The 57671-nt window shown below is 40.3% G+C and carries 37 protein-coding genes, 1 tRNA gene and 1 pseudogene (1 of these 39 running past the window's edge); 23 read left to right on the top strand and 16 right to left on the bottom strand.

Annotation, left to right across the window (positions count from 1 at the left end; all coding sequences use genetic code 11):
* Positions 1-96: 96 nt before the first annotated feature.
* Together Q4546_RS02000 and Q4546_RS02005 are read right to left on the bottom strand one after the other, a co-directional pair.
* Complete coding sequence (locus Q4546_RS02000) at positions 97-4305, bottom strand: hypothetical protein (protein ID WP_303445587.1); 4209 nt, start codon at positions 4303-4305, stop codon at positions 97-99.
* A gap of 156 nt (positions 4306-4461) precedes the next feature.
* Positions 4462-4632, bottom strand: a pseudogene (locus Q4546_RS02005) (ISAs1 family transposase); the annotation flags it as partial.
* A gap of 89 nt (positions 4633-4721) precedes the next feature.
* Between Q4546_RS02005 and Q4546_RS02010 the strand changes: the two are divergent.
* From Q4546_RS02010 to Q4546_RS02020, 3 genes are all read left to right on the top strand, one after another.
* A complete protein-coding gene (locus Q4546_RS02010; protein ID WP_303445644.1) occupies positions 4722-5699 on the top strand; it encodes a transposase in 978 nt (325 codons plus the stop codon).
* A gap of 337 nt (positions 5700-6036) precedes the next feature.
* Positions 6037-6127: transfer RNA gene (locus Q4546_RS02015), tRNA-Ser, on the top strand.
* Between the two features lie 362 nt (positions 6128-6489).
* Positions 6490-7101: a pseudouridine synthase gene (locus tag Q4546_RS02020; RefSeq protein WP_303445588.1), complete on the top strand. Its 612-nt coding sequence runs from the start codon at positions 6490-6492 to the stop codon at positions 7099-7101.
* Positions 7102-7137: 36 nt separating this feature from the next.
* On the opposite strand, the gene Q4546_RS02025 is transcribed toward Q4546_RS02020, so the two are convergent.
* A protein-coding gene (locus Q4546_RS02025; protein WP_303445589.1) for an IS3 family transposase occupies positions 7138-8315 on the bottom strand; the annotation gives its coding sequence in 2 pieces (ribosomal slippage) (positions 7138-8048 and positions 8048-8315; 1179 coding nt in all).
* Positions 8316-8605: 290 nt separating this feature from the next.
* Positions 8606-9097, bottom strand: coding sequence for a MarR family winged helix-turn-helix transcriptional regulator (locus Q4546_RS02030; RefSeq protein WP_076543138.1), 492 nt, complete (start codon positions 9095-9097; stop codon positions 8606-8608).
* Positions 9098-9560: 463 nt separating this feature from the next.
* On the opposite strand from Q4546_RS02030, the gene putP reads away from it, so the two are divergent.
* The 5 genes from putP (at position 9561) to Q4546_RS02055 (ending at position 17933) form a co-directional block, all read left to right on the top strand.
* Positions 9561-11057, top strand: a complete 1497-nt coding sequence (putP, locus tag Q4546_RS02035) for a sodium/proline symporter PutP (RefSeq protein WP_102476444.1) — start codon at positions 9561-9563, stop codon at positions 11055-11057.
* Between the two features lie 9 nt (positions 11058-11066).
* Positions 11067-12167 (top strand): glutamate 5-kinase, encoded by a 1101-nt coding sequence (proB, locus tag Q4546_RS02040; RefSeq protein ID WP_102437067.1) that lies wholly within the window; start codon positions 11067-11069, stop codon positions 12165-12167.
* Between the two features lie 339 nt (positions 12168-12506).
* A complete protein-coding gene (locus tag Q4546_RS02045) occupies positions 12507-13943 on the top strand; it encodes an MBL fold metallo-hydrolase RNA specificity domain-containing protein (protein WP_303445590.1) in 1437 nt (478 codons plus the stop codon).
* A 210-nt stretch (positions 13944-14153) separates the two neighbouring features.
* On the top strand, positions 14154-16709 hold the full coding sequence (locus Q4546_RS02050) for an MMPL family transporter (protein ID WP_303445591.1): 2556 nt from the start codon (positions 14154-14156) through the stop codon (positions 16707-16709).
* Positions 16710-17261: 552 nt separating this feature from the next.
* Positions 17262-17933, top strand: coding sequence for an oligogalacturonate-specific porin KdgM family protein (locus tag Q4546_RS02055; protein ID WP_102437072.1), 672 nt, complete (start codon positions 17262-17264; stop codon positions 17931-17933).
* A gap of 182 nt (positions 17934-18115) precedes the next feature.
* On the opposite strand, the gene Q4546_RS02060 is transcribed toward Q4546_RS02055, so the two are convergent.
* From Q4546_RS02060 to Q4546_RS02080, 5 genes are all read right to left on the bottom strand, one after another.
* Positions 18116-20530, bottom strand: a complete 2415-nt coding sequence (locus tag Q4546_RS02060; protein ID WP_303445592.1) for a bifunctional diguanylate cyclase/phosphodiesterase — start codon at positions 20528-20530, stop codon at positions 18116-18118.
* 230 nt (positions 20531-20760) lie between these two features.
* Entirely contained in the window at positions 20761-21708 is a 948-nt protein-coding gene (locus Q4546_RS02065; protein WP_303445593.1) for a diguanylate cyclase, read from the bottom strand.
* A gap of 678 nt (positions 21709-22386) precedes the next feature.
* Positions 22387-23526, bottom strand: coding sequence for a DUF917 domain-containing protein (locus Q4546_RS02070; protein ID WP_303445594.1), 1140 nt, complete (start codon positions 23524-23526; stop codon positions 22387-22389).
* A 112-nt stretch (positions 23527-23638) separates the two neighbouring features.
* Positions 23639-25027: a cytosine permease gene (locus Q4546_RS02075; protein ID WP_102476437.1), complete on the bottom strand. Its 1389-nt coding sequence runs from the start codon at positions 25025-25027 to the stop codon at positions 23639-23641.
* 64 nt (positions 25028-25091) lie between these two features.
* Entirely contained in the window at positions 25092-27245 is a 2154-nt protein-coding gene (locus Q4546_RS02080; protein WP_102437082.1) for a TonB-dependent receptor, read from the bottom strand.
* 229 nt (positions 27246-27474) lie between these two features.
* Between Q4546_RS02080 and Q4546_RS02085 the strand changes: the two genes are divergently transcribed.
* Positions 27475-28002 carry an Lrp/AsnC family transcriptional regulator gene (locus tag Q4546_RS02085; RefSeq protein WP_102437084.1) on the top strand — a complete coding sequence of 176 codons (528 nt, stop codon included), beginning with the start codon at positions 27475-27477 and terminating at the stop codon, positions 28000-28002.
* 121 nt (positions 28003-28123) lie between these two features.
* Here the strand turns inward: Q4546_RS02085 and Q4546_RS02090 are convergent, their stop codons facing one another.
* Both Q4546_RS02090 and Q4546_RS02095 read right to left on the bottom strand, forming a co-directional pair.
* Positions 28124-29485: a M17 family metallopeptidase gene (locus Q4546_RS02090; RefSeq protein WP_303410089.1), complete on the bottom strand. Its 1362-nt coding sequence runs from the start codon at positions 29483-29485 to the stop codon at positions 28124-28126.
* Positions 29486-29757: 272 nt separating this feature from the next.
* Positions 29758-30153 (bottom strand): hypothetical protein, encoded by a 396-nt coding sequence (locus Q4546_RS02095; RefSeq protein ID WP_102437087.1) that lies wholly within the window; start codon positions 30151-30153, stop codon positions 29758-29760.
* 670 nt (positions 30154-30823) lie between these two features.
* On the opposite strand from Q4546_RS02095, the gene Q4546_RS02100 reads away from it, so the two are divergent.
* The 4 genes from Q4546_RS02100 to Q4546_RS02115 all read left to right on the top strand — a co-directional run bounded on the left by Q4546_RS02100 (position 30824) and on the right by Q4546_RS02115 (position 36908).
* On the top strand, positions 30824-31990 hold the full coding sequence (locus Q4546_RS02100; protein WP_102519970.1) for a N(5)-(carboxyethyl)ornithine synthase: 1167 nt from the start codon (positions 30824-30826) through the stop codon (positions 31988-31990).
* A gap of 262 nt (positions 31991-32252) precedes the next feature.
* Positions 32253-34436: an OsmC domain/YcaO domain-containing protein gene (locus Q4546_RS02105; protein WP_303445595.1), complete on the top strand. Its 2184-nt coding sequence runs from the start codon at positions 32253-32255 to the stop codon at positions 34434-34436.
* Between the two features lie 196 nt (positions 34437-34632).
* A complete protein-coding gene (locus Q4546_RS02110) occupies positions 34633-34779 on the top strand; it encodes a hypothetical protein (protein ID WP_157936287.1) in 147 nt (48 codons plus the stop codon).
* A 188-nt stretch (positions 34780-34967) separates the two neighbouring features.
* Positions 34968-36908 carry a S9 family peptidase gene (locus Q4546_RS02115; protein WP_303445596.1) on the top strand — a complete coding sequence of 647 codons (1941 nt, stop codon included), beginning with the start codon at positions 34968-34970 and terminating at the stop codon, positions 36906-36908.
* Between the two features lie 100 nt (positions 36909-37008).
* Here Q4546_RS02115 and Q4546_RS02120 read toward each other — a convergent pair whose 3' ends face one another.
* The 4 genes from Q4546_RS02120 to Q4546_RS02135 form a co-directional block, all read right to left on the bottom strand.
* On the bottom strand, positions 37009-38619 hold the full coding sequence (locus Q4546_RS02120) for an ABC-F family ATPase (protein ID WP_102519974.1): 1611 nt from the start codon (positions 38617-38619) through the stop codon (positions 37009-37011).
* A gap of 255 nt (positions 38620-38874) precedes the next feature.
* Positions 38875-39744, bottom strand: a complete 870-nt coding sequence (gene mepA, locus Q4546_RS02125) for a penicillin-insensitive murein endopeptidase (RefSeq protein WP_303445597.1) — start codon at positions 39742-39744, stop codon at positions 38875-38877.
* Positions 39745-40023: 279 nt separating this feature from the next.
* Positions 40024-41178, bottom strand: a complete 1155-nt coding sequence (locus tag Q4546_RS02130; protein WP_303445598.1) for an alpha-hydroxy acid oxidase — start codon at positions 41176-41178, stop codon at positions 40024-40026.
* Between the two features lie 10 nt (positions 41179-41188).
* On the bottom strand, positions 41189-42121 hold the full coding sequence (locus Q4546_RS02135) for a D-glycerate dehydrogenase (RefSeq protein ID WP_102531580.1): 933 nt from the start codon (positions 42119-42121) through the stop codon (positions 41189-41191).
* A 391-nt stretch (positions 42122-42512) separates the two neighbouring features.
* On the opposite strand from Q4546_RS02135, the gene Q4546_RS02140 reads away from it, so the two are divergent.
* The 9 genes from Q4546_RS02140 (at position 42513) to Q4546_RS02180 (ending at position 55680) form a co-directional block, all read left to right on the top strand.
* Positions 42513-43241, top strand: coding sequence for a Crp/Fnr family transcriptional regulator (locus tag Q4546_RS02140; RefSeq protein WP_102519976.1), 729 nt, complete (start codon positions 42513-42515; stop codon positions 43239-43241).
* Between the two features lie 202 nt (positions 43242-43443).
* Positions 43444-45288 carry a dihydroxy-acid dehydratase gene (gene ilvD, locus Q4546_RS02145; RefSeq protein ID WP_102437105.1) on the top strand — a complete coding sequence of 615 codons (1845 nt, stop codon included), beginning with the start codon at positions 43444-43446 and terminating at the stop codon, positions 45286-45288.
* Between the two features lie 14 nt (positions 45289-45302).
* A complete protein-coding gene (locus Q4546_RS02150; RefSeq protein WP_241903478.1) occupies positions 45303-46661 on the top strand; it encodes a GntP family permease in 1359 nt (452 codons plus the stop codon).
* 319 nt (positions 46662-46980) lie between these two features.
* The gene (locus Q4546_RS02155) at positions 46981-49572 is read left to right on the top strand and encodes a TonB-dependent receptor (protein ID WP_102531577.1); all 2592 of its coding nucleotides are present in this window, start codon (positions 46981-46983) and stop codon (positions 49570-49572) included.
* Between the two features lie 788 nt (positions 49573-50360).
* Positions 50361-50774 carry a GNAT family N-acetyltransferase gene (locus tag Q4546_RS02160; protein ID WP_303410062.1) on the top strand — a complete coding sequence of 138 codons (414 nt, stop codon included), beginning with the start codon at positions 50361-50363 and terminating at the stop codon, positions 50772-50774.
* 43 nt (positions 50775-50817) lie between these two features.
* A complete protein-coding gene (locus Q4546_RS02165; protein WP_303445599.1) occupies positions 50818-51396 on the top strand; it encodes an HD domain-containing protein in 579 nt (192 codons plus the stop codon).
* A 222-nt stretch (positions 51397-51618) separates the two neighbouring features.
* The gene (locus Q4546_RS02170) at positions 51619-52809 is read left to right on the top strand and encodes a porin (RefSeq protein ID WP_303445600.1); all 1191 of its coding nucleotides are present in this window, start codon (positions 51619-51621) and stop codon (positions 52807-52809) included.
* A gap of 448 nt (positions 52810-53257) precedes the next feature.
* Entirely contained in the window at positions 53258-54883 is a 1626-nt protein-coding gene (locus tag Q4546_RS02175) for a hypothetical protein (protein WP_303445601.1), read from the top strand.
* A gap of 203 nt (positions 54884-55086) precedes the next feature.
* On the top strand, positions 55087-55680 hold the full coding sequence (locus Q4546_RS02180; RefSeq protein ID WP_102438020.1) for a pentapeptide repeat-containing protein: 594 nt from the start codon (positions 55087-55089) through the stop codon (positions 55678-55680).
* Between the two features lie 110 nt (positions 55681-55790).
* Here the strand turns inward: Q4546_RS02180 and bioA are convergent, their stop codons facing one another.
* The gene (bioA, locus tag Q4546_RS02185; protein WP_303445602.1) at positions 55791-57164 is read right to left on the bottom strand and encodes an adenosylmethionine--8-amino-7-oxononanoate transaminase; all 1374 of its coding nucleotides are present in this window, start codon (positions 57162-57164) and stop codon (positions 55791-55793) included.
* Between the two features lie 111 nt (positions 57165-57275).
* On the opposite strand from bioA, the gene bioB reads away from it, so the two are divergent.
* Positions 57276-57671, top strand: the beginning of a protein-coding gene (bioB, locus tag Q4546_RS02190; RefSeq protein ID WP_102438017.1) for a biotin synthase BioB. 657 nt of this gene lie beyond the right edge of the window; only the first 396 of its 1053 coding nucleotides appear in the window; its start codon is at positions 57276-57278; the stop codon falls past the right edge of the window.

The raw sequence follows: 57671 nt of genomic DNA on the forward strand, positions 1-57671 counted from the left end.
ATTTATTATTGAGTTCGAAGACAGAATTGTGAAGCATATTAACTAAATTGCAGTTACACAGAATCTGTTACACCCTCAATGGCAGAACATAACAGGTTATAGCTTCGATTCATCATCCCAATTTACAATTGATGCAGGGACATCAAATATTTTATTGAACATGGACAAAAATGTTCTGTTTTTCCTATCATCTATTGAATCAGGTTCTTTAAAGCTAAACACGGTTTCATCATTTTCTCCAAAAATCACATTTAATCCATCATGGCCAAACTCGGTAAATTTTTCAATTTCTTTTCGTTCTATAGATCTTTCATCCTTAATACCTTCTGGATTAATTTTTGGGAACAAAGTTAACCTTCTTAAGTTTAAATACTTTTGTATTTCTTTATGAAGTGCACCGCCATTAAATAAAAAAACTTTTTTATAATCCTCCTTTAAACGCATAACAGCCCAACTATTTGAACCACCGAGCCAAACGTCACCATCCCATTCTATTTCATTTTGTGATTGATTTATTTTAAGTTCATCAGCAGGTGATATTTTCGTTTTACGTGGGTTTGTATTCTTCCAGCTAGTTGCTGTAGGAAATAATAAATGAAGAGACTCTCCTATGTATTCACCACCTTTAGCGGTAACCAGTGTGTCTGATGTAAATTCTCCTGAAAGAGTGTTTAAGATTATATAGCGTTTTTTCCAATTTATTTTAGTATCGGAAGGAGTTTCATCATCTGGTAAGTCAAAAATATTTATATCATCCTCTATATTATCGGCCATTTCAGAGCTTGTTAAATATTTTACATTGAAATCCAAGTCATTATACATCAATGTAGGAACAAGACTTTTAGGTAAAGTAACAGTAAAATCTTTTGGTGGAACAACAATGGCATAATGCCTTGTTTCAAATTCAGTGATTTGTCCAACAATTAATTTACGAGTGCTACTGTTAAAACTTAAAGGATTGAATAATGAAAGCACTTCCAAAACACTTTGAATAACTTCTCCTACAATGTACTTTTGTTTAGAGAACTTTTCAATTGCTCTTGTTTGTTCATCATTAAAAAAAACACCTTTTTTAGATGATTTATAATTGCTTGCATCTAAGTGGTTTACTATCGCAATAATATATATTTTCTTTAAGCATTCTATAATCCCCTTAGTTTCTTCTTTAAATACTGAAGACATAGTAAGTGAAAGGCCAATGGTTGCAACTCGTACTTTTTTTCTAAGGATATCTTCTCTACCTAAATCTGATTCGTCTAACCTTTCAAAATAATGTATTAATGTCATATGAAAACTTCTAAACAAATTCATATAGTATAATTCTACTTTTGACTCATTCAACTTTGTAGCAATATCGATAAAAAATGAGAATGTCTCTTCATGTGAAAAATCAACACCATAATCAGCACCATAAAAATTAGTAGTATTAATGTCTAGGCTTAATGTTGAAATTATATTCTCAAAATTATGAATCGAAGATACTATCTCTAAATGGTCCTTCACTCGTAACGAATTTCGATATCGCATTACATGCTCTAAAGATTGTTGCCATTCATTAATAAGTGAACTTTGCTTAACATCGCCATGGCTTATTAAATCAGACAACCAGTATGTTAATGCTCGTAACTTATTCCATGAAAAAAAAGTAAGGCAGTCATTAAATCCAGCATCCTTATCGTGTATTGTTAATAATTTAACAAAAGGTTTTAAAATTTCATTTTCACATACTTTTAAATTTAAAGTTCCAGTTAAATACCCTCGACTCAAAATACTAGATGTTAATTTACGAAAACAAACTACAATTTCAATTAATAATTCCGATGATAACTTCTCATTAAATTCAGCTTTACCAAAATTTTTAGATAATGACGCCATTTGCTTTTTGATTTCCATTTCGCTTTTAAAACTTTCATCTCTATTATCTTTTGCATTTTTTATTTCAGCCCAACTGCTATTGAGATCATTTAATAACTTATCCCAGCCGCTATCAATATGATCAATGCATTCTACAGTTGCTTTAATTTGTTTTCTTGCATCATACCCCACTAACATTATCACAAGATTATCCACAGCATAATTCAATTCCATTAAACTTGAGTAGATAGAGTGTTCTTCATTACAACTTTCTTCATTAATTATTTTACCAATCCTAATTCTAATCTCTGATAATTCCGCCCTCTCTTCCAAAGTAATTAAATCATACTGATTGAAATTTTTAATGATTTTGGTGAAGGACTTAAACAAATCCCCCCAATCATCACAACGTTTAATTTTATAAATAAATTCTTGCTTATTTTTCGGGCCATTTAAAAAGATTAATATAAACAAATTTACACAGTATTTTTGAAGCTTTATTAATTTATCATTACAAACGGATAGCGTTTCCATTTCCGCTTCTACTTTATCATTAACCCATTGTATACACTCAACACACTCATCTATATGCCAGTCTGCACTTGAAAAGTTTAAGTATGCTGGACAACGAAAGCAACATAACGCAACTGTTATTTCTAAATAATTTTGAACGTCACCTTTAGGCTTTATATCGTTATACAATCTTAAAATGTCTCGTCGATCACCATTTCCATCTAAATCTCTGAAAAAAGAAGGGCTATCTGTGATTATTTTTTTTACGTTGTCTTCTAAAGCGATGTGTTCTTCATCCTTTCCAAAATTATTTTTGGCAAAAAATGTTTTGACTAACGAATTCCTTTGTTTTAAATTATCAAAATCTTCAAATCTTCCCTCTAAGTAGTTCTCCCAATAAGACCGAGGGAATGAGTCAAAACAAGCTAACAAAGACAATTGCCTTTTCATTTGCAGCTTTTCCTCCCCATTTAAATCACTCGTCAACCTTTCTATTGCAGCATCCTTGCTTTTAACTTTATCTGAAATATACTCAACTAATCTGTTATTAGGCCTTGTGCTTTGAAAGCTTTCAGAGTCCGCTTGAGCCAGAATATCTTTTTTGGATTTTAACGAGAACTCTTCTAAAAAGGCTTGAATTCTACTCCTTACAGCTTGTGGGTGTGTATTATTAGATTGCCCTTTGTATAAAAAAGAAAATATACGTTCGAGTTCTTTTTCTTCATTGGTTTTATCAGTCTTTGTCTTGTCATTATCTAAATATTTTTTAATGTCATATATTAAACCATTATCAACTACAGGTGTTTTCTCTATAGCCGTTGAGATAAATTTAATAGCTTCTGATTCACTAAAACTTTTTATTCTTATAATATTTTCTAGATTGTTCATCACACTAGAATCACGATGTTCATCTGAGTTAAATACTTTTTGTAAATTTTTTGATATTAAAATTACAGAAACCATTTTATTAAAATAAAAGAAAGAATCATCTCCCAAATGATGTAAAGAATTATCGAAAAATGTAGAGAAAAACTCAACAAATGAATCTTTAGCCGAATCTTTTTTAGGCAATAATTCAATGTCAAAAACAAAATAGAACTCTATTTTTTCAAAATTTTTCATACAAAAATCATTTAATTCGAATTTAAATACGTCTAATAATACAGAAGGTGTTGAGTAGAGTGATAAAGGATCATCAAATAATGTCTCTTCGGTTCCTCCAATGGCTTCTCTAAAATCAGAAGGCTTTTTCCCAACCTTATTATACAGATTAGAGTAATACCTTTTCCACTCATTAGCTTTGGGTTTATTACATTCTTTAATGACAAAGGAAACAACTTCAAAAATTAAAAGTGGAATCAATAAAAACATAAAATAATAAAAACCACTTGGATTGTCAGCTTTCATTATTTCAAACTTCCAAGCAATAACAGCCACAATAATAACAAATAAAAGCCTGCTAATTATTTTTACCATAGCTACATAGTACTTTGACTTTTTAAACTCTTGAATTTTCTGAGTATCACGGGTATCTATACAACTGTCATAAAAAAGCTGGAAACCTTCAAAACCGAGGCTACTGTTTAACTTAAGAGTATCATTTGATTTTGTTTTTAAGGTTTCACATTTAATTTGCTTAACAATTTTATCTAAAACTAGCCACCATTTAAGATAAGGTTCATTATCAATAAATAGATTTTCTTTAACTTCAATATTTACAGCTACCCTTATCTTGTCATTTTTATTTTTATTGAGGTATTTTGCTAAAACACTTTTCCCAGCCCCCCCAACACCTCCAAGGTATAGATATTTTGAATGATTGTCTGAGTCTTTTTTATTAATTTTTACAGTAAAAAAATCATCTAATTTTTTTTCCCATTCTTTTCTAGGTACCACAACGTCATCAAGAAGCTTTTTAATTACAGTTTTCATATTCATTTTATACTTCCTTGTAAAGTATTTAATATTTGATATAAAATTACTAATAAATGTATAGAACACTATAAAACCATAGTTCAAATATCGTACAGACACCTATGAAAGCCAAAAAAAGCAAGAGAAAGTAGTACAACACCAGGGCGAACGCATGAGTGTCTAATTTTTACTCACCGCACTCAATCCAGCACTCAATCCAGTCTCTAACATCACAGTGTTCATCATGCAACGCTTCTGCTTTCCAACGATACTGAGTTTGGTTGGCTCTGAACGAAGCATATTCAACCCTATATGGCGCAGGCAATATAGGTTTTCGGCACCGTGGTCTTTATCACAATAACTTGGCCACCCATTCTAAATGGCTAAATATTAAACACTCTACTAGGCTTTAGTTACTGCTTAATATTCGGTGATTGATGATGGCCAGACCTAGAAAAACACTCGTGAGTTTAGAAGATACGCCTTACTACCACTGTTGTTCGCGTGTGGTACGTAAGGCATTTTTGTGTGGGTTTGATAAGTCGACAGGCGAAAACTTTGAACATCGCCGTGAGTGGGTTGATAGCCGCATTATTGAATTAGCGACGATTTTCGCGATTGATATTTGTGCTTATGCGGTAATGAGTAATCATTTACATGTGGTGCTTAAAGTCGATGTGGATAAAGCCAAAGATTGGTCTGATATAGATGTGCTTACCCAATGGCATAAAGGCTTTAAAGGCACCTTGCTGACCCATAAATTTGTTAAAGGTGAAGCGCTTAATGAGTTTGAATTAAAGACGGTTAATGAGTGTATTGCACTATATCGAGAGCGTTTAACTGATATTAGTTGGTTTATGCGTTCCTTGAGTGAACCCATTGCTAGAATGGCCAATAAAGAAGATAAGTGTACAGGCCGTTTTTGGGAAGGGCGGTTTAAATCTCAAGCCTTGTTAGATGATGCGGCCGTACTCGCCTGTATGGCGTATGTTGATTTGAATCCAATTCGCGCGCAAATGGCTGCAACACCTGAAAGGTCAGATTACACCAGTATTCAACGACGCATAAATTCAGCGATTAAAGGTGAGCAACCAAAAGAGTTAATACCATTTGTAGGAAATGAACGTTTAAATATGCCTAATGGACTGATGTTTAGTGTTAAAGACTACATTGTGCTGGTTGAAGATACAGGGCGGATTATTCGAGAAGATAAACGCGGCGTCATTAGCGCGAGTAGTCAGGATATCCTCAATAGGCTGAACATTCCCGCAGAGAATTGGCTTAAAATCACCACTGAGTTTGGCGCTTTATTCAAAGGTGCGGTGGGGGCGTTGCCTGCATTAACAGATTATTGTGAGCATTTAGACCTAAAACGACGACAAGGCGCAGCTAACTGTCAGCGCTGGTTGTGCGCTTAATAAATCATTTCTTAATCTCAAATAAAAGCATTTTCCACTTGATTGATATCAAGCTTTTCTGCTGGATTGAATTTAGTTTATGAGTTAATTTTGGTGATTAATGATGAAATATTCAGTCCTTTGGCTGGAATAATCCCATCAGTTAATGAATGTAGGTGTTAGCAACTCAAATCGAAAGGCGATATGTTATAACTTCAAAATAATGGGTGGCTTTTTAATTTTATTGCTCAAACAATTTAATTAATGAACACTTTGTTTTTTTTATCAACACTTAAACGTTTTTATGTCATTTAGGGATTTACAGCGACCGCAGCTTGTCATATTATTCGCGGCGTTCGGAGAGATGGCAGAGTGGTCGAATGCACCGGTCTTGAAAACCGGCATGGGTTTGTAGCCCATCTAGGGTTCAAATCCCTATCTCTCCGCCATATTCAAGACGAAAGGCTCATCAGGAATGATGAGCCTTTTTTCGTTTAAATCACTAAAAATATTGAAGATTAATACTATTAATTCAAAATTGCTTTATTGCCTAGTATTTAAATTGCCTGTTTTATAGTCACTTATTTACCTTGAGAAGATTGACTCAGTCAATGTCACTGCTTTTCATATGAGCAAGCCCCCAGTAATGTTTGCTCAATATGTTTATCCTCGTTTCTTCTAGCATTTTATGCGCTGATAAGAATATTTACTTTTAATTATGTGTATTGGGGGCGTTTTAGATTATGTGCATCATGCTAAGACTCACCGTATAATGCCAACCTATACAGTTTTTACGATTAAAAGCCATATTATGCCAACTACTAACCAAACGGGTTTGCTAGCGCCTGCTGATAAGAGCGAAATTCATCAGCATTTTAAAATATTTAAACCGTATGGTTTTTTAAGCCAGTTTGTACCTGAAACCCGTAAGAAGAAACATCTACTGGGTGAGCTATTTAATTTCCCCGATAAAACCATGGCCATTGGTCGGTTAGATCATGACTCAGAAGGACTGTTATTACTCACCACTGATGGCATGATGAGTCATAAGATCAGAAGTAAAGGTATAGCGAAAGAATACTATGTACAGCTGGATGGTGATATTACTCCTGAGGCGATTTCATTACTGCAAAATGGGGTTGAAATTGGCATTAATGGTAGTAAATATTTAACCTTGCCTTGTAAGGCGTTCAAATTAGATGAAGAACCTTCGCTTCCCTCTCGGGGTCGTAAAATTCGCGACCCAAGACATGGGCCAACAAGTTGGGTTTCTATTACGCTTTGTGAAGGTAAGAATCGTCAGATCAGAAAAATGACCGCTGCTGTCGGCTTTGCCACATTAAGGTTGGTAAGAGTGAGAATTGGCGATATTCATATTGATAATATGGCTGCTGGTGATGTTGTTAGGCTAACTCATTTATAATGCCGTACTTAATTGCTACCACTTTGTCTGTAGTGGTCAAGAAATATTGGCCACAGTCTTAGAGTTTAACCAGAACAATCGTTCTGATTCATTAGGTGTCAGTCCGCCGTTATATTGATGCGGGCGAAGCTGACAATAATATCCAATTATGTATCGTGTAATTTCTTGCTTAGCTTCTGCAAAGTTACGGTATCCTGTTGGTGGTATCCATTCTGTCTTAAGACTCCTAAAAAAGCGTTCCATTGGACTATTCTCCCAACAATTCCCACGTCGAGATAAACTTTGTTTGAGCTGGTATCGCCATAATAGTTGCCGATATCTTCTGCTTGTATAGTGAGTCCCTTGATCGCTATGGAACATAACATCTTTAGGTTTACCACGACCTTCATAGGCCATCGAAAGCGCTTTGCCAGTTAAACGACTATCAGGTGATAACGACATAGCCCAGCCAATCACTTTACGTGCAAATAGATCAATCACCACAGCTAAGTACATCCAACGGTTACCAGCCCACACGTAGGTAACATCACCAACCCAGACTTCATTCGGAGCTGTGACAGCGAATTGTCGACCTAGGTGATTAGGGATTTCAATATGTTCTAGTGTCGCTTTTCGGTATTTGTGCCTAGGTACCTGGCAGCTAACTATACCAAGCTCTTTCATCAACTTAGTGGCACGATAACGGCTTAGCGAGACACCCTGCTGGCTAACCATATCTGCAATCGTTCTAGCACCTGCCGATCCATTACTTGCAGTGTGTACTTCGCTGACTAGGCTGCGAAGCTTAACCTTATCTGCGTTAATGGTTATTGGTCTCTTTCTCCAATACTTGTAACTACTACGATGAATACTGAACACTTCGCATAATGTTTTTATGCTATAGCTCTGCCTGAGTTTCTCAATTATTAAGAATTGTTCAGTGAGTCCGACATCAACAGAGCTGTGGCCTTTTTTAATATTTCGTTGTGCTCCTGGAGGCGAGCTAGTTGCTTTTTTAACTCTCGAATTTCAACTTGTTCTGGTGATATAGGTGATGCTTTATGCTGCTTACCTTGTCGCTCTTCTCTTAATTGTCGTACCCACTTATCCATGGTTGATTTGCCCACATTCATAGCTTGAGCAGCTTCAACAATTGAGTAATTCTGATCTAGCACGAGTTGTGCAGATTCAAGTTTGAACTCTGCACTAAAAAGTCTTCTTGTACGTTTTTTCATAGTGTCACCTGTTAACTTATGAGGTGATGATATCACCTCTAACTAGGTGGCCAAATTAACTATGCCACTACAGTCAGTAACCTAGCCGATATTCTTACTGTCCGATCAATTGACCTCGCATAATAATCCTTAAGCAAGAGTTCAACCTATTACGAAGGGGTGTAGCGGAAAGGCTAAAGCTGTTAATGATTAAAGAGTCACAGCTTAAATAACTTGATAGAGGGATATTATAAGTTCCATTTTACCCCTCTACTTTATCAATTGGCTATATTCTTAAACCATTGTGATGGTTATTCTGCAGGTAATTCAGTGCTTTTATAAATGGGATCGACCTCAAGTACTGGCGCTGCATCGAGTTCGTTGGCATCCATCATAGAGCCAATACGTTGCATTGATGATAAAAGCTGAGACTGTTCCCATTCTTCTAATGCGCAGAAATTTTGAATAAAATGCTCCTGCAATGGCTTTGGCGCTTCAAGTAAACAAGCCTTGCCCTCATCAGATAAATATAAACTAACCCGTCTTTTATCTTGCTCACTTCGGACTCTTTGAATTAAATTTCTGCTTTCTAAGCGGTCTAAAATGTTAGTCACAGTTGCAGCGCTCAAGTTGATATTTTTAGCCACTTGACTCGCTGTAACACCATTAATACCGGCGATTTCTTGCATGATCATTAATTGAGGCCCGGTTATACCAGACTTTTTATTCAACTGTTTTGAGTGCAAATCAATTGCTCGAATCACTTTACGTATCGATATTAATAGTTCTTCGTATTTTTCCATTGCTTCTTCTAGTTATTAGCCATGAGTGTAGGATAACACTAACCTTATTTTTTATCAGTCCATATTGTCTATTAGCAATAAGTCTTAGCTGCTTTCGAGTCGAATACTAACCATTTTCGCTTTTAAACAATAACCACTTTTAAAAAATGGGATTAACTCAAATGATTTATTTTCATGTCGTAAGAATTAGCGGCCATTAAGCTACTGTAAAATATCAGCTTGGAATTTGCTCGGTTGATCTTAGTGTAATAAGTCTATAACATAATAGTTAGAGTACTAATTATTAGAGGTAGAATTAAATGCAAGGCGAAACCAGTTCATGTGACAGTCCCAGTTATCTGCAACAATTAACAACACGTTCATTTGAAATAGCGAAACATACAGTGGGATTAATATGTTTATGGTTAATTCTTAGTACTTATATTTTTTATCCGCTAACTAAAATAAATAAGGCTGGTAAATAATGGAATATACCTATATTTCATTAGGGGTTTATTTTGTACTCATGTTAGCTATCGGTATCTACGCCGCAAAAACATCCACAGCTAATCTTTCTGAATATATGCTTGGCGGCCGCCAAGTTAGCCCTCAAGTGACCGCATTATCTGCTGGTGCATCTGATATGAGTGGTTGGATGCTAATGGGATTACCCGGTGCCATTTTTGTTTCAGGGTTTGATACTATTTGGGTTGCACTAGGCTTAGTGATTGGCGCATGGGCTAACTATAAACTTGTGGCGCCTAAGCTGCGTTTGTACACCGAAAAAACCAATGACTCGTTAACCTTGCCAGATTTTTTTGGTAAACGATTTGATAAAGAAAATGGTGTTATCCGCCTCATTTCAGCTGTAGTCATCATCATATTTTTCACTTTATACACCTCAGCAGGTCTTGTTGGCGGTGGTAAGTTATTTGAAACCGCGTTTGCAATGAACTATCAAACTGGCGTTGTTATTACCATGCTAGTGGTGGTGGCTTATACCTTGATGGGCGGCTTTTTAGCCGTAAGCATGACAGACTTTGTCCAAGGTGTGATTATGTTTATTGCCCTTATTTTAGTGCCTGTTGTGGCGTTCACGCATTTTGATAGTCCATCAAGTATGATGAATTATTCACTTGAGACGATTCCTTCTTTTAGTGAAAGCTTATCTGGTTTAACTCTGGTATCGCTGCTATCTAGCTTGGCATGGGGACTGGGCTATTTTGGTCAACCGCATATTATTGTTCGATTTATGGCGATAGACTCTGTTAAAAATATCAAAACAGCTCGCCGGATTGGTATGAGCTGGATGACAGTGACCATTATTGGCGCTTTAGCGACGGGTTTAACGGGGGTGGCTTATACGCGTAAATTTGAAGTCACGCTTGCCGATCCTGAAACTATCTTTATTTTCTTTTCTGAAGTGTTATTTCATCCTTTAATTGGCGGTTTTTTATTAGCGGCAATTCTAGCGGCGGTAATGAGTACCATTTCTTCACAATTGCTAGTGTCTTCAAGTTCACTGACAGAAGATATCTATCGTGCTTACAGCAAAAAAGCAGTATCTGATAAAACAGCGGTGAATATTGGCCGACTTTGCGTATTTGGTGTAGCTGTTGTGGCATCTTTTATCGCAATGAACCCATCGAGTAGTATTTTATCTATTGTCAGTAATGCTTGGGCAGGCTTTGGCGCGGCATTTGGTCCGCTGATTTTATTTAGTTTGTTATGGCAAAAGGTGACTTATGAAGGGGCCTTAGCCGGCATAATTACTGGTACTGTGACGGTATTATTTTGGATTTTTGCACCTGTATTAGCTAATGGTGAAACCTTAAGCAGTGTAGTGTATGAAATGCTGCCGGGCTTTTTCATCAGTGCAGTATCGATTTGGTTAGTGAGTTTAATAACCAAAGCGCCATCTGCTGAGATCCAAAAAACATTTAAAGATGTTAATCATCAATTAATTCAACAATTATCATAAGGTCTACTCATGTCTATTAAATCCAATCAACGATTGGTGATAAAGGTGGGTAGTGCGTTAATTGCCCCTGAAAACAACGGTTGTAGTTCGCATCACCTGTTGAGTATTGCGCAATTTATACTTCGTTGTCGTAAGCAGGGAAAGCAAGTTATTTTGGTTTCTTCGGGTTCAGTTGCTGCTGGTCGTCAATGGATTGATATTAAATCACCGTCAATTGCCCTAAAAAAGGCCATGGCAGCAGCCGGACAAACCAATATGATGGCAGTTTGGGATAAGTTATTTGACTTTCCCACTGCGCAAATTCTTCTGACCCATGCTGATTTATGTAATAAAGAACGCTATGCCAGTATTAAAGAAACCATAGAATCCTTATTGGAGCATGGGGTATTACCTATCGTAAATGAAAACGATACGGTGACCTCTGAAGAGTTAAAAGTTGGCGATAACGATAATCTCGCCGCTATGGTTGCGGCATCAACAGGGGCAGATGGCTTAATCCTTTGTACTGACGTTGATGGATTGTTTGATAAAAACCCCCAGCAACATGCTGATGCTAAATTGATTAAAACCATTGATGTTATTGACGAGTCTATTTATCAAATGGCAGGCGGTGCAACCAGCTCAATGGGCACTGGCGGCATGCAAACCAAAATAGAGGCGGCTGAAAAAGCGGTGGCTCATGGCATTGATACTTATGTAGTTAATGGCTTTAATCATCAAACTTTTAGCGCCTTGCTGCAAGATGAAAACCCAGGCTCGCATTTTGTGTCTTGTAAAACCCCGATGTCACCAGAGCAGCATTGGATGACTCATACTGTCCGCGAGCGAGGTGAGGTGGTGATTGAAGATCAACATGCAGCGATTAGTCAGCATGATGATGTGATCACCAGTGCTAGTATTCTTTCGGTAAAAGGCGAGTTTGCAGTGGGTGATACTATTTTAATCCGCACTGATGATGGCTCACAAGTGGCAAAGGCCACATCTAATTACAGCAGTTGTTTGCTTAACTATCTCACTCAACAAGCTAACACGAGTGAAAATGTAGCTAGCCAACCACAAAACAACTCAATCATTTCACCGATAAATCTCGCCGTTTTGCAGAGAACATGAGTTTAATCTTAATATTATCAGCCAATGTATATCACGCCGCTAGGGCACTATTGTAATTGATGCAGTTGATGCAGCTAAGTAACTGACTTAAATTACAAAAATAGCCTTTCTCGTTTGATTGTTGTAATAGATCCTATCGGGTTAAAGGGCTATTAATCACTTACTTTAAGTGGGTTGTTGCCTGTGTGTTTTTAACTTATTGACTCTTTCTCCATACTCACTTTCTTAGCACTTCTCTATCTGTTAATTATATGCACTTACCAATGGCTTATTCGCATCTAATTTATTGTCATAGTCTATGATTAAGGAACGACTCAAGGGAAAACCGAGGAAGTTACCATGGAAATGACACTGCGTTTTTTAGGGGCAACTCAAGAGGTAACAGGTTCCTGTCATTTATTAACTATCGACGGTAAACAAGTGTTGTTAGATTGCGGTTTAATTCAAGGTGGTAGAGCCGTTGAACTTCGGAATCATGAGCCGTTTGCTTTTGAGGCAAGCACTATCGATGCGGTGGTATTAAGTCATGCTCATATTGATCATTCAGGCCGCTTACCTTTATTGGCAAAGTTAGGCTTTGATGGCCCTATTTATACCAATAAAGCTACGGCTGAACTGTGCACTGTAATGCTAAAAGATGCCGCCATGCTGCAACAGCGCGATAATGAACGGCTTAATAAGAAGCGTAATAAGCAACAGCTTGAGCCAATAGCGGCATTATTTGATCAACAAGATGTTGAAAAGGCGATATCGCAGTTCGTGCAGCTCGATTACCAAGTCGAAAACCCAATCGTGCCCCATGTTAGTGTAAGACTGTTTGATGCTGGGCATATTTTAGGCTCGGCTATTGTTTCGTTACAACTAAGTGAGGGCAGTCAGCAGAAAACCATAGTCTTTAGTGGTGATCTTGGCCGTGCAGGCATGCCGATTCTACGAGACCCTACCTTAATTGATAATGCTGATTTAGTCTTAATGGAAAGTACTTATGGTAACCGTTTACACCGTAGTTGGGATGAAACCATTGCTGAGTTAAAACAAATTTTTGCCAAAGCGATAACCGAAAGTCGCGGCAATATATTGCTACCAGCATTTTCGGTGGGGCGAGCACAAGAATTGCTGTATTTATTTCATTTGTATGCCAAAGAGTGGGATTTGTCTCGTTGGAAAATTTGCTTAGATAGCCCGATGGCTATTGAAGCGACTCGGGTGTATATCAATAATTACCCGTTAATGGATGAAGACTTTAAACGCTTTACCCGCATGCATCCAGGTGAGCACCCACTATTATCTAATGTTGAGTTTACCCAAAGCACAGATGAGTCAATGCTGCTGAACGAAGTACATAAGGGGCTGATTATCATTGCCGGTAGCGGTATGTGTAACGGCGGGCGAATTCGTTGCCATTTCGAGCATAATTTATGGCGCCCAGAATGTGATGTCATTATTTGTGGTTATCAAGCAGAAGGCACACCGGGCAGAGCGCTGGTAGATGGTCAGCCTGAACTGACTATTCGCGGAAAATCGGTTAAAGTTGCTGCTAAGTTGCATACCATAGGCGGCTTGTCTGCCCATGCCGATCAAGCTGAATTACTGCGCTGGTATCGTCATTTTAATCATCAACCACCATTGATATTAGTCCACGGTGAAACCACGGCGCAGCAAGGGTTAGTGGATGCAATACAGCAAGATAAATCATCTGCCCCCCAAGCGCTTGCGATAGCAGCCCATGGCGATAAACTGGATTTAAATGGCCTACCACAACTGGTTTGGTGTTGAATGGCGTTATCCAGCGGTGCTGTAATTGAGCAATGCTGTCATTGAGCAATAGTGTTTTGTGCTGACGTTGACTGCGAATGCACATTAATACATATGTTCATTACAGCCTTTCCCAATGACAAATTATCATTGTTGTTGCTTATGTCATTGCCACATGGATGATTATCAAGACTATAATGTCGCTATCCACTTTATCTGCGAAGCTCACTTGTGAAACATTGGTTTTTTTCAAAACAAACATTGCCGTTTATATTGTCATTGCTCTTTATTGGGCTAATGACCACCATTGCTATTATCTACAGTAAAAATAATTTCGTGGTTGACTCCAACCTAGATCGTCTCGTTCAACAAAATGCCCCATGGAAGGACAACTTAACTAAGACGGTAAATGAATTTGGCGACTCTGAAAATGGTCTGGTCATTGTGGTTTCTGGTGACAATCATCAGCAAGTACAAACTATGACTGAAGCGCTACAAGCAGACTTTTCTGCACAGCCCTTATTTAACGACGTATTTGCGCCAGCAACCTTGCCATGGCTTAAGCAGCAAGCCTTGTGGTTATTACCCGAGCAAGACTTTATTGATTTTAATGCCAATGTTGCCAGCATAATGCCAAAACTTCAGGCGGTCATGTCAGTTGAAGCTAATGGCACTACTGGGCAAAATGATGCTGGGATACAATTATTAGCACAATTAAATCATGCTATTGAAACTGATGACATTAAAGCCGCGAAGCTGTTAATTAACGTATTAAACCAACTGGCGGCAAAGCAGGGCAGTGTTGACTGGTTTGAGGTATTGATGCCACCAAGTCGTGGTACTATTTATCAAATTATCACCTTAAATGCACAGCCTCAAAACGATCAAAAACAGCCGAATAAATATATCATCGAAACCGCACAAAATATTATCCATCAATACAGTGATAATGACGCAGTGCAAATTCGCATTACTGGTCAGACGGCGTTGGACTATGATGAAATCAGTGACGCCAATAATAGCGTAACCTTAGCGGGGACCATGTCGCTGATAGGCTTGATTGTAGTATTGGGATTTGGTATTCGCTCTTTGCGCATAATCGTTGCCAGCTATGTGGCCGTGATTATTGGGTTGGTGTGGACGCTCGCACTTGGATTATTTTTGGTTGGTTCATACAACACCATTTCCATTGTATTTTTGGTGATGTTTATTGGTTTAGGTGTCGATTTTGCGATTCATTTTTGTCTGCGATTACGAGAAGAGCAAGCACTACAGCCTACCAATTATGCCAGCTTGATTGCGGCAATTCGCGGCACTTTTACGCCACTTAGTTTGTGCGCATTAACCTCTGCCATAGGGTTTCTTGGCTTTTATCCTACAGCTTATACCGGGCTTGCTGAATTAGGGGTTATTTCAGCGGCGGGGATGGCAATGGGGTTGCTGGCAACCTTTATCGTTATTCCGACTTTTTTCTTTATTTGTGGCTATCCTCGAGCGCATGGTTTTAAGGCTAACATAGCGACTGAAGAGGGTGATACTCAGTTCCAATATGCCAGCGACGATGATTTCTGGTTGCCTAAACATCACAAAATGGTAGTTTTTTTGGCCGTGATAGCCTTAGCTATTTCTGGCTATGGTGCCAGTAAAATGGAATTTGATTTCTCGACTTTGGTATTAAAATCGGTGAAGTCTGAATCGGTTAGAACCCTTGAAGAAATTCAACAACAAGGCTTAACCTCAAGCTATCAAATGATGATGCTAGCGACATCACGACAACAAGCGGCCAAGTGGCAATCACAATTGTCTGGTTTAGCTGAAGTGAGCAATGTGATTTCAATCAACTCTTTTTTAGCCACTGATCGCGCGTCCAAACAGGCAGCATTGTTGCAAACATTAGCAGCCGCCAATGCGCCAATAGAGTCATTAGATAGCCTTGCAAGCTTGCAACAAAACCTAGTCAGAGCTGATTATGCCCAAGGCGTGATTGCGCAACGTACCTTAGATTGGCTTAAAAATAATGATGAATTCACCCTTGTGAGTCAAATTAATCAACATGCATTGGCGCCATTACAAGTTATGCAGCAAAGTTTAACTCAGTTATTGCAAGCCCCAATTCCAAGCTATGATGATATTCCTACGGTGTTAGCTCAGCGATATAAAAACGAGCAATATTTATTAGTGGTGGCTTACCCTGCTGGCGATATGCGTGATGTGAAACAGCTGGATAGATTTATTAAGCTTGTACAAGACGTAGCGCCCAATGCAACCGGAAGACCTGTAGCCGAGCAGCAAGTGGGTAATATTATTATTAACGCATTTTTGCAGGCAATCACTTATTCACTATTACTGATAGCCGTCATTTTGTTGCTAGCGCTAAAACATAAGCGCGATGTTATTTTGACTTTTATACCGCTGTTATTAACCACCTTATCAACTATGGCTGTTGCCCATTGGAGTGGACAGGCGCTAAATATGGCCAACATCATTGTCATTCCATTGATATTTGGCTTGGGGGTCGATAATGGTATTCACATCGTTGAGCGCTTTCGGGCGGTGGGATCTGCGAGGGCCTTTTATCAATCATCAACCCCAAGAGCGGCAGTACTAAGTTCACTAACCACAATGGCGACCTTTGGTTCTTTGTTACTGGCCGATCACCGAGGTATGTATAGCATTGGTTTTTTACTCACCATCGCCATCGGCTTTCTACTTTTCTACAGTTTAACGGTATTACCCGCTTTATTGTTTAGTGTGAAAAAGATGCAGCCCGGCTATTCGTTAAAATAAGCTTATTATGGTCTTTGCTTAAATTTTTATTATTTAAAAATGCTGATAGGGACATTGGCTTGTTTAATCCTGATGCAAATCTTAAGCGATACTCAATTATAACTAGCACTTAAGCTAAAAACGTAAGCAAGCCATTTTCATCGCCAATATTTTACTGTCGAATTTCTACATATCACCAGCGTGTTTTTTACATGTCACTTTTGCGCTTTATAAATAACCTCTGTGCCTAAAATTGTGAATTTGTAATACAAAAGGCTACTATTCCTAACAGTGCTGATAATAGGTTGGTAACAACTTGTGGCGCCTTTGCTTACATCTCAAGGGGTTTACGCTCTTATGTTGAACGAATGCGTAACATTCGCAAGCAAATAGGCGGTAAATTAGCGAGTTTTTGCTGTGGTTTATATCATTTTGATCTAGATCTCAATTTACAAACCTGTGCTATTTTACAATATTGTATTACTTATTAAGGCTGTTAATTGAATTTATACTGGGTACATGAGTGGCTTTTTAATTCGATGTATCATAGCTATGATGTGAGGGTTTATTGTAATGACTGCTAAAAATCTGCTTTTGTGTGGCTGTGTCGCTCTGTTTACTTGCTCTACCGTTTCTGCTGCATCATTTAACGTTCGTCAAGAATTTCGAGCTGAGTCTGGTGAGTCGACTCGGGTCAAAATAGGTAGCAGTATTGGTAATTTTAATTATAGTGGCGAGTTAAAATTTAAGCCTGTAGATGGTTCTGATAGGAAGTCTAGCCAAAATAATGGTTGGGAGTTAGGTTTAGATTATCGCTTTAAAATTAACGATAACTGGACCATAGTGCCAGGGATGCCCATTGAGGCCCGTGAAAAAGGAATGACCTATAAACCGCAAATTCGAGTAAACTATGCCGTTGACAGCATTCAAGGTTTAACCATTACAGCTCGTTATCGTCATGACTTTTATAGAAATAATTCCGATGTTGATAAGCAGCGTCATCGATTGACCACAGGTTTTGGTTATACCACTCACGATTGGAAATTTGGTTTTGAAGCTGATTTATATAAGGCCGTTGATTACAATATTTATGACAATGGTGATACCAATTATGAGTTGAATCTAACCGTAGCTCGTAAGATAGGCCAGTGGACACCTTATGTTGAATTTGGTGATATTAATGTCAGTAATGATAGCCCTGATCGTGAGCTACGTACTCGAATAGGGTTAACTTATAGTTATTAAGATATAATAATTTCATCCAGCGTTAGTGGTCATTTAGTTTTATCAATATATTCACTAAGCTTAGGAATGAAGGTTTATCTGCAAAGGTAAGCTTTCTGCAAACTGATATCGCTTTAGATAGTTATTGAAAAGTTAATTCCTATCACGACAGATAATTATTCTGATTAACCTTTAAAACTGAATCAGTTAAAAAGGGCGGTTAATGCTACTGGTGTTGATGACGTATCAGGTTGTGAAAATCGAGCTTCAAATTTATCGATAGTTTCAGGTTTGCCACACAAATATCCTTGATAGTGACTGCAGCCTTCTTTTGATAAAATCTGTCGCTGTGATTCATCTTCTACCCCCTCAGCTATCACGGTTAAACCCAAATTATGTGCCATTGCTATGATGGTGCGGACAATTTCTTGATCGCACTTATCTTCAACCAAACCATCGACAAAAGATTTATCTATTTTAAGTTGGAAAAGAGGTAATTTTTTCAAATATTGTAAAGATGAGTAGCCGGTTCCAAAGTCATCCAGTGAAAACTGAATGCCTAATGCAGCAATTTGGTTCATTTTTACTATGGTTTTATCGATATCATTTAATAGAATTGATTCGGTTAATTCTAGCTTCAGTAATTCAGGGCGAACCTTATGGTATGTTAATGCGGATTTTATTGTTGCGACAAAATTGTCTTGGAGAAATTGTCTCGCACTGACATTGATCGCTAAGGTGAGTGATTCAGTTGAGCTATTTTGCTGCCATAATTGCAGTTGTGCACAGGCGGCGTCTAATACCCAATGACCAATTGAAATAATCGAACCATTTTGCTCTGCAACGGGAATAAACTCTACCGGAGGAACAAGACTCCTGTTGGGGTGATTCCAGCGCAATAGCGCTTCAGCACCTAATGGATTGTTATGCTTGTCTACTTGAACTTGGTAATAAAGTTCAAATTGTTTATTTTCAATAGCATGATTTAATTCTGCTTCTAGCGCGACGCGATTAGAGATATTGGCTTGCATTTGGGGGTCAAAAAATCGCATTGAATTGCGGCCATCGTCTTTAGCTTTATACAAGGCGATATCGGCTTGTTTCAGTAATTCTTCAACGGAGGTATTTTTGTTTTTAACTAAAGTAATACCAATACTGGTGCTAATGGAATAATCATGGCCATTTAGTTGATAGGGTAAATTAATTGAGGCGAGTATTTTTTTGGCAATATCTTTGCTTTGTGTGGCAGCTATAGTGGATTTACCACTTAATGCTTCAATTAAAATTACGAATTCATCGCCGCCAAAACGAGATACTGTATCGCTTTCTCTAATGCACTGTACCAGCCGTTTTGCCACTTTTTTTAGGAGTATGTCTCCCATATCATGGCCTAAGGTATCATTGAGGGTTTTGAAATTATCAAGGTCTAAAAACAGTAATGCCCCTTTTTGGTTATGACGGCTGTTTGTTAATAAAGAATGATTGAGGCGGTCCATAAGTAAACGACGGTTTGGCAGTCGAGTTAATGGGTCAAAATAAGCTAAATCGGCAATTTTTTTCTCAGCTTGTTTATTAAGGGTGATATCACAGATGGTGCCGACATAATTGGTAATGACAGAATTATTATCAGTGACCGCAGTGATAGTGAGCTTTTGTGGGTAGATATCGCCATTTTTTTTCTTATCCCAAACTTCACCCTCCCAATAACCGTGCTCTTTGATTATTTTCCACATCTGTAGGTAAAACGGCTTTTTGTGTTTGCCGGAAGATAAAATACTCGGATTTTGACCAAGGACCTCATCGGCATCATATCCGGTAATCCTAGAAAAGGCGCGATTTACGCGTAATATTTTGTTATTGGTATCAGTGACCAGCATGCCTTCTTGGGTTTCAAAAGCGGTTGCAGCAATCCGCAAATCTTCATGCGTTTTTCTCAGGCTACTATCACGGTTAAATAAGTTTCTTAGGACCATTGTGGCTGTAATGCAGCCTGACAAAATCGTAAATAGTGAAAATGCAGTAAATAGGATCCACAATGTAGTATGTGACTTTTCACTTCTTTGTTGAGCCTGTATTACTAAATTAGCCGCTTTGTTTGAAGAGTAGTCAACGATATAGTCCATTCTATTCATTAAAGCTTGATACAAGGGGGTAGCCTGATTTTTTATCAGTTTTTCAGCATTTGTAATGTCATGGTTTATAAGCAATTCAATAATATCTTGTTGAATGCGCTGAAGCTGTAAAGTAAATGAAATTGCCTCAGTGACTTTGGTCATATCACCTAAAAAATTTGTTTGGATGATGTTTAAATTATCAGCCAATGTAGTTTGTATTTTGTCGGTCTCAACAACAAAGGTGTCACGCCTAATATTACTTTGGTCAATGAGGCTATAGAGTAGCTGGTTTCTTAGGGTTGTAATTGATTGTCGTGAAATACGCGCAGCGGCGTTGACTTGAAAAGGGTGTTGGTAGATTTTATTGGTTTGAGAAGTAAAGTCATGTATCTCATTGTTTAATTGAAATGCGAATGACAGCAAACCGGCAAAAACAAAGGTATATCCTGACAATGTAATCAATAAAAGTTTGGCATAAGGCCTTAAAAATTGTCCTAATGACATAAAGCATCCCGAATCCATTCATAAGCTTATAATAAACTATAGTCGCAACTACCTCATTATGCGGGTAATTCACCAATAATATTTAAAAAACTCGAGCTAGCGCTCATTTGCATTTCAAAATCGCTTATATTTTCCTAAACCAGTGATGAAAAACTTAATCTAAATGAGCTTTATGCCATTAGTTATACTTTTTATGTCCAACTATTCTGTTAAATCACAAATAATAACCACTAGGAAATATTGCTTATTTCTATGCTGGCGACTTGGTTTCTTCCATTCGATTTAGCAAGATACAGTTGCTTATCAGCAAGTTCCAATAACATACCTTGCTGCATATCCTTATGGGGTACAACGGTAGCTACGCCTGCACTGATGGTGATGTAGTCTGATACATTTGAAAAGCCGTGTTCGATTTTTAGGGCGTTGATGTTATCGACAATTGATTTGGCTTTATGTTCAGCGCCACAAAAATCAGTTTGTGGCAAAATACACACAAATTCTTCACCGCCGTAACGTGCCACTAAATCACAAGGACGTTTCAGTGTCTGTTGTATTGTTTTGGCAACCTGGGCTAGGCAGTTATCTCCTTGCTGGTGGCCATAGTTATCGTTGTATTGCTTAAAGACATCAATATCTAACAGGATGATGGAAATAGGCTCTTTTTCACGAACACAATGGCGCCAATTTGCGGCAAAACGCTGGTCAAACTGGCGTCTGTTAGCGACACCCGTTAACGCATCGTACATGGCAAAAGAGCGCAATAAATCCGATTGCTGTTTGAGCCTCAATTGATTTTTAACTCGGGTTTTGGTGATGATGGGGTTAATAGGTTTATGAATAAAATCTACTGCGCCAAGTTGAAGTCCTTTTACCTCAGTGGCTTCTTCAAAATGAGCTGTAATAAATATAACGGCGATATTGGCCGTGAGTGGATTCGCTTTGAGTTGTTTGCATACTTCAAAACCATTTACTGTCGGCATTTCTATATCAAGTAATACCATATCTGGTTGTAAACCCATGCATACGTCGATGACTTGATCGCCATCGGTCGCCATGAAAATATCATAGTCTTCTTGCAATAATTTTTTAATTATTTTGACATTAACAATTTGGTCATCGACCACCAAAATTTTGCCTTTAACGTCATGTTGGGACACAATGAGGTCTGAAATTTCCATTTATAACCCTTCTATAATCCCATTTACGCGAACTAATTAGGGCTGCTAACACAGCGCTACTGTTAGTCGAGTAAATGCTGATTTTCTATTAGTTTAATAAGCTCAATCCTTGCTCTACTAAATTAATATTAGCAAACATCCTTTAAAAAGCATCAGCGTTAGTTATGTTTCGGCGAAATAGCGGTTTTAACTAATCCCATAGGAAGCGTGATGGTTTAGTTTTACCGAGTGGTTAGACTGTTGTTAGCTCTTTATTGATTAGTTCAACTGTGGTGACTTCACATTAGGTATCTCGAGATAGCGGTAATATCAGTAGCGATACTTTTTAGAACTTAAAGTGAGATAAAAATCCTATTTTTGAAATTATATGGGGTATTAAAAGCTTAATCCAATGGAGGAAATGCTTATCAATCAGTGAACGTTTTTGTACAGCTCAATAGACAGAAAAACATCTAAATCACCTTTAACTAGCAGGCAAAGTAGCAGAAAGTGGAAGATCAATTTGTCAGTGGCATTATTGCTTGGTAACAGTGGCAGTAATTGTGGTTATTGCTCTATTAAATGAACCTAATGATGGTTAAATGAATAGGTTCATTTCGCATATTTTCTATTTAGTTTTTATTTATGAGCATTTAAGTACTTAATTTAGCTAGAAATTAATTTAACCTGTTTAAGCATTTAGTCATGGTTTTCAAAATGAGTCGCTTGCAAAAAATGACGCTCTACCGCAGCTTGGTAGGGCGCATCTATGCCTACGTAAGCGGGACCAAAAGCCTGTAAGCCTTTTTCGGTGACAAACTCTTTTGGTGCTGGCAGTACTATAACGGCAACATTGACGCCATAACTGACATTGGGGTTAGTGATAGGGCTATTGCTATCCATGTCTAGGCAGCAAATTAAATCAGGAATAGTGACATCAACAACGCCATTTAAGCGACTGACTAAATTCTCATTTTTTACTTCAATATGGTAACGGTCATTGAGATGTTGGCCTGTGCCATCAATAAATATGTCCCCAAGGGTAAAACCGTCTTGGGTTTTAAATTGATATTTGGCAATCGAACCTCTAAAGGCCACATAGCCACCACCATGGCTGGCAATGGCATCGGCGATGTCTTGGTTGTTTTCTTTGGCTAACCGGTAGGCTTTACCTATTTCAAGTGACTTAGATATGGTGCCTTTAATCACCGCATCTTTAACCTGCTCTATGGGCATCGCATGATCGATAGCAGCAATGTCGTTACGGCTTATCATCGATAAGGCTCTTACCACGTTTTCGGCGCGTAAATCATCAATAACATTTTCACAAATAAAGCATTCGCCAAACTCGTTGGCGGTGACAATGGGCGCAGCAGGGATGTTATTGAAATAGTAGGTTGAATGGGTTATTTCAGGTACCGCACGACCTGCCACATCGGCGTCAATAATATAGCCATTAGCCATGGCGGCCACGTAAAACGAAATAGCGGTATTTGAGCCGCCTAATTCACAGCAAATGGTGCCATAAAACTCATCGCCAGTGTATTTTTCTAACCGTCTAAATGCGGTCATAATCGATGAGCTGCTGCTTTTAGGTAAGCGGGTATATTGCTGTTCTTCTTCAGGTGTCATTGGTGATAATGCCCCTAGCATATAGGGGGTGCAAATCTTTTTGCCCTGGGGCACATCATCAACACTAACAAGCTTAAATGTCTTACCTTCATCCAGTGCTTTATCAATATAGTAAAAGCCTTCATCTAGCTCACCGCCACCGCCTGTGCCTAATATAGCGCAGCCGTGCAAGATATCTGATAGGTCAACTCTTGTTAGTGTTTTCATAAATAATAGCTCTTAAACTTAAACTTTTTATGGTGTTGATCTTATGCCAACGCTGCAAAATTTGTGTTCCATTTGTGCCGCGAAGCAAAAACATTCCTATGTATTTACTGGCTTAAGCAATGGATTTTTTTGCAAAAGCTTGCATCAATAAATAGTAGGTTGGCGCGGTGACTAAAATGGCGTCGCATACTTCAATACCTGTGATGGTGATTAGGCCATGATTGGTCAGCATTGAGGTTGCAATTCCCACAGCCCAGGCGATAACGGCAAGGTAATTAACCGCCGCAACTTGGCTTAATTCACTTAACAGGTAAGATTGTTTATTACGTACGATGAAAAAATCCACCACATAAATCGCCGCAACAGGGGTGAAGATAATCGATAGGCTAAATAAGAAGTCAGTAAAATTAGCCAGTAAATTAAATGAAGCGATAATCGTGCCTAATACGCCTGAAACCACGATGATTTTCCATTCTTTCCAGCTAATATTTATGGCGTTAAAACCCAGCGCGGCGCTGTATAAATTGACCACGTTGGTGACCCAGCTCGACATGATGAGCAAGATAAACGCTAAAGTGCCAATGCCTAATGTGAGCATGACAGCCAGAATATCACTTTGTTGCACCGCAATACCTGCCATGGCTGCAGCGATATAAACGAAGCTGTTGAGTACTAAAAATGGCAGAAATGAAGCGATAATGGTGTCATTGGTGGTTTTTGCAAACCGGCTAAAGTCAGGCATTAATACCACGCTGACAATAAAACTGCCGACAACGGCTGATACCGCTTCACCAAAGGTGAGTTCAATGCTGTTAAACTGAGTAACTGCATCTGGGGCGATGACATAACCGACACTTTTATAGAGCATATAAGCCACTAACATAAATAGAATCGGCACGAATAAACTGGACAGCTTTTCAATCAGCTTAAAGCCCCAAATAGTGGTGAGGGTAATTAACATTCCGGCTGATACTTCTAATAGCCACAATGGCACTGTCACAGTAAATAACTGTTGAAACAGGGCTTGAGAGACTTCGCTAAACAGATTGATGTTAACCCCATACCAACCCAGTAAAGATAATACAAACGCAAGGCTGAGCAGGTTTGCTCCTTTGCGGCCAAAGACAAATTTCATGGTCATGCATGAGGTTAGGCGGTTGTGCATGCCAACTAAGCCAGTGACAGTGCCAAGTACTGACAAAATAATGCCGCCAATAATAAAGGCGTAAATACTTTGGCTAAGGCCTAACGCGCCGCCAAGCTCAAGCCCGGTGATTAGACCCGGCACGGCAAATGCCAATCCACCGTTTATCATGCCAATGCGCACGCCGCCGACGGTTTTATCTTGCGGCACGGGGCGAGTGGCATAATCATCAAATAGATCATTGTTTGCACTATTTTTAGAGCTATATTCAGAGCTATATTCAGAGCTTGGCTTAGGGCTGTGTTCTTGGTTGTTTCTTGCGCAGTATTCAGCGCTAGGTGTCAGACGGTTAGGCATAAGTTCTACTTGTAAAAATAGGCCCCTAATCTAGAGGCCTGTATGGGAGTGACGATGTCTTGCCTTAGAAATTATAAATCGCTTCGATACCATATGTTCTCGGTTTATTAGGCATGCGGGCTAAATCGGTTACGCCATCACCATAAAAGAAGATATCTTCAATGGTGCGCTCGTCAGTTAAGTTATTGACATATAGCTGCACTGTCCAATCGTCAGACTTCAAACCGACCCCAGCATTAATTGAGGTGAAGGTTGACGAAGTAACATGTGGGATTTCAATATCAAAATATTGTGGCCCTTGCACCTGAATATCAGCTCGAGATACCAGTGACCAGTTTGAGCTAATAGGGAAATAATGATCTGCAGATAAACTATAAGTATATTCTGGCACCCATACTTGTGATTCACCTTCAAGCTCAGGTCTATCTGTAAACTCTTTTATTTCTGAGTCAATATAACCTGCATTAAAACGTACATTGAGGTTTTCTGTCGCAGCCCAGCCTAATTCGATTTCAGCGCCTTTAGTGAGCACGTCATCAATGGCGAGGTTTTCAAGGGTAAAGCTGTCGACATTAAATTGGGTAATTTGTGCATCAGATTGGGAGATGACAAATAACGCACCGTTTAAGGTCAGTTTATTTGAGAATAGGGTGGTTTTAAAACCCGCTTCGTAGCTGTCAGACACTTCCTGATTGTAAACACGGTTTATACCTTCTGCGGGCTCGTTAAAGCCTCCACTTCTAAAACCTTTTGAGTAGCCAGTATAAAGCAGCAACTCCTCATTCATTTGATAAGCTAAAGTCACCTTAGGTTGCCATTGGCTAAAGGTATCCTCTGCAAACGTATCAACAGGGAAGTTAGGGTCGTAAGACTCACGTTTGTCGCTATCAAAACGTAGCGCTGCCGTTAATTCTAACTTGTCAGTAATGTCGTAGTTAATTTGACCTGATAATGCCCAGGCTTTGCTGCTGTTTTTATCGGCGATGGTTAGATACATCATCTCATCGGTAAAATCGTCTCTGTCTAGCGGCACATCGCCTAAGAAGTCGTCAAAGAAGTTAATGGTGTTGTCACGTTTCTTGTCTTGATAGAAAGCTGACACTGCCCATCTTAAATCCTGATCACTTTGAGAAGTAAAGCGTGATTCAACCGTCAGTGATTTCACATCAAATAAGCCTTCAGTGCCAAAAGGGGCACGGAAAAAATCATCTTCATCAATAAAGGTCGGGTCGGCGGAGTAATCGCCATCGTAAAAGTGTTTGTTTTCAGAGCTACTGTAAGCAGTGATAAAGTCAAAGGTACCTAAGTCATAATGCTGGGTAAGTTTGGCGCTGACTTCATATACATCACGTTGGTCGTTATTACGGATGTTTTGCGAGGTGCCAATATCAAAGTCTTCCGCGCTGTCTTCAGTGACGCCTTGATAATAAGCAAAGCCGGCATCGCTGGTGGTGTAACGGCCGCGCAGGTTTAAACTGGTGTCGTCAGTGAGATCAAATTCAAGCTGGGCAAACACTGAGTCTTCTGAAAAGTAATCTGCTGGCTCATCTAAAAACACATTATCAATTAAGCCATCAGAGTTTTTGGTATAACCGCCAACACGGAAAAATGCGCTGCTGTCATCATTAAGCGCGCCCGATACCACGCCATTTAAATTATAGGTATTGCCGTTACCGTATGAGCCTTTAATGGTGCCTTCTAACTCTTCGGTTGGTTTTTTGGTGGTGACAATCACTGCGCCGCCAATGGCGCCTTTACCGTAAAGTGCACCCTGTGCACCGCGCATGACTTCAATACGCTCAATGTCGACTAAATCTTGGTTAATAAATTCTAAATCGGGTGCGGTGACCCCATCAACCACAAAAGCCAGCGGCGCATCGCCCACTTGCGGGGTAATTAAGCCGCGGATAGTGATACGGGCAAGGCCTGGTCTGAAGTTGTCCAACTGGCTTAAATTAGGCGTGAGATCGGCAACATCTCTGAAATTTTCAATACGCTGGTTTTGGATCATATCAGCACTAAACGCGGTTACCGAGTCTGGTACATTCTGTAAGGTTTCTACACGGCCACGAGCACTAATCTCGATGCGCTCTATTCCGCTAGTGGCTTCAACAGTTTGTGGCTCATTGTTCTCAGCGTGGGCTGAACTAACAAGCGATAAACCCACCGCAGTGGCTAATATTGATTTTGCGAAAAAACGACGATTAGTATGACTCATATTTTGGCCCTCATAGGCTTCCTTGCATAAATATGTAGTTATTATGCATTTGTGTGATCCGTTATAACCATTGTGGGACTTTGGTGGAAAATAATATTTTGTAATGCAGCAAAAATGCAGTAAAAATTTGTCGCTTTGAGAGGAAACACGGGACATTTTGCAAATTAATCATGGATAATCCACTATAGGTAGCGAAAACCATAGATAAAATAACACTAGGTTTCTGAAAATGAAAAAGAAAGTAAAGATTGATAGTTACAACAAAAAAATATTGGCGACCCTACATCTTGAGGGGGATTTGACCAATATTGAATTAGCTGAAAAAGTAAACCTTTCACCTAGTGCTTGTTTTCAGCGAGTTAAATCGTTAAAAGAAGCCGGCTATTTCAGAACCTTTCATGCGGATGTGAATTTAGAGCAGATTTGTGAGCACGTGATGGCCTATGTGGAGTTTACCTTAACCGATAACACAGCACCGTCGCGGCGACGCTTTGTTAGTGCTATTCAAGATATTCCAGAATTTATGGATTGCATGCAGCTTGCTGGTGATGTGGATTATATGTCGTTAAGTTGCTTTCCCAATATCAAAAAACTCAATGAGATCTGTACCGAGCTTTCAGACAGATCAGAGCTAAGTATCAAAAATATTAAGACCCGTATCGTACTTGAACGCAGTAAGTGGTTTTTAGGCTATCCGTTATCAAGTTTGAAGTGGTTAGATGATAATGGTCAAGATGTAGACCGTGGCGCTGAGTAAGCTTAATAGCTATGCAGTGTTTTTTGTTTGCTATATAAAACAGTGATAAAAGTATCATGGTTTTAATAAAGAAAAGGCCTGTATCGACAGGCCTTTTCGCTAATGAGGTTTTGGGCTTAGTTTACTTATCAAATCGATTTTGCAGGTAATCAAATACCGCACGAATACCAAAAGCTTCACCACCCACAGGACGACCCGGTAATTTACGGTTATTCCATGCCATCACATCGAAGTGACTCCAGCTAATATCTTTATCAACAAAGGCCTCAAGATAAAGTGCTGCGGTAATTGCGCCGCCAAATGGAGTTTTGCCGCAGTTGGCTAAGTCAGCAATATCACTACAGGTTAAGTCATAATAAGGTTTATGCAGTGGCATGCGCCAAACTGGGTCGTCTACAGATAAACCCGATGCGGTAATATCGGCGGCCACTTGGTCATCGTTACTAAAGAACCCCGGCAGCTCGGTGCCTAAAGCAACTCGCATAGCCCCTGTTAAGGTGGCAAAATCAATCATTAGCTCAGGTTTGTCGTTATTGGCTTCAGCAAGGGCATCACACAATACTAAGCGGCCTTCGGCGTCAGTATTATCAATTTCAACGGTCAGCCCTTTGCGGGTAGTAATCACATCACCGGGCCTAAAGGCATTGGCTGAAACGGCATTTTCAACCGCAGGAACCAATACCCGCAGACGAATAGGTAAGTTGCTCGCCATAATCAATTGCGCTAAACCAATAACATGCGCTGCGCCGCCCATGTCTTTTTTCATAAAGCGCATGCCGGCGCCGGGTTTTAAATCAAGGCCACCAGAGTCAAAACACACACCTTTACCTACTAGGGTCACTTTAGGAGCCGATTCATCACCCCAAGTTAAGTCGATTAAGCGCGGAACATTTGCGCTGGCGCGGCCAACCATATGAATGGTCGGGTAGTTTTGCTCAAGTAGTTCATCACCGACAATTTGGTTGAGCTTAGCGCCAAATTCTGTCGCCATGGTGCTCATGGTCTCAGCTAAGTGTTGCGGCATCATATCGGCGGCGGGTGTGTTAACCAAGTCACGGACTAATGACACTGAGCGGATGAACTTATTAGCTTCATCAGCTTGCGCACTAGTCGGCACAATAAGCTGTGGAATTTGCTTGTCGCTTTTTTTGTAGCGATCGAACTGATACGCCCCTAAACCCCAACTAAATGCGGCGGTTTTTATCTGCTTGTCATCCGCGTTTAATTGGTATTGACCTGCGGGCAGTTGATTAACCAGATCACCACACAGCCAATAAGAGTCATCTTGGTTACTCACAAAAATAACTTCAGCTAACTCACCTTCGGTATTAGGAATTAAGCTCATGCCTTTACCTGAAAACTGGGTGGTGGTGAGCCAGTTAGTAACATTTTTAGACTGCTTATCGCGCCACTGTGCAAATGTTTCGCTATTGAAAATAGACAGGGGAATGCCTGAAACACCTGAAATAATGATATTGCTCATAGTAGGACTCGTTGATTGCGATGAGTTTAAGGATATCCCTAAGAGTATCAGGCTGATTTGATTCTAGAAAGCATAGAGATGGTTTTAGTGTGCTTGTTTGCTGCAATAGATGACTATAGTGGAATGGCGCGACTGAAATAGGCGGTTATGAGCTGAGGTTACGACTACTTTTTGGCAAAGTTATTAGGATTGCTAAAAAATAACCGTGGTAGTTGCTTATTAGTTTAGCTACTGGCTATTGTCACTTATCAGTTAGGCTGTGGCTATTTGGGTTAACTGGTTTTGTTAATGGCGTTTTTTCGAGCATTGGCTTTGCGTTCGGACATATTATTGAATGAGCTTGGCAGCACGTCAACGCCTACCATTTTGCCGAGTTTTAATACCAAAGGAATAGTAATAGGGGCAAAAGGTAACACTGCGAAAACCCCTAAGCCCAAACCTTTGAGTAAGTCGGCAAATTGTTTATTGGCTTCGGCTAATTCATCCTTGTTGGCTTGCTTGCAGGTATAGCGTTTATAAGTCACCAGCATGGCTTTGGTTTCTTGCTTTTCTTGGGCTAAGGCCTGTTTTACCACCAACATATCCAGTTTTACACGTAGCCAAATGCGCCGTCTTCCAATACGGATAACGCGAATAGGGGCCTTGTGTAATAGCTGGTAGATACTCATGGGCGCAATTGTCGCATAGTGGCTGTAGTTAACCTATTTATTAAAGTGAATAGTTACATTTAGCTGATCTCGATGAGATCAGTGTAGTTGTTTTTAAGCATAATCTAATAATATAAACTGACTTTTTTAAAGATTATGCAAAAGTAGGCCAATTTAGCTGGCTTGACTTATCTTGTTTAAATGCGAGCTTATATTTAGCAGCCGCGGTTTTAACAGGACTAAAGCTGCGCATTTTAACTTTAGCGGGCTAATTTATGCTAAAGTAAGGCGCTTATCTTTTTTATCTTCTTCGGTAAATAGACAACCTCATCTTGTGCTATATGAGTTTTCAAAAGCGTTAGCAATGATTAATTCATTAAGTGCTCACACTGCTAGTTATATGAACTTCCCATAATTCTGTAGCTAAAACCTTCGTAGTGGATAAATGAGTATGCAATAAATTTCCCCTTCAAATATTGACACTTTATCGTCTGCGACGCTTTTTTAAGCTCGGTCACCGTAAAGTTCTTCCATTTATAAAACTCTATGTTAATTAGGCCGCGTTGTTTACGACTGTCGCATTAACCAGAGCAGATCCCACCTCTAATCATTAGAGCAACTGGCCATTGGCGAAAATAAACATTCGTGTATGCAGTCACATAGATCCATTGATATAACAAGGAACGATGACATGAACACGTTAAAAGTAGGAGTCATAGGGACTTCAAGAAAAGTAGACGAAAAACGCTTTCCCATTCACCCAGGACATTTACTGCGCATTCCGCAAGCGCTTCGAAAGCAACTCATATTTGAGCAAGGTTATGGCGAACCCTTTGGGATCTCAGATGCTGAAATTGCTGCATTAACTGGCGGTATTGCCACGCGTCATGAGTTACTGGCAAATATTGGTACGGTAATTATTGCCAAGCCGGTGTTAGAAGATTTACAAGAGCTGCGTGAAGGCGGCACTTTATGGGGTTATGTACATTGTGTGCAGCAGCAAGATATTACTCAAGCAGCGCTAGATCGCAAACAAACCCTAATTGCTTTTGAAGATATGTTTATTTGGTCGGCAACGGGGCAAATGGGTCGTCATACTTTTTATAAAAATAATGAAATGGCTGGTTATTGTGCGGTGCTACACTCATTACAACTTAAAGGCATTGATGGCCACTATGGCGATCAACGTAAGACGATTATTTTTGGCTTTGGCGCCGTGAGTCGCGGCGCGATTTACGCCCTTAAAGCCCATGGTTTTAAAGACATTACCATTTGTATTCAGCGACCTGAAGAGCAAGTGCGTGAAGAAGTATTAGATTGTAACTATGTCCGTATTCGCGCAGGCGAGACGGGCGAAGCCCGAATGATGGTGGTTGAGCATGATGGCAGTAGCAGGCCATTAACAGAGCTCATCAGTGAAGCCGATATTATCGTTAACGGCACTTTTCAAAACACTGCCAAGCCAACTAATTTCGTGATCGAATCTGAAGCAGAGTGCCTAAAACCCCATAGTTTGATCATTGATGTCAGTTGCGATGAAAAAATGGGCTTCTTTTTTGCTAAGCCGACCACATTTAAACAGCCAATGTTTAACTATAAAACGGTGGATTATTATGCGGTGGATCATACCCCGACTTACCTTTGGGAAAGTGCTACTCGGTCGATTTCAGCAGCGCTGATTGTGTATTTACCTGCAGTGCTAGCAGGGCAGAGCGCTTGGCAGCAAAATGAAACCATTCGCCAAGCGATAAACATTGAAGAGGGCGTTGTTTTAAATGAGGCGATTTTATCGTTTCAGCACCGTGAGGCAGAGTACCCTTACAAGATTAAAGATATTGAATTAAGCCTCGCCGTTTAACTATGGTCATTTAACTATAGTCATTTAACTATGGCAGATGTCATAAATAAATCTATATGTCGACTTAATCAGCAATAACTTAGCTGGTCATGTGCAAGCATGGCCAATGCTAAGCCTTTGATTATTGTTTAATGCAGGGGAAATTTTTCAGCTAATTAAGCAATAGTGACAATTAACCCAAGACTATTGCGCTAAAAACACCGATAATTCACCTCATTAGATATACCCGCCAATTTACAGCGCACGACTCTGGAACTATTCAATGGAAATCAAAGTTAATTTTCTCGACAACTTAAGACTTGAAGCCAAGTTTGACGACTTTACTGTTACTGCCGATCAGCCTATTCGCTACAAAGGTGATGGGTCAGCGCCAAGTCCGTTTGATTACTTCTTAGCGTCGTCAGCGCTGTGTGCGGCTTACTTTATCAAGGTGTATTGTAAAGCCCGTGATATTCCTACGGAAAATATCAAGCTATCACAAAACAACATTGTTGATCCTGAAGATCGTTATAACCAGATTTTTCAGATCCAAGTTGAATTACCAGATGATATTTCTGAAAAAGATCGTACCGGTATTTTACGTTCTATCGACCGCTGCACGGTTAAAAAAGTGGTGCAAACCGGCCCTGAATTTAAAATCGAAACCGTTGATGATTTAGCCGCTGACGCCAATGCCATGCTAATGGGTCAACCTGAAGGCGATACCAGCACCTACATCATAGGTAAAGACTTACCCCTTGAAGAAACCATCACCAACATGACTGCAATGTTAGCAGAGCTTGGAATGAAGATTGAAATTTCTTCATGGCGCAATATCGTGCCGAATGTGTGGTCACTGCATATTCGTGATGCAGCATCACCAGCCTGTTTTACTAATGGTAAAGGCGCGACGAAAGAGAGTGCGCTGTGCTCTGCATTAGGTGAATTCATTGAACGTTTAAACTGTAACTTCTTTTATAACGACCAGTTCTTTGGCGAAGAGATAGCTAATAGCGAGTTTGTGCATTATCCCAATGAAACATGGTTTGAGTTAGAAGAAGATGACTCGCTGCCAAGCGGCATTTTAGATGACTACTGTTTAGAGATTTATAATCCAGATGGTGAGTTAGCCGGTTCAAATCTGATAGATACCAACTCAGGTAACTTTGAGCGTGGTATTTGTACCATTCCTTATACTCGTCACTCAGATGGCGAAGTGGTTAATATCCCGTCTAACTTAATCGAGAACTTATTTTTAAGTAACGGCATGAGCGCGGGTAATAACCTAGCTGAAGCCAAGGTGCAGTGTTTATCTGAAATCTTTGAACGCGCGGTTAAACGCCAAATCATCGAGCAAGAAATTGTCCTGCCAGATGTGCCAATGGCTGTACTTGAAAAGTACCCAAGCATATTAGCGGGTATTAAAGGTTTAGAAGAACAAGGCTTCCCTGTTGTGGTTAAAGATGCCTCACTCGGTGGTCAATTCCCTGTAATGTGTGTCACCTTGATGAACCCTAAAACTGGCGGCGTATTTGCTTCATTTGGCGCCCATCCGAGTCTTGAAGTGGCGCTTGAGCGCAGCCTGACAGAATTATTGCAAGGTCGAAGCTTTGAAGGCTTGAACGATGTGCCAAAGCCGACGTTCAATAGCATGACAGTGACAGAGCCTGAAAACTTTGTTGAGCACTTTATTGACTCTACAGGTGTTATCTCGTGGCGTTTCTTTAGCAGCAATCATGATTATGATTTCTGCGAATGGGATTTCTCTGGTACTACGGAAGAAGAAACTGAAAGCTTATTTGGCATCTTAGCGGATATTGGCAAAGAAGCTTATATTGCTGAGTTTGACCAATTAGGCGCAGCGGTTTGCCGTATCTTGGTGCCTGATTACTCAGAAGTGTATCCAGTTGAAGATCTTATTTGGGACAACACCAATAAAGCGCTGGATTACCGTGAAGAGATTTTAAACCTGCATGTGTTAACCCAAGAGCAGTTAACTGATTTAGTTGAGCGCTTAGAAGAAAGCCAACTGGATAATCAAACCGATATTCCAACCTTAATTGGTATCGTGTTTGACGAAAACACCCCTTGGGGACAGTTAACCATCATCGAGCTTAAAATCTTAATCTATCTTGCGATAGGCAGACTTGAAGATGCGATGGATTATGTTGGTGAGTTTTTACAATACAACGACAATACAGTTGAGCGCGGCTTGTTCTATCAAGCGGTTAATGCGGTATTAGAAGTCACCTTGGATGACGATTTAGCGCTTGAGCACTTTATCAATAACTTCAACCGTATGTTTGGTGAAGACAATATGAAAAACGTTGTTGGCAGTGTCACTGGTGAGGTGAAGTTCTTTGGTTTGACTCAAACCAGCATGAAGCTTGAAGGTATCGAGCCGCATTTAAGATTGATTGAAAGCTATAAAAAACTGCATCAAGCACGGGCGAATGCCGCTAAATAAGAGTATTCAATACAAGTTATAAACCTATTTTAAAGCCCATCAAATGATGGGTTTTTTTGTTTTTAGCATTGTCTACCACACCGATAAAACCAATAGCATCTATCAATAGATAACCTATTTCTGTTACTTTATGGCTGAAATGTGACTGATATAAGCATGTATCGGTCACTCAAAAAGGATGGTTAAAGGAACTTAGATGGCGACATTATTTAGGCTATTAATGATTATCACCGCAGCGTTAGCAATTACCATCTTAGTCATTTTTGTGATGTCTACTTTAGTGGGTTTGGGCGTTCCAGAGCATGCAAATAATACCTTTGGCTATCTCATTTCAACTTGCTAGTTAATGTATTCGCATAATCGTTATTTTATTTAAATGTTATAACGTTCCGCTTCAACTTCTGTTTTATTGATTCTCATACGGCTAGCCAATATTAGCATCTCCTGCTAGGTTGAATACTGTACTCAATAATTCATCGCTACTTTTTGAATTATCTCGTTTAAGTTCTCGGACATAATAAGGATATTTTCATGCTTAAAACCCTCATCACAACTGCTATCACAACAGCCATAATGGCGGTTGCACTAGGTGGTTGCTCGAATTCCAGTAACTCCAATGATGTTAAACCACAAGCTGATCCAATTGATTTAGTTGCCAGTAATTCAGTGGCATTTGAAACTTACAATGCTGAAGAGTTTTATAAAACCACCAGTGTATTTGGCTCTTCAATTAACCATTTAGGCAATGCTGTTTTAGTCAGTAATGATAAAAGCGGTATTTTCAATGCTTATCGTGTGCCTGTTGATGGCAGCCCGTCAAAACAACTGACGTTTTCAACTAAAGAATCAGTATTTGTTGAGTCGTGGTTTCCAAAAGACGAACGTTTTTTATATAGCGCGGATAAAGGTGGTGATGAACTTAATCATCTTTATGTCCAAGAGTTAGATGGCACTGACGTGGATTTAACCCCAGGCGAAGGCTTAAAAGCGTCAGTAATGTCATGGCATGAAGATGAGCAATCTTTCTTTGTGGTAACCAATGAACGAGATGCTAAGTATTTTGATGTTTATCAATATAATACTGAAGATTACAGTCGCCAATTAGTGTTTAAAAATGACTCTGGTTTTAGTGTAGAAAGTGTGAGTCCAAATGGCCGTTTTATCGCGCTGAGTAAAAGCCATTCAAACAGTAACTCAGATCTTTATTTAATCGACCTTAGATTGAAAATGGCAAAACCACGCTTGCTCACTGAACATAGTGGTGATGTGTCTTATTCGGTTGATACTTTTTCTAAAGACAATAAACGCTTGTTGTATGCCACCGATGAATTTGGTGAGTTCAATCAATCATGGGCATATGATTTAGCAACAGGTGAGAGCACCTTAAGCTATAAGGCAGATTGGGATGTCAGTTTTAGCTACTTTTCAAAAGATGGTCGTTTTCAAATTACCGGTATCAATGCCGATGCGCAAACACAGTTGATTATTACTGATTTAACCACTAATTCTGAACTGCAATTACCGACCTTACCCAGTGGTGATTTACGCGGGGTAAATTTCTCTGATGATTCAAGTTCAATGGTGTTTTACATTAACTCAGATACTTCACCATCAAACTTATATACCCACAAATTAGGTACAGACTCGATACTTCGATTAACCAATTCTGGTAATCCAAACATAAAAGAACAGAATCTTGTTACCGGTGAAGTGGTGCGTTTTAAAAGCTTTGATGGTTTAGAGATTCCTGCGATTTTATATAAGCCTAAACAAGCTAATATGAAAAAAGTGCCCGCATTGATTTATATCCATGGTGGTCCTGGCGGGCAATCTCGCAAAGGGTACTCTGCAACAGTTCAACATCTGGTGAATAACGGCTATGCCATCATTAAGATTAACAATCGTGGTTCAAGTGGATATGGTAAAACGTTTTTTCACTTAGATGATAAACGTCATGGTGAAGATGATTTACAAGATGTGGTGTATAACAAAAAATACCTTCAAACCTTAGATTGGGTTGATGCCGATAAGATTGGTGTTATGGGTGGCAGTTATGGCGGTTACTTAACAATGGCTGCGATGGCATTTACTGATGAGTTTAAGGTCGGAATTAATATCTTTGGCGTTACTAACTGGGTGAGAACCCTTGAAAGCATACCGCCTTACTGGGAAGCATTTCGTAAAAGTCTTTATGACGAGTTAGGGGACCCAACGACAGATAAAGAGCGCTTACACAATATTTCACCAGTGTTTTTTGGTGAACAAGTGAAAAGCCCGGTGTTGGTGGTGCAAGGGGCAAATGATCCCCGAGTACTAAAAATTGAGAGTGATGAAATGGTCGAGTCAATCCGCTCGGGCGGCACTTATGTTGATTACCTTGTGTTTGATGATGAAGGCCATGGCTTTAGTAAAAAAGCTAACCGCATTAGTGCTTCTAATAAATACCTCGAATTTTTAAATACCTATTTATAAGTTCCAAAGGTTGGCATAGCGTAAAAACAAAAAAGCCATTTGAATATTCAAATGGCTTTTTTATGACTGCGATATTACGAATAATCTTCGTTAATAAGGCTTATTTTTTTATCAGCGCTGCTGCTTCAGCTTGGCTTGCCATGTACTCGTTAAAGGTACCGTGGAAGCTTAATAACTTTTGGTCTCTCACATCAATGATGTGAGTTGCAAGCGATGATACAAATTCTCTATCGTGGCTAACGAAAATCAAGGTGCCTTCAAATTCTTTAAGGGCATTGTTCAGCGCTTCAATGGCTTCCATGTCCATGTGGTTGGTTGGCTCGTCCATGATGAGTACATTTACATCCATCATCATTAACTTACCAAATAATAGACGGTTCTTTTCACCACCTGAACAGTTACGGGCTTTCTTGTTGGCATCATCTTCAGTAAATAGAAGACGGCCTAACATACCACGGACCATTAAATCGTTATGTCTTGGGGTGCGCCATTGCGACATCCAATCAAATAAACTTAGATCATTATCAAAGTCTTTGCTGCTGTCTTGCGGGCAGTAACCGATAGCGGCATTTTCAGACCACTTAACCACACCTTCGTTATTGGTCAGATCGTTAACTAAACAGCGTAGCAGGGTAGTTTTACCGACACCGTTTTCACCAATAACAGCAAGCTTTGCGCCTGCTTCAAGGATAATGTTACCGCCTTGGAATAAGGTATTATCTTCAAAACCATGGCCAACGTCTTCCATGATAAGCGCTTGACGATGCATTTTTTTGCTTTCGTCAAAACGTAATGAAGGCGTCATGCGACTAGATGATTTAACTTCATCTAGCGAAATTTTATCAAGCTTTTTAGCACGAGAACTGGCTTGCTTCGCTTTAGATGCGTTAGCACCAAAACGGTTAACAAAGTCTTGAAGTTCAGCCATTTCAGCCACTTTCTTAGCGTTACCTGCTAATAACTGCTCTTGGATTAAGCCTGCAGCTTCAAGGAAGTATTCGTAATTACCAGGGTAAATACGCAGTTCACCGTAATCGATATCAGCCATATGAGTACAGACAGTGTTCAAGAAATGTCTATCATGGGAGATGATGATCATGGTGCATTTACGTTTGTTTAACTCATCTGCTAACCAACTAATGGTATGTATGTCCAAGTTGTTGGTCGGTTCATCAAGCAGCAAGATATCAGGGTTTGAGAATAAAGCCTGTGCCAGTAATACACGTAGCTTTTTACCGGGAGCGACTTGGCTCATTAAACCAAAGTGATATTCTTCATCGATACCGGCTTCAAGTAAGATTTCACCAGCGCGGCTTTCTGCACTGTAACCGTCCATTTCAGCAAACTCACTTTCAAGTTCACCGACTCTCATTCCGTCTTCTTCAGTCATTTCAGGCAAAGAATAAATGCGTTCACGCTCTTGCTTAACTTCCCACAGTTTTGGGTCACCCTGAATGACAGCATCGACTACGCTGTACTGTTCAAAAGCAAACTGATCTTGACTTAAGGTACCGACTTTTTGGCCCGGAGTAATAGACACGTTGCCAGAAGTCGGTGCAAGTTCACCACTTAGAATTTTCATGAAGGTTGATTTACCACAACCGTTGGCACCAATTAAACCATAACGGTTTCCGTGGCCAAATTTAGCTGAGATGTTTTCAAACAATGGCTCTGGGCCAAACTGCATGGTGATATTTGCGGTAGAAATCAAAGGAATATCCTGAATGGTTAAGTATGCAAAACAAAGCTCGATGTACAATAAAAAGGTACTTTGAGTTCAGCCAAGCTAAGCAGATAAACGCTGACCTTAAAAAGGCAGAGCATTTACGTAGGTAAAACAGCCGCGGATTATACAGACATAACTGCTCATATGTCGAGCAGCCAATGCAGTTAAAGTATATTTTTGGCCTGTTTAGTGCAATTTAACGGGCAAATGCTCAATAGTGAATGTTTTAAGAGGGGGAAATTACTGTTTTGCCTGTAAGTTTTTAACTAGTGGTTCACAGGAAAGCGGTTTTTGTTTTAAAGGCTTTGGCTTTGGCGCCGCTGCCGTTTTAGGTTGTTTAGCTTGTTGCTGGCTTGCCGCTGCACGCTTAAGTTGCTGGGTCCACCAAGTTAATTCTTCACAGCCATGACCTGATTTAATGGGCTGCTGCGCTTTACATAAGCTATCTGTTTCAGGGCAATGCAAGCGCACATGCATGTGAGAGGTATGGCCCCACCAAGGACGAATTTTTTGTAGCCAAGTATCCTTGTCGCTTCGTTCATTACACAGCTGCTGCTTGATGATTGGATTAACAAAAATCCGAGCGACCTGATTATTCTCTGCAGCGACTTTGAGCATGGTTTTATGTTGTTTTGACCATGCTTGATTAACGATTAATTTATCAATATCAACCACAGACAAATGACGTGGATTTTGTAATTCTTGGGGCTTGAGTGGCGCCTCGGTTAGTTTTAGCCAAATATCCACATCTAAGCCTATTTGATGGCTGCTGTGGCCAAAATCAAATTGACCGCCGCGGGGCATCGACATATCACCGATGAAAATATTATTGATCCCTTGCTGAGTTAGCTGCTTTGAATAGTGACTGACAAAATTCACGAGATTAGGGTGGCCATAAAAACGCTGCCGCTGACTACGAATAACTTGGTAGCCGTCACCCGTTAACGGCAGTGGCTGTGCGCCTGATAAACAACCATTAGCATAGCCGCCAATAGCTGCAACTTGCCCTTGATAGATGCTGGTGGCGAGCTCCCAAGGATTGGTTCTGGCCTGCAGTGGATAAATGCTTAACAAACTTAATAGCAGTAATATGGTGCTTAATCGTGTCATTGATAAAATTACTCCTACAAGACTGTGAATTAAAGGTATAGGACATGAGCGAGTTAATTAGCGAATGCTTGATAATCAAATCACTTATGAGCTCAACAAAAGTATAGAAGGCGATAGGAATTAGGCGAGTGAATAGCGCGGATTAGTTTGAATGCTTAAATTCTTTTAAGTCGTAGCATTATGACACTAGAGCATCAGGCCTGCGAAGGGGGGGGAGCTCGCAGGCCTGATGTTGTTCTAACTTAATATTATCTCACTTAAAGGGAATGAGGATGACCGTTAACGCTTACGGATCATGCTGGTGTTAATATCCTTAAGGCTTTGACAGCCTGCCAAGGCCATAGTACGGACCAATTCTGTTTTGAGTATATTGATGGCTTTTTCTGCGCCTGTTTGCCCGCCAGCAGCTAGGCCATAGGCGTATGCTCTGCCAAGTGATACCGCATTAGCGCCTAAGGCTATCGCTTTAAAAATATCGCTGCCGCGTCTGATGCCGCCATCGACGATGAGCTCGATGTCTGGACCGACTGCCGCTCGAATGTCAGCCACCATTTCAATTGGCGCAGGGGTGCAGTCCAGCTGTCTGCCGCCATGATTTGAGAGCATAATGGCCGATGCGCCAATGTGTTTAGCTTTAACTGCATCTTCTACCGACATAATGCCTTTGATGGCAAAAGGGCCGTCCCATTGTTTAATCATCTTGGCGGCGTGATCCCAAGTGAGATTTCGCTCCAATAGATTACCCATATACTTAAGGAAGCTTTCGGTATCGCCTGTTGAGGGGGCTGCATTTAGATTAACTAAATCTTTGCCACCTGACATAAAGTAGTTTTTTACCCACAAAGGATGTTTAGCAAATTCCAATAGGCTTTTTAAGCTGAGGTTCATGGGTATGGTTAAGCCATTTTTTATGTCTCGCTCACGATTGCCGCCCACCACGGTATCAACGGTTAAACACATGGCTTGATATTTTGCCGCTTTTGCCCGCTGCATAATTTCTTCATTTAATTGCGGATCCGTCACTACATATACCTGAAACATTTTATTGCCATAACTACTGCTGGCGACCTCTTCAATGGTTTTGGAAGAGAAAGTGGATAAGGTAAACAAAATATCCTGTTTTTCAGCGGCTTTAGCGCCAGCGATATCTGCATCAGCATGAAACATGCGCTGCTGACCCACAGGTGAAATAAAAAATGGTGCCGACATGTCACAGCCCAGTATATGGCTGTGGGTATTGATGTCGGTGACATTAGTGAGACACTTAGGAATAATCTGATATTGATCAAAGGCATTAACATTGTGACTCAAAGACACTTCATCGTCAGCACCGCCTGCCATGTAGTCATACACAGGTAGGGGGAGGTTTTTATGTGCTTGCTGATGTAACTGCTCAATGTTAAAGCATTTTTCTAAAGACTTAGTTAATAACATAGTGGCGGCTCTATACAGGAGTTGATAACGGTTTGCCTTCAAGCATCGCAATAATATTTTGTAAGGCTTTGCCTGCCATAGCTTGACGGCATTCAGCCGTTGCGCTGCCAATATGCGGAGTTAAGGTGACATTTTCAAAATCAAGATAGCCAGAATGGAAATCAGGCTCACCATCAAATACATCTAATCCAGCTGCAGCAATTTTACCGTTTTTTAGTGCATCGATGAGGGCGTTGTCATCAATTAATCCGCCGCGGCCGGTATTGATCAAAATGGCGCCATCGTTGCAATTGGCTAAGCTATCAGCATTGATTATCTGTTGTGATTCAGGGGTGAGTGGGCAATGTAAACTAATGATATCTACAGACGATAACAAGCTCGCCAGACTGTCACAATAATGAGCTTGATAGTTTGCTTCGGCTTCGAGAGATCGTGAGCGATTATAATAATAAATATCCATATTAAAGGCTTTGGCGCGGCGCGCAACGGCTTGGCCTATGCTACCCATTCCCACAATGCCTAACTTTTTACCGTGGACTTGATTTCCCATCATGGCCATTGGGGCTTGTTTAGACCATTTACCGCTGCGTAAAAAGCGCTCATTTGCGCCAAGTCGGCGGCAAGTGGCTAGCAATAACCCAAAGGCTAAGTCGGCAGTATCTTCAGTGACCACCGGGGTGTTAGTTACCGAAATGGAGCGCGCTTTAGCGGCGTTAAGGTCAATATTATCAACGCCAATACCAATATTGGCGATTAATGTAATGGATGTCGGCAAGGTATTAATAAAATCAGAACTAACGGCATCTAATGCCGTTGTTAAGTACACCTTTGCACCTGTAAAAACAGCGTAATCACCTTCAAATACCCGCACTTCGATTGCGGAGCCATTAGCGCTAATTTGCGGTAGAGGTAATGGGCGAGAAAGTACAATAATATCAGTCATTATCTTGTCCTTTTTATTATTTTTATGGGCAATCAATTGGTTTTAGGTCACGCCATTTCTGTCATGATTTTTGAAGCTAGTGATTGTTTAGAGTGCCAGTAGCGATGGTTTGTTTCCGCAACAAATGTTGCATTTGAGATGCTTTATGGTCGATATCGATATAAAATTTATAAGCTTAATTGGCTTGCTTTTGTGAACGATAATAACGTGTCTACTATAAATATTACTATTAATCGGTAGAAGAATAGTGTTGTAAAGTGGATAAAACCCTAGGCAGTATTTGTTGCTAGCGTGTGGTTTTTTTAGCCTTTGCCTTTGTAGGGACTATCACTTAATCTAGCCATGATTGACCAATAATAATAAGTTCGAATGAACAAGGACTCTCTGCACTATGTTAACAATTCAACATCTACATAATTGGCGCGCTGAATTACCCAGCGAAATACAGCAGCAAATATCCCACAGGCTTAGCTTTAAAAAATTTCGTAAAGATGAATTTATTTACAACTCTGGTGAAACCTCAAATTGTGGCTTTCAAGTGGTGTCAGGTAAAGTCAAGATTTGTAATTACAATAAAGAAGGTCGAGAGTTAATTGTGGCCATTTTGCATGCAGGTGATTGCTTTGGGGATATCGGATTAATCACCCGCTATAATCGACCTAACTATGCTGTGGCATGCACTGATGTTGAAGTTAATGTATTGTCACATAAAGACTATTTACATTTAAGCCAGCACTTTCCTGAAATGTCGATAGCACTAAACCGCTTTCTATGTACCCGCATTCAATACACTTTTGCCAGTTTAAATGAAGCATTATTACTGCCACTTTATGAAAGATTAGGTGCAGCAATTGTCAGGCTTGCCCTAAGTCGCGGCGCCAAAGAACTTGAAGCCGTCTCTTTACCTGATATATCACAAGAAATGCTCGGGCAAATGGTGGGAGCAACACGGCAAAGCGTCGGGCGTGAATTGAAAAAAATGCAGCAAGAAAACCTGATTCAAATTGAGTACGGTAAAATTTTTATTAATGATATTGATAACATGATCAAATTGTTTGATTTGAATTTGTCACATCAAGCCATAGTGCCGCTTTATTCGACAATGGCAGATACCGCATAGGTATTTGATTCTATTATATTTTATAATCTATTGTGTTAACAGTGCCTCGCAAGGTCTTATGGCTGATATTTGCTACACCTGTCATTGCAATTGAGTTTCGAACCAAACTCAGTGCTTCGCCTTAATTGTCACAAATGTGACAGAAATTAACAAATCATCTATGACAAAGTAGTTAACACTAATAATAAAAACGAGAGTTAACATGCCTAAATTAAGATCATCAAAAGTTGTTGACGGTAAAGGTGCAGCTGCAGCACGTGCACTTTGGTTAGCAGGGGGATTACAGCAAACAGATTTTGGCAAGCCCATGATTGCCGTGGTTAATTCATTTACCGAGTTTGTCCCAGGCCATGTACATTTACAAGACGTCGGCCGCCTAGTGTGTGAGGCTATTTTTGAAGCGGGCGGCATTGCCCGTGAGTTCAATACCATTGCTATCGATGACGGCATTGCCATGGGTCATGACGGTATGCTTTATAGCTTACCGAGCCGTGAAATTATTGCTGACAGCATCGAATATATGATTAATGCTCATTGCGTTGATGCGATGATCTGTATTTCAAACTGCGACAAAATCACCCCTGGCATGTTAATGGCGGGATTAAGGTTAAATATTCCAGTGATATTTGTCTCAGGCGGGCCTATGGAAGCAGGCCGCGTAGTTGAAAAAGATAAAGTTCAGCGTTTTGACCCCATTGATACCTATATTGCCGCTTTCAGTAGTCAGGAACTTGATGGTAAAAGTGCTGAGTTTTTAGAAAATCATGCCTGTCCTACCTGCGGCTCTTGTTCTGGCATGTTTACCGCCAACTCAATGAATTGCTTGGCTGAAGTGTTAGGGCTCGCACTACCGGGCAATGGCTCATTATTGGCGACTCATTCCGATCGTAAAGACTTGTTCACCCGTGCAGCTAAGCAAATCGTAACCAACACCAAAAAGTTCTATTTTGAAGATGACGACTCGGTGTTACCGCGCTCGATTGCCACTCGCGAAGCGTTTTTCAATGCGATGAAAGTGGATATTACGATGGGAGGTTCTACCAACACCATTCTACACTTGCTGGCTATGGCCCAAGAAGGCGAGGTGGATTTCAATCTCAGTGATATTGATGGCTTATCCAGAAAAGTGCCGCACCTTTGCAAGGTGTCACCAGCCACCAAAGATTACTATATGGAAGATGTTCACCGTGCTGGCGGCATGATGGCAATCATTGGCGAACTAGAACGCGCCGGATTAATTGACACCAGTGTTAAATCGGTTGGCGGCGGGACATTAGCGGAAATGCTAGCCTATTGGGATGTATTACGTACAGATAACCCAGAAGTGCATGAGTACTTTAAAGCTGCGCCTGGTGGCAAACGTACCATTAAGGCCTATGGCCAGTCACAGCGCTGGAAAGAGTTAGATTTAGATCGTGAAAAAGGCTGTATCCGTAATATTGATAACCCTTATAGCACCGAAGGTGGCTTGGCAGTTTTGTACGGTAATATTTCTGAAAATGGTTGCATAGTGAAAACCGCTGCAGTGTATGAACATATGCTGGATTTTACCGGAACGGCAAGAGTATTCAATCAGCAAGAAACGGCATTAACCGCCATTGATAATGGTGAAATTCAACCTAACACCATCATCATTATTCGCTACGAAGGCCCCAAGGGCGGACCTGGCATGCAAGAGATGCTTAAACCAACCATGAGCTTAAAAGCTCAAGGGTTAGATGCTAGCTGTGCACTGGTGACAGATGGTCGATACTCTGGTGCATCTGCGGGTCTGTCAGTGGGTCATGTTTCACCTGAGGCGGCTAATCAAGGTGCTATCGGGTTAATTGAAGATGGCGATCAAATACGCATCGATATTCCTAATCGTTCGATTAATTTACTGATCTCTGATACGGCATTGCAGCAACGTCGTGATGCCATGAATGCGTTGCCAAAGGATCAAGCTTGGCAGCCCAATGAACCAAGAACCCGTGTGATCACCCGCGCGTTAAAATCCTATGCAGCGTTTGCTACCAGTGCCGATCGCGGTGGATATCGTGAGCTATAAATGGAGTTATTGATATGGCTTTAGGAATTATTGCGGCATTAGCTGTATTTATATGGATGGCGATGCGCGGCTATAGCATTGTGCTGGCCTCGCTAGTGTGTTCCACCATAGTGATTATCACTAGCGGCATGGCATTTGATAAAGCCATGCTGGAATATTTTCCAACCGGGGCACTGGGGGCATTTACATTTGCGGGACGGTTCTTTTTACTCTTTGCCGCAGGTGCGATGTTTGGTCGTTTATTGGCGGCAACAGGAGCGGCCAATAGTATTGCGAATAAGTTAGTCGACACCTTAGGCGCTGAACGTGTGCTAATTATTACGGTATTATTTTCAGCTTTGCTCACCTATGGTGGCGTGGTGTTGTTTGTGGTTATTTTCACTATGTATCCGCTTGGGGTGCAGCTATTGCAACAAGCGAATGTGCCTAAGCGGTTATTTACAGGTGCCATTGCCTTAGGTATTGGTACGTTCACCATGACCGCTATGCCAGGCTCACCGTCAATACATAATGTGATATCTTCGGTATCGCTAAAAACCGACTTATTTGCCGCTGCGGGTTATGGCCTATTCAGTAGCGCCATTATGTTGTCTTTGGGGCTGTGGTATCTTGAAAAGCAGCGTCACATAGCCAAGGCCAATGGTGAGGGTTTTATCCCTTCTGAAAAAGATAAACTGATTTTAGCCAACAATAAGCAAATGGCGATGCCATCTTGGTTTCGTTCAGTCATTCCCATTGCCGCTGTGGTAATTTGTATTGTCTCTCCAAGGATCATCAGTGCTTTAGGCGTTAACGGCATTGAGGTTGTTGACTATGCCAACAGTCAGCCGATAATTTGGCCTTGTATGGCACTCTTGATTGGTATTATTACCACCATAGTGTTGTTTCCACGTATTCTACCCCGCAGTATTACCGAGCTTGGTCAAGGCGCTGAAGAGTCTATATCGCCGTTAATCGCGACTTCAGTTGTCATCGGTTTTGGTGGCGTAGTGAGCCATACCGAAACGTTTTCGCAGTTTTCCCAGTGGATCACCACCTTAGATGTCCCTGTGCTGCTGTCAATTTTTATTGCCGCAAGTTCAGTGTCTGCAATTGTGGGTTCGTCATCAGGTGGCTTGCAAATCTTTTTAGGGACTATGGCGCCTGTTTATTTAGATAAAGGCGTCGATCCAGAGATCTTACATCGGGTTGCTGCTATGGCCAGCGGCGGGTTTGATAGTCTGCCTCATTGCGGCGCGGTAGTCGCGATATTGGCAATAACAGGGCAAACCCATAAAACGGCTTATAAAGATGTCGGAGTCGTGACTGTGGTGTTCCCCGTCATTGCCTGTTTAACCACAATTGGGAGTTATTGGCTGCTTAACACGATATAAGCAGTGGCCTCATAAGGTATGTTTATATGTTATGAGGCTAGGTTTTATGGCTTAATCTGTCTTTTGGACATATTGAGCCGAACAATGCCATTATCTTGAATTCATGACAGCCAAAGCTTGCAAAATCTTTTTAGCCAACCCATTTTAATAAACAAATCCTCGCTATAAATTAGTTGATATTTTATCCCACAGATATCCCAACCGAACAAATGTGGCAGTTTATTGTACAGCGCTAGCGTTACCCTCAAATTAACCCGTATTTCTTTACAAATAATTAACATGGGTTGAAAAATAATAATAGTCAATTTGGGGATTAACTATGTCAAATGTTCAAGCAAACGGAAATTTTAAAAAGTCGTTAATTGCGACAGTGCTGCTATCAATAATTCATGCGCCAGTAATGGCAAATGAGCCACAACAAGAACAAACTCAGTCAGAAAAAAAACAATTTGAAGTGATTGAAGTGACCGCGCAAAAACGCAGCCAGTCTATTAATGAAGTGCCTATGTCGATTTCGGCCTTTAATGCCGAGACATTAGATGAAATAGGTATCGATGACACCACTGATTTAGCCAATATTGTACCTGGGTTTAATTTCAGTGATAGCGCATTTGGGGCACCGGTTTATACCTTACGTGGGGTGGGTTTCAATGAGTCAAGCGCTCAAGCGACATCAACGGTTGGAGTGTATGTTGATGAAATTGCAGTACCATTTCCTATTATGACCAAAGGCACTAACCTTGACGTCGAACGGGTGGAGATTTTAAAAGGGCCACAAGGCACGCTTTATGGCCGTAACTCAACGGCTGGCGCGGTCAATTATATCGCGGCGAAACCCTCTAAGGATTTTGAAGCCGCCATCAAAGCGGGTATTGCTTCTTATGAAACCATTTCTGCTGAAGGTTACGTGACAGGCGGAATTAGCGACATGGTAAGTGGTCGTCTGGCACTTAAAACGATTCAGTCAGACGAGGGCTGGCAGGAAAGCATTAGCCGTGATGAAACCTTAGGTCGACAAGATAAACTGGCTGTGCGTGGTAGCTTAAACTTTGACTTCAGTGAGGCAACTCAAGCATTGCTGACTATCGGTTATGCTAGCGATAATTCAGAAACAATTGCGCCGCAAAATATTGATTATATTCCCGGTAAAGCAGGAGGCGCGCCGTTTACTGTTTCGATATATCAAACCCAGTTAGATATGGCACAAAATCCACAGAATTTTACCGGCTTAATGGATGATAATGCCAAAGCAGATTGGACTGCTGGGCGCACACCGAGCCTTGAACACACCAGCACGAATGTGTCATTGAAAGTTGAGCATGACATTAATGATCAAACCTTATTTACCTCGCTGACTGGCTACTCAAAATTTGAAGATGATGGTTCAGAATACGAGCGAGCTGGTTTTGCAGGGGAAACCATTGCTAATATTAAAAATAACCCACTGAGTGCCGCTACTGAACAAGCCTTTGGAGCAGGATTTGACGGCTACTTATTAGGTCGTTATCAAAATGCCGCCGATTCCGAATACGTTACCATGGACTATGTTTATCAAAATGGTGAAATTGATTCCATATCCCAAGAGTTTCGAGTTAGCCAACAACTTGATAGCCTGGTGTGGATTGCAGGGCTTTATTACAGTAAAAGCGAAGTCGATTACCAAACCCAGCAGGATTGGGGCATAAGTAGTAACGTAAATATTCTGCCAATTCCTGGCTTTGGCTTTAATATTGCTGAAAATGATATTAATCAACAAACCACAACCGCCTCAGTGTTTGCCAGTGCTGACTGGTTTATTACAGATCAATTCACGCTTACCACCGGCTTGCGTTATTCAAAAGATGAAGCGGATTTTACTGGCTGCTCAAGAGATGTTGATGGCGGTTTAGCTGATACTTTTTTTAATTTCTTTTTCGGAACAACGCCCACTAGTGACGTCATCAAAGGTGATGGCTACAACGCAGGCAGTTGCGTTACGGTATTAGATTTTGGAACGCCAGAGGCGAGTGTTGGGGAGGTTAGTGACACATTAAGCGAAGACTCACTTTCATGGCGCCTAGCTGCTAATTATGAGTTTAATGATGATTTATCAGTCTATGCATCTTATAGCCGTGGTTTTAAAGCGGGTAGCTTTCCTTCTTTAGCGGCAGTGACTGATCAACAGTTAGTTCCCGTTGTTCAAGAGCAACTTGACGCTTATGAAATAGGTTTTAAATCAAGCCTAGCCGAGCGTACTCTGCAGTTAAATGGCGCGGCTTTTTATTATGATTACCAAGATAAGCAACTGCTTACCAAAAAAATCGCCCCAGTATTTAACACCGTATTTACCCTGGGTAATATGCCTAAATCTTCGATCACAGGGGTTGAACTTGATGGGCGCTGGTTAGCGACAGATAACTTGACCTTAGGCGCTGCCTACGGCTGGTTAGATTCACAGATTAAACAAGGTGTCGGCTATAACCAACCAGGGCAATATTTAGACTTTAAAGGTTCGCCACTGCCTTTTACGCCAGAGCATCAGTTTAATTTATTTGCCCGTTTTGACTTTGAAATTTCAGCCGGGCTGCAAGGCTTTGTTGGCGCAGATGTAGCATATTCAAGTGAGTCACATGCCGATTTTGAAGGCTCAGTTGATCAAACTCTTGCCGTGTCAGATTTTGTTGGTGAGCCTTATGCCGTTGAAATACCTGCAACCGATTATGAGTTTGATGAGCGTTTTATTAACCCGTCTTATACCCTAGTGAATTTACGTTTTGGGGTTGAAGCTGATAGTTGGAAAGCCTTTGCATGGGGTAAAAATATCACTGACGAGTACTACACCAATACCACAGTTAAAAATAATGAAATGTATGCCAAATACCCAGCAATGGGCGCCCAATACGGGGTGACATTTGAATACACATGGTTTTAGTTAAGTATGAGTTAATTGTTAATCAGGCCTAATGCCGAACTAAAGTCATCTCAACAAATACTGCGCTTTGGGATTTTGTTGGGGTGATTTTTAACTTTTAGCAGCGCTAATTTTTACATCACAGTTTTAGGGCGGGGTATAACAAGTAAGTATCGCGAGGGAAATGTTGGTAGCTATTCAGGCCACCGAAGGAACTCGATGGCCACATCTTGCTTAATGCTCTAGAAAACCTTTGTTAGCTTTCTTGGCAGTCTTTGCTGCTTTCTTTTCTTTTGCAGTTAAAAGTGGTTGCTTTTTAGTGTTTTTCTTACTGTCTTGTCCTTTGCTCATGATACTTTCCATTTGTTGTCATGTAACACACCTGAGGCTAGTTTTAATCAACCGGAGGACCCTGTTACTAGTACATTAGACTCAATTGTCGAATATATAAGTAACCATCTTAGTATGGCCCTATAGCAGGGCAATTGATAGTAATAGTTGATATACACTCAGTATATTAACCCCTTTATGTGTTGCTAGGGGGTAGATAAAGCTGTTTGCGTTAAAGTTGGGCCGTAGATATTTTAGTAAACGATGGATTTAACAATTTGATAACCAAGCTTAATGTGTAAAAATATTGAAGACTGCTATAAACAAGGACATGGAGTGAGTCAGTTGCAAAAATGAGTTAAGTAATTACAGGTGTATGGCTTTAAGGCGAGTTTCAGTGGCAATAAAATTCACATTAAATTCGAAGGCTAAGCTAATTTAGTTTGAATAACCCAAGATATTGGCTTGGAGGCCAGCAAATGATGTTAGAAGTAAACCATCAAGAAGATAGCGTTATTTTTGACACCCTGGTCGCAGGTGTTAGAGAGCACAAATATGAACATATGGGGCCAGAAGATACCAAGCCCTTATCTGTGGTTTGCCGTGATGAACAAGGCACTATTATAGGTGGGATAGCAGGGCGAACCATATATAGAAATTTTCTTATTGAAGTACTGTGGGTCGACAAAGCAAGCCGAGGCTCAGGTCTTGGCCGTCAATTAATGGCATCGGCAGAACTGGAAGCCAAGAAAAGGGCTTGTGTTGTTGCCCAACTGGATACCTTAGATTACCAAGCGCCAGAGTTTTATAAAAAGCTGGGTTTTAAAGTTGTCGGCAGTGTGGCAGCTTTTCCTGGTAGCCCTGAAAGGATTTTCCTCACCAAAGAATACTAATGCTCACTGAATATTATGGGATTCATTTACAAGGAGGTTAGGTTTGAATGAGATCAAAGGCATTGTTGAATTTATTGTAGAAATAGAAAAGTTAAAGTCGGTAACACGTAATACTAAACCTGTAGGTTTAGAACGCTATGAGAATTCAGCTGAACACAGCTGGCATGTGTGCATTAGTGCGCTGATGTTAAAAGAGTTTGCTAATGAACCCGTTGATATCAATCGGGTGATTAAAATGCTACTACTGCATGATCTTGGTGAAATCGATGCAGGCGATACCATAGTTTATGCCAGCAGCAATACGCATTCGATTGCGGAGCAGCAAGGAGTAGAGCGGTTATTCAAAACCTTGCCAGAATATTTAGCTGACGAATATTTACAGCTTTGGCTTGAGTTCGAAGCAGGTAAAACTGCCGATGCTATATTCGCTAAAGCCATTGATAGAGTGCCGCCGTTACTGCATAACATTCATGGCGGTGGTCATAGTTGGAAAAAGCATAACATTTCAAAGCAGCAAGTCATGTCATTGAATGGTGATCGAATCGCTAAAGGTAGTCATAGTCTATGGACTGAGCTTGAAAAACAGTTAATCAGCGCCGCTGAGCAAGGTTTACTTAAATAGCGCTGGCTCGCTTTAGGTAACAACCGATAATTCTTTCTCATTACTCTCATTACTCTCATTACTCTTATTCTCATTACTCTTATTCTCATCGCTCTTCTCACGACTTTTATTGAATAAAAAATAAAAAATAAAAACAATTTCTTGTGTATCTTTATAGTTGCGAAAAATTAGCTACATTTATAAAGAGGCGAAAAATTAGTCACAGAGAAGGATTTCGCCAAAATGACTACAAATGGGAGTGTCATTGAGATGATGAAAAAATTATTAGGGGCTTGCTTACTGGTAACCGTGTTACCGCTAGAGGCAGTTGAAGTTTATAAGTCTGATCTATTAAATTTAGAGGTCGGTGGCAATATTCAATTAGGTGTTATCAATAGTGACACTAACGATGGTGACAATACCACCACTGTGTTTGATAACGGCTCTCGATTACATTTTGATTTTAGCAGTTCGGTAAATTCAGACCTTAAATTTAGAGGTTTTTTTGAGTGGTATATTAATGCGGTAGCCCGCAATAGCATTGATAGTTACAACGTTGGTCATAATGCAATCTCGCTAAGTGATGGTAGAAATGAGTTTATGTCACTCAGGCAAGGTTTCTTTGCTGCTCAGCACACTAAATGGGGAGAGCTGTCTATTGGTAAAAGAATAGGAGCTTATTCGGCAGTGACCTCGGTAACCGATAGGTTTAATGTTTATTCGGCGCTGGCATCATCAACTTATGTATACGGTGATGGTGGCTTAAGTGGCACGGGTCGAGTCGATAATGGTGTTTTCTGGAATAAGCCGTTCGATTTCGATAATCATAGTTTAACGGTTAACCTTCAAGGGCAGTTTATAGACGACACCACAGTGCTTAAAGACGATGAAGATATGCCAGTATTAGATGATGACGGTAATGAAGTCACTCTAACAGCTAAAGGCGGTGAAGCGGCCAGTGTTATTTATGCTTATGATGTAGACAAATTCACCTTTGGCTTAGCGTATGTTAATGACGAGGCTGAAGGGAAAGGTATTAGGATCAGTAACCCTAGGGCCATAGCAGCTTCTTTTAGTTCAACCATGGGTGACTGGTACTTATCTGCGGTAGCCGCACATTCAGAAGGCATGTATCAAGACAACAGTAATCAAATTTTTGAAGGTAAAGGCTACGAAATAGCACTGAGCCGAGACATAGGAAATTGGACTCCAATGATCGGTTGGAACCATATCGAGCCAGATAATTATGATATTGCAGAGCAGAGTCAAGCTAGCCAATATGAGCTTGATTTGTTGATCCTTACCCTTAATTACAATGTGCCATCGTTGGGTTTTTTTGCCTTTATTGAGGGAGTGGTCGATAACGGTAAAAATGCCGACGGCAGCAATAGTAACGACGACTATATTTCAGTGGGTATGTATTACCCTTTTTAAGACAAAGAGGATACTCGCTTTACTCTACCATTGATGCTTTGAGCGTGGTAATGCACAGGCTCAAAGCATTGTTAGTTTGCCTTCAAATACCTTTAATAACGCCTAAATTCTACCGATTATTACCTGTAATCATTTCCCCTTGTCATCGTTTAGCGTGTGGGTTTTAGTCACAGTTTTACCTTTATCGTTCAGCTTAATTGTTCTATTAGAACAACAGCTAATACTGCCAACCAGGTAAATGTAAAAAAATGTAGGTGAAACTTTGCAGTTTTGTTGTTAGCGCGTACAATTTACCTAGTAGCTCAATAAAAATGACTTTATGCATCAATTAGGTAGCGCTTATATGGATACTAATAAAAGATCGTTAAACGGAATAACGTTTAATTATGTTCTATCAAAGGTGGGATTTTTCAGACTTAACAAGGTAATAAAAGTTTCAAGTTTAGTTGTGAGTTCATTGTTACTAAGTAATGTGGCTTTTAGTGAAGAAATTGCTAGTGAAGATATCAATAATTTAGAGTTTATTAGCGTCCCCAAGGGGGTGAGTGTATTTGAAAAGTATGGTCTTTCTGATGATCTCCCAAAATTTGGAATGAGCTCATTATCCCAAGGTGAAAACCTGGTTGAACATGCATCTCGAGTCACTGAGTTTGAAGGGAAACAAACAACGTCGGACATATTTTTAGTCCAAAGTACTGACACTAAAGGCAATATTGATTTAAGAATTAAATATGACCCAATTAAGTTAGATAAAGACGAAGATGTCATTGCACGTATCGAAAGTATGACTAAAACCGAGTACCTTTTGCGCCAATACGCTAAAAGCTATGATCAATCATCACTCAAGGTGGCAGAAAAGGCTAATGGAGAAGTGGTGATTCGTTTTAACTACTCCAAATACCAACTTCCGCAAAACATTGCTTATTTTCGTTTTATGCAGGTATCCATCACGGCTAAAGACGGCAAGCCAATTAAAATGGAGATTACCAATTCAAAAGACTTCGATTACGAAGGCGTAAAAGTTAAAGACTATTCGCAAACGATTTATTTTACTGAATTGGAAAACGGTAAGCCTTATATCAAAAAGAAAATTGAAATTGCCAAGGGCACTAAAAAAGACAAACCGATCACCTTAACTACAACGGTTACCACAATTGCTTTATATGATAATCAAGATGCCGTGGTGGTGATTGATGCTGACTTACTCGCAACGGTTTCAGATCCGCGCATGCGAGAAGAAAAAGTAGAGCTACAAGCGATGTTCCCAATACTTGCTGACTTGGTGCGTCGACAAGGGATTGATGTGCCATTACCTTACGGTATTTCAGTCGCCTATCGAGATCAAAGTATGGATGTAGGTTTCACTTCATTTGATATTATGGGGTTGGAGTTAGACGAGTTTTTTGACCCAGAAACCACCTTCGGAACCGTAGACGCTAAAAGTGTGTCCCTAAGGGCCGATTTAAATATTTTTCCATTTTGGAATGTGTATGCATTAGTCGGTAAAATTAAAGTCGATGCGGTTATCGATGCCCAGTATACCGGTAATATTCGTGATGTGTTTGTCGATAAATTAGGCTCAGAGTTTAAAGCTGATATTGCTTGTGCCTTTGCTGCTGAAGTCGGAGTACCACTTTGTGAGCCAACCCGTTTTGATGTTCCTTTGGAACTTAATTATGATTTAGTGGGCGCAGGTACCACACTTTCGGTGGGTTATAGGGAGTTTTTTGCTTCAGTTACAGGTACCTATTCGTTCACTAAATTAAGTGGCCAGGATTGGGGCGACGGTATTCTCACCGTGCAACCTATGTTGGGTTACCAGTTACTGGATTACCGTGCTCAGTTTTTTGTTGGTGCAGAATATCAAGCATTAAAAGCTAACATGGAAGGTAATTTAGGTTTTGTTGAAGAGTTGAACCGTGAGTTTACTTTCGATGTAGGTGTTGAGTTGAACCAATGGGCTTATCTAGTCGGCTTTAATAAGCAAATTGGTAAACATTACAATTTAAGTGTGCTGTATAACAAAGGTGAAACCCGTGATGCATATACAGTAAGCTTTAATTATCGCTTCTAAATTAGATAAGTAAGTATTCGGTATCAAGGTAACCGATAGTGAGTAAGTTTTTTACTTAACCACTATCGGTTTTTTTTGCTTATTTTTAGTGAGGCCGTAGCAATCAGTGGGGTCTTAATAATATTTTTGCGCTATTTTCTCTGTTATCAGGGCAAGTGTTATAAAATACGCCTCAAGTTTGAATAATCGAGCATGGGGTTTTAATGAGTCAGATCGTCACACATGAGCAGTACTTTGATAAAAGCTTCAATAAACAACCCATAGACTCAACTGAGGGCTGTGAATTTGAAGAGTGTGAATTTAATGATTGCGACTTTACTGAAGCAGTATTAAAAAATACTAAGTTTTTAAGTTGTACGTTTAATCGCTGTAATTTGAGCTTAATTAAGGTGCCCCATAGCCGTTTTTATGAGGTAGATTTTAATGACTGCAAAATGGTGGGTATTGATTGGACTAAAGCGGATTGGCCGTCATTTCATCGTGATGCACAATTAAGCTTTAGCCGTTGTATTCTTAATGACAATTCATTTTTTGGCTTAGTACTAAATGAGTTAAAGCTGATTGAATGCAAGCTGCATGATGTGGATTTTCGTAATGGTGACTTTGCCAATTCCACCATGACTTTTTGTGATTTTACGAATAGTATTTTTATGAAAACCAATCTACAAGCTGTCGACTTTAGTGATTCAACTGACTTTACTATCGATGTGCTACAAAACCGCATTGCCCAAGCTAAGTTCTCACGTTTTGAAGCGCTAAACTTACTTGAGAGTTTAGCTATCGAGCTGGTGGATTAATACAGAATATAAAAAGCGCTATGAGTACACTCTCACTGTCATAGCGCTATCAGTTTTACACTGCCTTTACGTCAATCAACCAGCTTATTTACACCCCATTTACACCCCAGCTAACCATTACTAAAGCTATCTGCAGCGGCTTGCTCTTGAGTAATATTTGCGGCAATAGTTTTCATGGCTTGGGTTAGTGTCGTCAGTTGCTCTTTGGTAATAGTATAAGGCGGAGTAATGTATATCACGTTGGCAAAAGGTCTTATCCACACACCTAACTCAATAAAGTCTTGCTGCAATTTAGCCGTGTTAACCACGCTATCCATTTCAATTACGCCTACTGCGCCTAATACTCTGACATCCACCACATGCTGATAATCAATAGCTTCTGCAAGTTCAGTCTTCATTTGCAACTCAACATCGCTGACCTGTTGTTGCCATGCGCCAGTTTGTAAAATACTCATACTGGCACTGGCTGCAGCGCATGCTAGCGGATTGCCCATAAAGGTTGGTCCGTGCATAAACACACCAGCAGGGGAGTCACTGACGCCTTTGGCGACTTCATCACTACATAGTGTGGCGGCTAAGCTGATGTAACCGCCGGTTAAGGCTTTACCTAAACACAAAATATCGGCTTCGATATTGGCATATTCATAAGCAAATAACTTGCCGATACGGCCAAATCCCGTAGCGATTTCATCAAGAATGAGCAGGACATGATACTGGTCACATAAGGTTCTAATGGCAGATAAATACTCGGCTGAATAAAAATGCATCCCGCCAGCCGCTTGCATGACGGGTTCAATAATAATGGCGGCAATATCTTGATGATGCTCTGCTAAAATCGCCTCAAGCGAATCAGTATCACCTTGCTTTAAAGCTTCACCGAAAACAGATAGTGGCGCTGGGGCAAAAAGGTGTTCAGTAACCGCTGCACTAAACATGGTATGCATGCCATTATCAGGATCGCAGACGCTCATCGCGGCAAAGGTATCACCATGATAACCACGCTTAACGGTTAATAAACGCTGCTTTTGTGGTAGCTGTTTACCTTGCCAGTATTGCATGGCCATTTTAATGGCCACTTCAACGGCAATAGAGCCAGAGTCGGCTAAAAAGACTTTGGTTAAATTGGGGCTGGTCATCGCCACTAATTGCTTGCAGAGGTTAACTGCAGGGGCGTGGGTAATACCGCCAAACATTACATGGCTTAGGGTCGTGAGCTGCTGCTGCATCGCTTCAATAATTTCTGGGCGGTTATAGCCATGAATACAGGCCCACCAAGAGCTGGTGCCATCAATGACCTTTTGACCGCTGCTTAAGGTCAGTTCACACCCATCGGCACTATGGACTCCAGTTACGCTGGCAGCTTGACTCATCGAAGTATAGGGATGCCAAATATGCTGTTTATCAAACTCAAAGTCTATAGCTTGAGAGTCTATAGCTTGAGAATCGATTGTCTGGGATGCTTGCTGATAAAATGAGTTGTTCATATTTTAACCGTTAGTCAAGGTGTAATGCGCGATAGCATTGACAGTTTACGTGCTGAAGGTATCCTAACCCAATATAAAGTGAATATAAAACGAATAACAAAGGATTAATCAATGTCATCATTAGCCATCCGTCATGACTGGACCAAAGCTGAAATAGAAGCGTTATTTGCTTTACCAATGAACGATTTACTGTTTAAAGCCCACAGTATTCATCGTGAGACGTTTGATCCTAATGAAGTACAAATTAGTCGTTTATTATCAATTAAAACCGGTGCTTGTCCTGAAGATTGTAAGTATTGCCCTCAAAGTGCCCGTTACGATACCGGTCTTGAAAAAGAGCGTTTATTGGAAATCGAAAAAGTCATCACCGAAGCCAAAAGCGCGAAAGCAGCGGGAGCATCACGTTTTTGTATGGGCGCTGCATGGCGTAACCCTCGCGAGCGCGATATGCCATATTTAACCCAAATGGTTAAAGATGTAAGAGCATTAGGCATGGAAACCTGTATG

It is taken from the genome of Shewanella sp. 4_MG-2023, assembly GCF_030548015.1.
Taxonomy (GTDB): domain Bacteria; phylum Pseudomonadota; class Gammaproteobacteria; order Enterobacterales; family Shewanellaceae; genus Shewanella.

What these genes read in the sequence shown, in the direction of transcription:
- Q4546_RS02000 (WP_303445587.1), bottom strand. Translation starts at nt 4,305, where the DNA reads ATGAATATGAAAACTGTAATTAAAAAGCTTCTTGATGACGTTGTGGTA.
- Q4546_RS02010 (WP_303445644.1), top strand. Translation starts at nt 4,722, where the DNA reads ATGGCCAGACCTAGAAAAACACTCGTGAGTTTAGAAGATACGCCTTAC.
- Q4546_RS02020 (WP_303445588.1), top strand. Translation starts at nt 6,490, where the DNA reads ATGCCAACTACTAACCAAACGGGTTTGCTAGCGCCTGCTGATAAGAGC.
- Q4546_RS02030 (WP_076543138.1), bottom strand. Translation starts at nt 9,097, where the DNA reads ATGGAAAAATACGAAGAACTATTAATATCGATACGTAAAGTGATTCGA.
- putP (WP_102476444.1), top strand. Translation starts at nt 9,561, where the DNA reads ATGGAATATACCTATATTTCATTAGGGGTTTATTTTGTACTCATGTTA.
- proB (WP_102437067.1), top strand. Translation starts at nt 11,067, where the DNA reads ATGTCTATTAAATCCAATCAACGATTGGTGATAAAGGTGGGTAGTGCG.
- Q4546_RS02045 (WP_303445590.1), top strand. Translation starts at nt 12,507, where the DNA reads ATGGAAATGACACTGCGTTTTTTAGGGGCAACTCAAGAGGTAACAGGT.
- Q4546_RS02055 (WP_102437072.1), top strand. Translation starts at nt 17,262, where the DNA reads ATGACTGCTAAAAATCTGCTTTTGTGTGGCTGTGTCGCTCTGTTTACT.
- Q4546_RS02060 (WP_303445592.1), bottom strand. Translation starts at nt 20,530, where the DNA reads ATGTCATTAGGACAATTTTTAAGGCCTTATGCCAAACTTTTATTGATT.
- Q4546_RS02065 (WP_303445593.1), bottom strand. Translation starts at nt 21,708, where the DNA reads ATGGAAATTTCAGACCTCATTGTGTCCCAACATGACGTTAAAGGCAAA.
- Q4546_RS02070 (WP_303445594.1), bottom strand. Translation starts at nt 23,526, where the DNA reads ATGAAAACACTAACAAGAGTTGACCTATCAGATATCTTGCACGGCTGC.
- Q4546_RS02075 (WP_102476437.1), bottom strand. Translation starts at nt 25,027, where the DNA reads ATGCCTAACCGTCTGACACCTAGCGCTGAATACTGCGCAAGAAACAAC.
- Q4546_RS02080 (WP_102437082.1), bottom strand. Translation starts at nt 27,245, where the DNA reads ATGAGTCATACTAATCGTCGTTTTTTCGCAAAATCAATATTAGCCACT.
- Q4546_RS02085 (WP_102437084.1), top strand. Translation starts at nt 27,475, where the DNA reads ATGAAAAAGAAAGTAAAGATTGATAGTTACAACAAAAAAATATTGGCG.
- Q4546_RS02090 (WP_303410089.1), bottom strand. Translation starts at nt 29,485, where the DNA reads ATGAGCAATATCATTATTTCAGGTGTTTCAGGCATTCCCCTGTCTATT.
- Q4546_RS02095 (WP_102437087.1), bottom strand. Translation starts at nt 30,153, where the DNA reads ATGAGTATCTACCAGCTATTACACAAGGCCCCTATTCGCGTTATCCGT.
- Q4546_RS02100 (WP_102519970.1), top strand. Translation starts at nt 30,824, where the DNA reads ATGAACACGTTAAAAGTAGGAGTCATAGGGACTTCAAGAAAAGTAGAC.
- Q4546_RS02105 (WP_303445595.1), top strand. Translation starts at nt 32,253, where the DNA reads ATGGAAATCAAAGTTAATTTTCTCGACAACTTAAGACTTGAAGCCAAG.
- Q4546_RS02110 (WP_157936287.1), top strand. Translation starts at nt 34,633, where the DNA reads ATGGCGACATTATTTAGGCTATTAATGATTATCACCGCAGCGTTAGCA.
- Q4546_RS02115 (WP_303445596.1), top strand. Translation starts at nt 34,968, where the DNA reads ATGCTTAAAACCCTCATCACAACTGCTATCACAACAGCCATAATGGCG.
- mepA (WP_303445597.1), bottom strand. Translation starts at nt 39,744, where the DNA reads ATGACACGATTAAGCACCATATTACTGCTATTAAGTTTGTTAAGCATT.
- Q4546_RS02130 (WP_303445598.1), bottom strand. Translation starts at nt 41,178, where the DNA reads ATGTTATTAACTAAGTCTTTAGAAAAATGCTTTAACATTGAGCAGTTA.
- Q4546_RS02135 (WP_102531580.1), bottom strand. Translation starts at nt 42,121, where the DNA reads ATGACTGATATTATTGTACTTTCTCGCCCATTACCTCTACCGCAAATT.
- Q4546_RS02140 (WP_102519976.1), top strand. Translation starts at nt 42,513, where the DNA reads ATGTTAACAATTCAACATCTACATAATTGGCGCGCTGAATTACCCAGC.
- ilvD (WP_102437105.1), top strand. Translation starts at nt 43,444, where the DNA reads ATGCCTAAATTAAGATCATCAAAAGTTGTTGACGGTAAAGGTGCAGCT.
- Q4546_RS02150 (WP_241903478.1), top strand. Translation starts at nt 45,303, where the DNA reads ATGGCTTTAGGAATTATTGCGGCATTAGCTGTATTTATATGGATGGCG.
- Q4546_RS02155 (WP_102531577.1), top strand. Translation starts at nt 46,981, where the DNA reads ATGTCAAATGTTCAAGCAAACGGAAATTTTAAAAAGTCGTTAATTGCG.
- Q4546_RS02160 (WP_303410062.1), top strand. Translation starts at nt 50,361, where the DNA reads ATGATGTTAGAAGTAAACCATCAAGAAGATAGCGTTATTTTTGACACC.
- Q4546_RS02170 (WP_303445600.1), top strand. Translation starts at nt 51,619, where the DNA reads ATGACTACAAATGGGAGTGTCATTGAGATGATGAAAAAATTATTAGGG.
- Q4546_RS02180 (WP_102438020.1), top strand. Translation starts at nt 55,087, where the DNA reads ATGAGTCAGATCGTCACACATGAGCAGTACTTTGATAAAAGCTTCAAT.
- bioA (WP_303445602.1), bottom strand. Translation starts at nt 57,164, where the DNA reads ATGAACAACTCATTTTATCAGCAAGCATCCCAGACAATCGATTCTCAA.